Genomic DNA, 55,824 nt, shown 5'->3' with positions numbered 1-55,824 from the left:
GTGCGAGGACGCGGGCCTGGTGCCAGGGCAGCAGTTCGATCTCGGCGCACTGCGCGCGATGATGTCGACCGGTGCGGTGCTGTTCGACGCACAGTTCGAATGGGTGCGCGATCACGTGAAGGCGCTGCCCCTGCAGTCGATCTCTGGCGGCACGGACATTCTCGGCTGCTTTGTGTTGGGGAATCCGAACCTGCCGGTCTATGCGGGGGAAGCCCAATGCAAGAGCCTTGCGCTCGATGTCCAGGCGTGGGAACAGGGTGCCAGCACCAGCGGAATCGGCGAGCTGGTCTGTGCGAACCCGTTTCCGTCACGTCCGCTCGGCTTTTTTGGCGACACGGAGGGAAAGGGGTTTCACGCTGCCTATTTCACCGGCAACCCGGGTGTCTGGACGCACGGCGATCGCATCGAGTTTTCGCCGGAAGGCTCTGCGCGGCTGCATGGGCGCTCCGATGGCGTGCTCAATGTTCGCGGCGTCAACATCGGTCCCGGCGAAATCTATCGTGTGCTGCGCGATATCCCGGACATTCGCGAGGCGCTGGTGGTCGAGCAGCGCTCGCCCACCGCCCCGCCTGAGCGCACGCACGCGCAAAGGTACGACCAGCACATCGTGCTGCTGCTGGTCTTGCAGGATGGCGTCGCGCTGACCGGCGCGCTGGCCGCCCAAGTGCGCCGCGAACTCGCACGTCGCGCGTCGCCGACGCACGTGCCAGACCGGATCATCGCCGTCGATGAATTGCCGGTCACGCATAACGGCAAGCTGTCCGAAGCGGCCGCGCGCAATGCGGTCAACGGCCTGCCGGTCGGCAATGCCGCGGCGTTACGCAATCCCGGCTGTCTCGACGCGATCCGGAACCATCCGGCACTGAACCTGGCGGCGCGCGAATTGCCACCCGCCGGCGAGTCGCGCGAAGAACTCGAACGTCATTTGCAGGGGCTGTGGGAGAAACTGTTCGACTTCGCGCCGATCGGTCGCGACGACAACTTCTTCGAGCTGGGTGGTCATTCGTTGCTCGCGGCGCGGTTGCTCGCTGATGTGCATCGGTCGACCGGGCGCACGATTCCACTCGCGACGCTGCTGTTCGCGCCAACAATCGCGCGCCTCGCCGCAGCGATCGACGAGGCCGCAACGCCGCAGTCGTCGATCCTCGTGCCCGTACGCGCCGGCGCCGGGACACCGCTGTTCATCGTGCATGGCGCGAGCGGCTCGGTGATGGAGTGCTGGGGAATGGTCTACGCGCTGCGCAGTTCGCGCCCGGTCTATGGACTGCAGGCACAAGGCCTTGACGGCGAGCCGACACAGCTGCGCGTCGAAGACATGGCGACCAGCTACATCGAACAGATGCGCACCGTGCAGCCGCGCGGACCATACGCGCTGGCCGGCTACTCGTTCGGCGGCCTGGTCGCCTTCGAAATGGCGCAGCAGCTGACGCGCGCCGGCGAGCACGTCGAGTTCCTGTGCCTGCTCGATACCTATGTGGGCGAGCATTTCCTGCCATGGGGTGCCTGGATGCGGTACTGCTGCACGTATCTGGGATGGCAGTGGCGCAAGCTGCGCGCGGTGCCGGCGTCGCAGTTGTTCGCTTACCAGACCTACATGCTCGGGAAGGCCGCGGGCCGCGTAGGGATAAGATCCGCGCGGATGATGCCCCAGCCGGACGCCTTCACCGAATCGTTGCCGCCTGCACTTCGGCGCGTGCGTGAAACGATGGGACTCGCCATGACAGCCTATCGGCCGCGGCCGTATCACGCGGGCCCGATTGCCTATGTGCGCGCGGCGATTCGACAGGAGCATCGCGGCGACCCGATATCGCTGTGGCGGCGTGTCGCGCGCGGCGGCCTGACGATTGCCGAAGTGCCCAGCAGCCACATCGATATGCTCCTCGAACCGAATCTGCAGGTCGTCGCGGCGGTAGTGGACGACGGGTTGGCAAACGCGTGACGCGGCGGGCGTGTTTCAAGAGGCGCCGCAAGGCTTGAGCGGGGATCGGATGGCATGCAGCAGGATTTTTTCACCGCACGGAATGCGGGACCTACTGCGTCTCTCTTACTGCCTGATCCGAGCCGCCTCTCGTTGCCGCAAAGCGCCATGCATGTGTGGGTACTGAATGACGCTATGGTCGAGCCAGTATGTTCGGCGCTCGCCCACACGCTTTCCCCGGATGAGCGACAGCGTGTCCGCGCCTACACACACGAACGGAATCGCAATGACTTCATTGGCCGGCGGCTCTACGTTCTGCCAGTGCAAGTCCGCAGAATTTAGGACGCTTGGCTGCCCACCGCTCCCACGCTTGGTTTACCGTCGACCTCATCGATTCGCGGCAGCATGCCGACCGCAATGCACTGCCTGACCGTGGCCAGTAGCCCAGCAACGTCCCACCTGTTCCCCTCAAGCGCAACCAAGGCGTCGCCGGTGATGGCAAAGCGCCCGCCGCAGACGGCGCAGCGGTAAATCCGGCCGCCGCGCAGGCGGTCATGCGGGTCGCGCCAGCGCCGCGCGAGTTCGGCGCATAGCACGCAAGGGACGGCTTCAGTTGCGCTCATAATTTGACCCCGTTGCGCTCTTCTTTGGCGATAAATCACAGCACCAGGCTGATGTCCGAGCCTGGTGCCCTAAGCCCACCGTCAGGACTAGCCGCGGCGGGCAGCCCTTGTAGTAGCGGACCTCATGGCAGGATCGTTCCGGACATTTAGAGCCGGCAGGGTGGTGGCTTAGTGGCAGTCCCCAACAGCTTGCCACAAGTCTACGCGGGGCGTGTCGCTATGCATGGTGCCCTTCCGCACGATTGGTTTCAGATGACCAAAGGCTTTGCGGCGTTGCGCACAATTCAAATGTCGCGGCGCGACATGCCTGCGGATTCGTGATTGGCCCAAACTATTTGTAGCCCTCGAGTTCCTCCGCAGAGGGCTTCCCTTTTTTGGACAAGTAAGCGAACGGCTCGTGGAAACCCGCTATGGGATCGACAGGCTCACCCCCATGTCATCCTTATGGCTCATTCCACGCCTTAATGCCATTGTGTAACCATGCCGACACAGCCCGCCGATCCGGGATTGTGAATAACGAGATCAGAGCTCTGACTGAGCTACGAGGAATTGAGGCCTCTTGATGGCGAGTCTCCACATTCACAGCTAAGCAACGGCGGCGGGCTGTCCCCCTTCTTTCAACACGGGCATCTCGCAGTCGATATCTTCTTTATCGTTCGCATCGTTGTCACGGCACCGACCTACGGTTCTCCACGACGGATTCTGTCCGCGGTGATCAAATGGCGATCGAGAAGGCATCTCGACGGCCCCAGCAAGCTCTCCCGCTGGGCGGTCAGGCCCGCTGACCTTGAGGTCCGAGTTCGGCCAATCCCTGCCGTACACTAACTGCTTCTGGCTGGCTGAAGGGGCCTGCGGATTCAACCGGTCGTTGGCAGATTGGTGCGCGAATTACCGCGACGGGTTCGAGCCACACATCTCACTCGGCCAGCAGAGCCGGCGGAATCAGCCGCGTCGGCGCGAACTCGGCGCGCGCGGCTGCCAGCGGACAGACCGGCAGCCGGGTTGGCGTGCAGGTAGCCGGTGTCGTACCAGTAGCGGTACAGGCTCGCCACCACCGCCAGCGCGCGTGCGCGGGTACCGGGCTGTGATTCCCTGGCAAAGTACGCCGCGGCTTCCTAGCAACTTGGTGTTCGGGCCAATTGGGGCGGTCAGAAACTCTCCTTGCTTATATCGAAATAAAGCGGTTTTTCTCTTTCAATATAACCGCAAGGCTTATGATAGCGGATTGGCTGTATCTTGGCAGGACCCGGAGCTTGCGCCGGCGTGCAACCGTACACGCTGCAGTCGTTCATCGACCGGGCGCGAACGCTCCATGGCGATCGGTATGACTACTCTGAAGCCGTACTTGTCAACGTATTGACATCGCTCACAATTCGATGTTCGGTACATGGGACGTTTGAGCAGACCCCGAGCAGGCACCTGTCCGGCAGCGGTTGCCCAAAATGTGCAATCACGCACGGCGCAAATCGCCAGCGCGGAACGGCCGAGACCTTCATTGCCAAAGCGCTGTCGGTGCATGGGGATCGGTACGACTACAGCCGTGTCGCATATGCCACGACACACACCAAAGTTGTAATCGTCTGTCCTGAACACGGGCCGTTTGAGCAAACACCTGCGGCCCATCAACGCGGCGCTGGCTGCCCGGCGTGCGCTGGCGTGGCTCGATTGGACACAAATGCATTTGTCGCGCGCGCCCGTGCGATCCATGGGCAGCGCTTTGGATACGAGCGCACGGTGTACCGCAGTATTGTCAGCAAGCTCCTCGTGACCTGTCCGGAACACGGCGATTTTGAGATCTACCCGAGCGCGCACCTCCGCGCCAATGGAGGTGGCGGCTGTAGGTCGTGTAGGGCCGAGCGTTTGTCCAAGCGTTTCAGCCGAGGCACAGCTGGCTTCGTCGCCGACGCCCGCAAGGTACACGGCGACAAGTACGACTACAGCGCAGTTGATTATGTAAACAAGGAATCCGAGGTCGTCATCGCTTGCCCGGGCCATGGCGAATTCCGCCAGCGGGCCGGAGTGCACGTCATGGGCGGCGAGTGTCCGGCGTGCAGCTACGTCACCCGCGGCGACAAGCAGCGGATGAGCAAGGACGAGTTTCTGAATCGGGCGCGCGCCACGCATGGTGACAGGTACGACTACGGCCTCCTGAGCTACACCGGCGTCCACGAGTACGTGACGATCATCTGCCCAAAACACGGCCCTTTTGAGCAAGTCGCAAACAGCCATATGCGGGGCTGTGGGTGTCCAAGCTGCGCCGACCACGGGTTCGACCCCGATCAACCAGCCACAGTCTATGTGCTAGCCGTCATCGGTGATGAGAGTGCCTTTGCCGGGTATGGCATCACGCGCGATCTGGACACTAGGTTGCGTGCCCATCGGAAGAATCTGTCCGAGGCCGGCTGGACCATCGCCAGGCTGCAATTCGCTGAATTTGCGCACGGCCGAGACGCTCTCGGAGTGGAGATGTTGATCAAACAGACCTTCGAGCTGACTGCTCAGGACATCGATGGCTTTCGGACGGAGGCGACCCATCTGTGGAGCTATGAGACGATCACTCGGCTCGTGGACGAGCGTAAGCGGAAATGCCATGATGACCACTGAAAAAGGTGTCATGAGTGAACGGCTGACGGTCCGGGCGACCTATTCCCTAGCGACGGATGGCAACCAGACGACCGGCCAGGTCGAATTCATAGCTCGCGTGGCCGACTCATCCAAGGGATATGCCCTCGAGCAACGCGCCCGCAAGGCCGTCTCGCGCGGGCCTAGGTGTTCCCGCGTCGAGTGTCCGCATTATTGGCGTGATGAGTTTCTAACGATACGCATTGGAAAAGAAGAGGATCTAGAGATGACGTACGTTGCACTGGAGCTGCTCACGAAGGACGCAAACACATATCCGCTGTCGAACATGATTGGTGCGGGCGGGCCTTCGCCTGCCGCCCCTGGGGTATTTGAGGCGCTGCTTTCCGACTTGCAATGGCCGGACATTCGGGCATATCTCGACAGGCAAGGCCTACCTTACAAGTTCTCCGAACCGAGCACCGCTTCGCGCGTCGCTCGCAATAGCCCCGGCTGGTAACGGAAAAGGAGCGACTCATGACAGCCTACACTGTTCGGGTGCGACGCGAGCCGTTTTCGGGCCGCGCGAATGACGGCACCAGACGTCCCATTCTTCCTGGCACGTACAAGGTAAATCACGAGGGCGCTACGCTGACGTTCGCCGACGCTGATAAGCGGACGGGCGGCAACATCATTGTCGACCTTCGCGACTATCCCGAGATCGGTACGTTCCCGGACGACATTGCGCCGAACTCGCAGATTGAGATCATTTGAGCAGGAAGAGCATGGCATCGAAGACACGGCTTTCCTACGGAGTTGCCTTCATGGTCGCGACGATAGCGATCGGCGCAATTGCCGCTTGGGGCGCGTATCAGCGATTTGCACAGGATATGACGCCGCCACCAGCACCGACTCAGGTTGAGAAGCTTGCCGCGAGGCTTGACCCTCGCGCGGAGTGTGATCGCTTTCGCTCCAAGCTGCTGGCCGAGGCCGGCGCTAGTCCCACATCGGGGGCGACGCAGTACGCGATAGCTGAAGCATGGCAAGGCGCGAGCCGTGCCGGCTGCATTGCAACGTGATCGACAAGGAAATGTGATGAGCTACGACGAGAACGACGCGGCGATGGATGAAATGTACGAGCGCATCGGCGACGAGTTGTATCCGGAGCACCGCGTCCAGGCGATTGGCGAGTTCACGGCAGATCGCCTGAGTTCGTACAATCTAGCCAATCCAATGGTTATGCGACCTGCCGTCGAGGCTCTTCAGGAAGCGAAGCGCCTTAAAGCAAACGGACATCACTAGGCAGCTGTCGTGTTCTGTGCCACGACCATTGAGCTGCTTTTGAAGGCCACACTTTTGCAGCCCATCGTCTACGGCCTTGTCCAAGTCCGCGGGCCAGCGAGTTTTGTTCGATGGCGGTGACTTTCCGAAGTCTAGAGAATCCCGAAGCGGACCTGGAGTGCTGGTGCGCCAGTGCGTGCGGCAGCGCGAGCCGGCGGGTATCCCCGCCCGGACGTGAGGGTGGCTAGTCGCAGCGCGCGGTGGATTTGGCGTCGCCGCCGGCCCCTGATGACAAAAGAGCTTGGCGGTGTTACGCACGTCTGGCTTTGCAGTCGAATATGGACTTGTCTCGGCGAATCACGATAACGTCCTTTCTGTCGATCGGGATCAAAATGCTCTTTTCACCGTTGGTGGAGTGGTCGAAGATGCGAAGATAGGATGTCGAACCAACACCATGCCATACAGCTCGTCCATCTTGAATTGCCCATTGTTTACTTCCATCCAGTTCACAGGTTCGTATCGTGATCCCGTATGCTGACGAAAGTCTTTGGATATTGTGATGTACGGACTCTGAAACGACTAAAGCATCGCCAGGGAAGGAGCGCAGCCCCATCATTCCCATCGAATAATTTAGAATAGCGGGCTTCGCAGCGTTTGCAGCTAGAGAGAGCGTGGCAACGATTAGCAGCCCGCCCATGCGCCACCCAAGACGCTTCCCGTTTGGTGGCACCACTGCAAGGGAACAGAGAAGAAGGAAGCCATACGTCATAAAGAAGAATACCGTTCCCCTAAGCCGCATATCGCTCGGGCCGTCGATCGTGAATGCGACCAGGCCATAAAGGGCGAAGCAAAGGAAAGAACCCACCACGTTAAGGAATCCAGGAGCTAGACCGTCGATAAACGTGGCATTCGCTTTTCCTTGCCGCGTCAGAAGGGCGTTTCCTGCCACGAGGATTGCCCAGACGATCCAATAGGTAGCAATGGCGCCATAGGCGGTACCGATTACGGCTACAAATCCGAAACTTAGAACGCTACAACCAAGAATGAAAGTGTCTCCGAAGGAGAATCCATCAGGGAGGATACCTTCAGTAGCACAGTACACGAAGACAATGAGTGCGCCGAAGGTCAGCATAACCTTCAGGCCAAGTGCAAGTATTGATTGCACACTATCAAGACGATTTTTCTGTAAGAGCGGCATATATCTGGAGAATTAGACTGTAAGAATCAAGGTCTACAAGTGGAATTGTGAGGACGTTTCATCTTTACGGCGGTGAGTCGAGATCTCTGCATCCCACTTTCCGGTGGGATGCAAGGTGGTCCAGGAAGAGACAAATGGGAGAGGGAAGTGAGGGGGAGCGGCCGGATCGGCGGCTGACTGCCCGCAACAAACGATCGACCGCGTTTTCCTTCAACGCCCATCCCGCGGCGCGCGTCAAGTGGTCGCCTCATTCATGCAGCCAACCGCGGCTTTTCCGCACCTGGCCGGCACGGCTATCGCGCGCTCGGGGGTGACCGTGCCGCTTGGCGACCAGTCTCGCGTGCGGCGTGACCAGCAACGTGGATTGCGCTCACCGGCCTAAAAATACAGCGTCCGGGCACGGGTCGGCGCACATGCTGCTGAGAGGTCTTTGACATAACGCCCGATCTCAGGAAAAGCTATTGGGACTTCGTTGTGGGCAGGGGCAGGTGACCCAGGGCCGGTGTAGGCCGGCGCCCCCTCAATCAACTGTCGCCGAGCGGTTGGTGGGGAATGGGAACAAAGTCGAAATGGGCGGCTGCATACAGTGCACTGCACGCCCAAACTTCTTCGCCGTCCTTGTAGAAGGTGACCCACTTGCAGTCCCTGATGCAATGGGCGCCGGGAAGCACCTCATCATGGCCTGCCACCGTCCAGTGGGAAGGGCGCGTGGGGCACGGCCCAGTAGTGGCCGCTCGGTAAGGCTTCGATCGATTTCCGGGACATTCTTCTCAGAACCGCCATGCGGTGTCACGTAACGCACGACCTCGCCGCCCCGGCGAAACGGAGTGTGTCAATCCTGCAAAGGCGTTACACCGTTGCGAGACGGCCTCGTGTAGGCTCACTGCCAATCACCTCATGCTTGTACAGTAGTTTCGCCATGGCGCAGTACCTTTCCATTGCCGTTCGAGCGTTCGGCGTCGGCGCCATCATTGTGATCATCGCCGTTGTCTCGCGGCAAGTCTATGATGGCGTGCCATTCATTTGCGCCCGGGCGCCATATGACTGGGCCGAGCCTGGCTGAAGGCTGGGGGCGCAAAGCCGGCACTGCGGAGGGATTTACGCGTTACTCCGATGCCCTCAAACGATCAGACCTGGCTTGGAACAAGCAGAACTATGCCGATTTTGCAGGCGGCTGTGCATCGCCTCACACCGCATCATCATCGTCGCTCACGTGCGGGCGGCCTATGCCCCGCGGGTAATATCACCATCCCGTCTCGCGAAATCCCGTGGTTGCCGGGCGCAATTTTGGCAGGCGGCGTGGCGGGTCCGGCGTTGTTAAACAAGAGACCGAGCGCGAGATGCCTGCGGTGAAAGAATGGGGACAGCCCGCCGCCGTTGCTTGGCTGTGAATGTGGAGACTCGCTATCACGAGGCCAAAATTCCTCGCAGCTCAGTCAGAGCTCTGATCTCGTTATTCACAATCCCAGTCCCCCATCGACGGGCTGTATCGGGATGATTGCACAATGGGTCTACGGCGTGGAATAAGCCATAAGGATGACTTAGGGGTGAGCCTGTCGATCCCCTATCGGGTTTCCGCGGGCCGTCACGTTGACCTGACTTGTCCAAAAAGAAGCCCTCGGCCGAGGAACTCGAGGGCTACAAATAGTTTTGGGCGGATCGCGAATCCACGGCCATGTAGCGCCGCGAATTTTGAATTGTGCCCAACACCACAAAGCCCTCGGCCATTTAAAGCGAATCGTGCGGAAGGGCACCGTGAATAGTGACACACCCCGCCTAGGCTTGTGGCGAGTCGTTGGGCGCGATGGCACCAAACCACCTTGCCCGCTCTAACGTCTGGGACGACCCTGCCATGAGGTCCGCTACGACAAGGAAGGACTCCTCGCCGCGGCCAGTCCTGACGTTGGGCTCAGGGCACCAGGCCGGATATCAGCCTGCTGTGTTTCATCACCAAAAAAATGCGAAACGGGGTCAAATTATGAGCGCAACTGAAGCCGTCCCTTGCGTGCTATGCGCAGCACTCGCGCGGCGCTGGCGGGACCAGCACGACCGCCCGCACGGCAGCCGCATTTACCGCTGCGCCGTCTGCGGCGGGCGCTTTGCTATCACCGGCGACGCGTTGGTTGCGCTTGAGGAGAACAGGTGGGACGCAGCCGGGCTACTGGCCGCGGTCAGGCAGTGCATTGAGGTCGGCAAGCTGCCGCGAATCGAGGAGGTCGACGGTAGACCGCGCGTGGTAGCGGTGGACCGCCAAGCGTACTAAATTCTACGGACTTGTACTGGCGGATCATAGCGCCGGAGGCGCGCAGACCTCGGAGGTATGGCCCGCATCGCCCGCAACACTTGATCCGGCCCAATTGCTTATGGCCGGTTTCGGTCGCTTGCGCCTTTGCGCCTCAACTGCCCATATTGGATTAAGCGGTCAGCGCCGGCACAGACGTGAAGGACAGCAACTGGCTGCGGATTCAACCGGTCTCAGACGGACGCCCGCCGCGAAACCGCAATTGTCCCTGACCAACCCAAACCAGCCAGTCGCGGTTTCCCAAAGCTCCCATTCAACGTCTGAATTTCGCCGGACAGTGTCGCGACTTCGCTCAAATGAATTGTGTTAGCGCCCCGTCAGTCCGCTTACGGCTGCAAGAACTCTCTCAAACGCTTCGAAATTTTGCAGCCAGCACTCCGCAATATCTAGTCTGCCGGCGCTGTGATATATGTCCAGATAACGACGGGCTGCGGTTGAACGAAGGGCTACTTTCTTGACGTCGAGAAGCGGAACAACTGTGTTTTTTAGTGCAAAACCAGTCTTTGGGGCAGAGATTTCGACAGTAGTCAGCTTTAATGTCCGATGTACAAGGCACGTCACCACGAGCGATGCTACAGCAACGATCAAAGGAAAGGCACCGAGTACGGCGATGCACCACACGACACCGCGGATTGCCAGCGATTCGGAGTGGTCGTGAGTTATTATAAAAATCATCACGAATTCGCGCACACCCATAGCGACTGCGACCGCGAACATGCTCGAGACCTTAGGTTCATATGGGACTTCAAAGCATTCCATTTGCTGATTCCCTGACCGACAAATGTCAATGCCACTTGAGAGGTGGCGCTTCCCAGAGTGCGGGGCCCGTGAACCTGTTCCTATTGTCAGCCATTTTGGCGCCGATGGCGAACAACCGCTCCTAGCCGACAGCCGCCGCCTCGGAAAGGGTTCTATTTTCGGAATCGCCTGGCGGCGAGTTCATTGGCTACACTAACGCTCCCACTTACGGCTTGCCGGCCGGTCGTTATCCAGCCGAGCACATCTGTTACCCCTTCTCGTGTGATACCGTGGGCCGCCAGCACTCAAGGCTGGTTGCCCTCACCGTCGCGGACGTTGTTCGGGCGCGCCACGGGGAAAGTCAGAAAAAGCGTTAGCTGAGGCCCTCGTCAGCGAAATCCATATGGGCCAGCAGGCCAACCGGCCTGCGCAAACGGGCCGGACATAAGCGTGCTGCCTTACCTGACAACCAACATGCAAAACAGGCTTGCGATCCGGGAGGCGTCCACATAAGGCCTTCTTACTGCGGCGATGGCATGCCCGCAGTCATGCTGGCAGTAGCGCCAGGCGCGCATTCCGTATTTCCAAGCCTCGCGCCAGTGGATCGAGCTGAGGCCGACCAGGATGCCACCGTTCTTCCAACGCGGATCATCCACTGCAGCGCGATGTTCAAGCACGTGGTCGCGGCTCAGGTAATGGTAGCCCCCGCCAGACAAGCCAGGCAGCGCTGGACACAGCAGATAGCCCTCGGTCGGATGCAGATTCCCACTCGAAGGGTTGCAGCGCAGTGCCCACCGCTGAGCGCCATAGGATTTCCATGCGGACAGGCCGAGTGAGAGTTCGAAAAGGATTGCCAGGGTACGAAGACTGAATCTCTGCGCGGGCGGAAGCGTGCCGGAGCGCAGTTCGTTGTAGCGTGCGGCCAGGGTGTCCGCTGCGAGCGGCAGAGCAATCCGCGGTGCGCCGTGAAACACCCGGAACGGGTCTGGCTGCGTTGCCCAGTCGAGTCCTCGGGGACCTGGGGCATAGCTGTTGACACGGTGCTTGCTGCGTTCGTGATATTCAAGCAACGCCTGCAATAATCGGCCCATGCTACTTCAGTCCAAGAATGCCCGCCGCACCCCGCTACCACGCGCTATGCTCATCTTGGGGCATTGGGAGATAGCATACATCGCGTTACCGAGTATCGTGGGTTCGAACTCGAGGTCGGCTTAGCAAGCACTTCCGAGGACATGTTCGATACTTGGTGCACGCTTGACACCCACTCGACGCGCCCCTCATCAGTTATGCCAGGTGTCGACTGGGATCGCGCCGTCAATGAGGGGTGGCCCGACCTGCACTCGGCGCAATTCCAGAGAGTCGGGCCCCGTTCCGAGATCCTTGCATGGTTTCGACGAATCGAGGGAAGTAACGGCCAGGCCGGAGTGAGGTAACGCTATGCGTACTTTTCTATATTTCACGTTGAATGATGTGGCCACCGCAAAACTGGCACAGGCGCGGCTCGGCGAGCTGTTCAACAGGTCTGAACTCGTCGGAGGACCGTGGTTCGTCCAGGGCGACAATCGGCCCGTTGAAGGGCTGCCGAGGACGGAACTTAGCCAGACCACGTATCGTGAAGAAACAGCGATCGGCGGCTTTGTTGTGGGTGCTATCGCGGCAGTGCCAGTGATGCTCGCGTACGGGGCTTCCGCCGGCCCGGCTGCAAGCGTTGTCGCCTTCGTGGGTGGCCTCATGTTTGGCGGCATGATTGGCTGGTGGATTGGCGGGCTGGTTGGCGCCAGGATCCGGCGCTTCGGTCTGGCGAGTAAAAGGCTACCACTCACACCTGGAAAAATGCTGATGGTCGTCAGCTGCGATTCGAAGTCCAAGGACCTCATGAAGCGTACCATTCAGGAACTGGGTGGGGTCAACGTCGACGAGCACAATGACTTGCTTCCGAACTTCAGATGGCAATGAGCGTTGGTGAGGTGAGCCTTACGCAGCTCCGAGTCGATGTCCACTGTAGCGAATTCACAGGTGTCGTGTGTTTTTGCTATGCCGAAAGCCGAGGAACATAGTTCTGGGGGGGAACCGAAAAGTGAATGATCTCGACTCGGCCATGGATTGGCTTACTGAATACCGAGGATTCGAAATCCGTGTTGGCCTTGTGAACACGTCCGAAGATATGTTCGACGCCTGGTTTCAGATTGAAGGTCCGATGAAGACGCCTGGGGTCGCTGCGATTGGCAAGCGAGTGAAAGTCCACGGAGGACCGTTTAGCCGACGCTGGGCGCATCTCATCGCGGAACTTGCAGGCAGGGCAGCGGTGGATGTGATTCTGGGTGTGGATGATTGATTTGTCGCACCAACCCGCTTTTGCCGGTGCGGTATCGGAATTGCAATATCGGAATGGTTGTTCTCCATGGAGACGAAGATGCGTCGGGATGTCATCGTTGGAGTCCATCGCGTTTCGATCTGGCAGAGCCCAAACACGTAACCGGCGACCTCTGGAAGGCGAAAAGCAGAGGGAAGCTCAACGTTCTAGGCCATTAGACAACCGCTCAGAGAAAAGATGGGGATTAATGACTCCGCAGCGGCGGCCGGTCGGCAGCCACGCTTTCTACGCCTACTCAACAAATTGTCTGATTGACCTCCAGGCAGGAATCATCGTCGATGTCGAGGACGCTGGCCAATTGAACGAACGAGGTGAACTCGACCAAGACGATGATTGATCGGGTGGAGCAGCGCTTTGCATTCAAGCCTTCTCACCCGGTGTGCGGCACTGCTGCTGCTTTCTGGGCGAATGGCCTGTCCTGGCCCGCGCATGTCGTTGACGCTTCGCCGTGACAGGGCACGACCAGGTACTGGGTGTGGAGCAACTTCATTGACCATGGACACGCCCGTTAGGCTGGTACCGCTATGCAAGTTCGCCGGAGGAATCCAACATGCCTACACCCGCCGTCAAAACGGATTCCGCATTCTGGCAGCTCCCTGTCTCGGCGCTCTTGGAACAGGTGGCCACAAGCCCTGACGGACTGAGCAGCGCTGTGGCGGCTTCGCGCCTGGCACAGTTCGGCCCAAACCTGATCCATGGAGAGCGAAAAAGAGCGCTGATCCTTCAATTTCTGACCAAGTTCCGCAATCCCTTGGTCATCATTCTCCTTACTGCCAGCGTCCTTTCGGCTTTCACTGGCGACACCGTCAGCTTCTTCATTATCGGTACCATCGTCATCATCAGCGTGTCCCTCGATTTCGTCCAGGAATACCGGGCTGGTCAGGCGGCGGATCGACTGCGCCAGTCGGTGGCAGTACGGGGGCAGGTGCTGCGGGACGGCAAGCCTCTTGAGATACCGATTGCGGAGTTGGTGCCCGGCGATGTGGCGCTCCTTACCGCCGGCGACCTGATTCCCTGCGACGGCAGGGTGCTGGAGGCAAAGGACTTCTTCGTCAACCAGGCCCTCCTTACGGGCGAACCATATCCGGTGGAAAAGACCCCCGGTGAACTGCCGCGAGAGACAGAGATCCTCTCGGCCAGCAATACCGTGCTGTTGGGGACATCGGTGATCAGCGGCACGGCCAGGGTGCTGATGTGCCGCACCGGGCAGAATACGGCGCTTGGTGAGATCGCCGACACTCTGCGGGTCACGGCCCCGCCCACCGCCTTCGAGCAGGGGACCCACCGCTTCGGGAACCTCATCATGCGCATGACGATCCTCCTCGTCCTGTTCGTCCTTCTCGTCAACGCCTTCTTTCACCGCCCATGGCTCGAATCGTTCCTGTTTGCCGTGGCCCTGGCCGTCGGCCTGACGCCTGAACTCCTGCCCATGGTGGTGTCCGTGACGCTGTCGCGAGGCGCACTACGCATGGCAGCCAGCAAGGTGATCGTCAAAAGGCTCGCCTCGATCCACAATCTGGGCAGCATGGACGTATTCTGTACCGACAAGACCGGCACGCTGACCGAGGCACGTATCCACCTGGAGCGCCACCTGGACCCCCTGGGCCGGGAAAGTCAGCGGGTCCTGGAACTGGCCTACTTCAACAGCTTTTTTGAAACAGGACTAAGAAGCCCCCTGGATGACGCCATCCTGGAGCACACGGAAATCGACGTGAGCGGCTGGCGCAAGATCGATGAAGTGCCGTTCGACTTCGAGCGCCGCCGGGTGTCGGTCCTCCTTGACAACGGGACGACCCGACTGCTTGTGGTCAAGGGAGCGCCCGAGGATATCCTGCGTCTGTCGGTCAGCTACGGGTTGAACGGAGAGGCCGGCCTGCGGCCCCTGAATGAAGCGGCGCTCAAAAGGATCAACGGGCAATTCGAAGGTCTCAGTAAAGACGGCTTCCGGGTGCTGGGCATCGCTTCACGGCAGGTGGGGATGGACCACCCCCATGCCGTGGTGGGTGATGAAACGGAACTGGTTTTTGCCGGCTTCGCTGCCTTCCTCGATCCCCCCAAGGAGAGCGCCAAGGCGGCCCTGGCGGAGCTCGCCGCCGATGGGGTCGCGGTCAAGATCATCACCGGCGATAATGAATTGGTCACGCAGCATGTCTTCGCCCGACTTGGGCTCCCGGTAGCGGGTGTGCTTACCGGTGCGCAGATCCAGCAAATGGATGACCTGGCACTCGCAGCGCGGGTGGAGCAAGTGAACCTCTTCTGCCGTGTGGCGCCTACCCAGAAAAACCGGGTCATCCTGGCGCTGAAACAGCGCGGTCATGTGGTCGGGTATCTCGGCGACGGGATCAATGATGCACCGTCGCTCCATTCCGCCGATGTGGGCATTTCAGTGGACAGTGCCGTGGACGTGGCGAAAGCGGCGGCAGACATGATCCTGCTGGAACGCGACCTGGTAGTCCTCCATGCCGGCGTCCAGGAAGGACGGCGCACCTTCGGCAATATCATGAAATACATCATGATGGGAACCAGCTCCAATTTCGGCAACATGTTCAGCATGGCCGGCGCCTCGCTGGTTCTGTCCTTCCTCCCGATGCTGCCGGTGCAGATCCTGCTCAACAATCTCCTCTACGACGTTTCCGAACTGCCCATTCCGCTGGACCGGGTAGATGATGATTACTTGAGCCATCCCCGCCACTGGGACATGAATTTCATCCGCAATTTCATGCTGATTATCGGCCCGGTAAGCTCGATCTTCGACTTCCTCACCTTCTACATTATGCTGACGGTCTTTCATGCCGGCGAGAGGCTCTTCCATACCGGCTGGTTCATTGAGTCCATGGCCACGCAGGTGCTGGATATCTTCATCATCCGCACCCGTAGGAATCCTTTCAGGAGCTACCCGAATCCGTGGCTCATCGCCTGTTCACTGGCGGTGGTGGCGGTGGCCGTGCTGCTGCCGTTCACCTCTGCTGGCGTGCATCTCGGTTTCGTCGCGCCGCCGGCATTCTTCTTTCTCATCCTCGCTGCCATGCTGTTCTTCTATCTGTTGGCGGTGGAAGGCATGAAACAATGGTTCTTCCGTCGCTTTGCAGCAGAGTGACGCAGAAGGGTGAATTCTTATCCCAGCTACGCCGTCCCTCATCGCAACAAAGCCATCTGAACGGCACTACCGGCAGCAACCGTTTGAACTCCACCACAGGGATCTCGTCCCAAGGAAGACTGGAGGCAATGTGGCAGGAGAATCTGTGCCTCCAGCTTCATGCGCATCGTCTGGATATGCCTGCTTCCAGGTGAGTATCCAATCGGGCAGGTAGTCCTATTTCGCCCGCCGCGCCAATTGCATGCAGGATCTCATTCTGACTTATCGAAGATGCCGGTTTCGAGATCTTTCCTGAAATGCTGAACCCAATCGGTTTCATAGCCGATGGGGTATTCCCTTGTAACTTGTGTCGATAGTCTGGTTATCGTGACGTAGCCCTGTAAACCGAAGTTCTCGTCGCCTTTTGGGTCAGTCGTATCCGTTTCCTGGAGTTCGAAATCACCTGCTGCCAGACCATGACGCTGCAAGGCCGCAAGAAAGTCCTGCTGTTCATCCAGTTCGATCAGTCGCATCGTCGGCCCCTCAATGTTCAGAGGGGAGAAAGCTGGAACTCTTTTTCAACGATTCCAGTTGCATGTCAGCCCTCCTACGGGTGGGCAGCCATGGGTGATGCCCACGGCCCGCCCGGCTTACATCACGTCACCTTGACCTCAATGCGGCTCGGTTGCGCGTATTCGGCTTTCGGGATGCGCAGCTTGAGCACGCCGTGGTTGAACTCGGCGACAACCTTTTCGGCATCTAGTTCCTTGGATAGCGTGAACACGCGCCGGTAACGGGGCAGGGAAACCTCCGCGTAACTGGCTTCCATGCCTTCCGGCAGATCCAGGACGACTTCGCCCTTGATGGTCAGGATATCGCCTTGTACCTGCACGACCAGCTTGTCCTTAGGCACACCCGGCAGATCGGCGTACAGGGTGATGCCTGCGGCGTCCTCGTACACATTCACCGGCGGCATCTGGGCCGCTTCAGTGCTGCCAGTGTCGGCTTGCTTGGTGACAGCAGTATTGTCGCTCATGGCTTGATCCTCCTCGCTCACTGGACGTTGATTTGGCGCGGCTGCGCGGCTTCGAGGCGCTGGATACTGATGTGCAGCACGCCGTCGCGGTACTTGGCCTCTACCGCATTGGGATTCACGTCGTTTGGCAGGCTCACCACACGGCGGAAGCGGCCGGCGAAGCGTTCATCGATATGCACGGAGGTTTGCTCGTCCTTGTCGGGGAGATCGGACTTGCGCTCGCCGACAATGGTCAGCACGCTCTTCACCAGCTGCACGTCGATGCTGGCCGGATCGACGCCAGGGGCAAACGCGTAGATTTCCACCGAGTGGGGTGTGCCGCCTACATTCATGGCCGGGAAACTGACCCGACCGCGAATGCTGGTAGACAGCTCGAATGGCTGCTGCCACTCGCGCTGCAGGCGTTCCAGTTCTGAGAATACGTCACGGGGAAACAACGATCGATACATCATGTTTGCCTCCATTCGCTTTGGCGCGGGCGCCATAGTGTGACGCCCCCGGTTGCAATGGTATGGCCTCGCTTGGGGATTTCAAGTTCTTGATTTGACTGAGCTTCGGCATCATTCTTCCGAGGACAAGGTCAGCCCTCGAGACCGGAAAAGGGGACCACGCATGGAGTTCCAGGACTGCTACAAGACGCTGGGGGTGGCACGCGATGCCACGGCGGAGGAGCATCATCAACGCATCCGCGCTTGCAGATCATCCATTTCTTCCAGCAGGTCGGCCACCAAAGCGGCCAGTTCTGGTATGGCGTCAAAGTCACGCTCCAACTGACGCATGCGCCGCGCCCGTCGAAAACTGGCGCTGGAAAACCGCCAGACGCCAGCGACACTGACGGCATGGGGGAGCAAGCCTTCATCGACATGCCGCATGAGCCAATCTGGTTCTACCGTGCAGGCTGCCGCCACCTGCTCCAGAGTCAGCCAAGCCCATCCGGACGTTTCCAAGGAGTCGGATGCCGAACCGCGCATGAGGCAGCTCAACGAGGCCTACGCCGTGCTCTCCGACCCGGAAAAGCGCGCCGCGTACGATCAACTGGAGCGAGGCTATCAGCCCGGCCAGGCGTTCCGTCCGCCGCCGGACTGGGACACCGGCTTCGAGTTCTCCAGTCGAGGCTTCTCGCCCCAGGAAGAGGCCGATTTTAGCGACTTCTTCTCTGAGCTGTTCGGCCATGTCAGCGGCAGACACCGCGGCTTCCATGCAGATGGTGGCAGCTTCCAGTCACGCGGTGTGGATCACCACGCCAAGGTGCTGCTGGACCTGGAAGACGCCTTTACCGGCGCCACCCGTCAACTTTCACTGCGGGTGCCAAGCATGGACGCCCAAGGCGTGGTGCAGCTCGGGAGCCGGACCCTCAGCGTGAAAATTCCCAACGGCGTGCGCGAAGGTCAGCTCATCCGTCTGGCCGGGCAGGGGGCGCCGGGGATCGGCGGTGCGCCGGCGGGGGATCTTTTTCTGGAGGTGCATTTCAAACCGCACGACCAACTCAAAGTGAAGGGGCGAAATCTACACCTCACCCTGCCGGTGGCGCCATGGGAGGCGGCGCTGGGGGCGGTGGTGCCCATCGATTTACCTGTGGGCGAACTGAAGGTGCGCATTCCCCCTGGCGCCCAGAGCGGCAGCGAGCTGCGTGTGCGCGGCAAGGGCATTCCCGCTAATCCACCGGGCGATCTGCAGGACATCCAGGTGGTGTTGCCGCCGGCAAACACCCCAAAGGCGCGGGAGCTTTATGAAACCATGGCGCGGGAATTGGCCTTTAATCCGCGCCCGGATAGGGGAGCCTGACCCATGCGTGATGATGACGTTCTGATAGGCTGCTTGATGGAAGATGCACAGATTGGGGAGTATCTATCTGCTTTGTCGAATTCCGCGGCGTTGGCCAACCGTGCGCATGGTTCATTTATCTGGGGTGTCGACGACGTCAGCCATGAAATCGTCGGCACAACCTTTGATCCCAAGGCGACAAAAGTCGGGAATGAAGAGTTGGAGAACTGGCTGCTGCGTGGGGTCGAATAGGCATCAGGATTGTGATTTCTGTCGTCGTGGGTTCAAGTCCCGTCAGTTACCCCAAAATGCTGGCTGGCAGCTTGCAGAGCGGCCTGCAATAATTGAAATTGCGGGGCGAACGCTAGCGGATTCGCGGCGCCAAACCGGCAAGTGGTGGCGAGGATTGTGCGAACCCTCTGACGTTGGAGGGAGCGGTTCCGGGGCACCGCATGTGCAGTTTGGTAAGGGCGCGCGCGCTTCCTTTTGCACCATCGGTGTCGGTAACGCGTGCCTTTCCCTTGTCAAGCCGAAATGAAGAGACTCACCGTTTGGCTGCTCCTGGCGTTGGCGCCGCTGAGCGTCGGCGCGGCCATGCCTTACTTGTACTCGCGCAGCGTCATTGTCTACAACATGGAACAAGGGCGGGTCCTGCTGGAGAAGCAGGCGGACGAAGTCGCGCCTGTTGCCTCGCTGACAAAACTGATGACTGCGATGGTCCTGCTGGACCAACATCCGGCGCTAGACGAGCCACTGACCATCGAGCCCGCTGACGTCGACCTAGTCAAGCATTCTCCCTCCCGCCTTCCGGTCGGTGCCACGCTCGCGCGCGGTGAGATGCTGCGCTTGGCCCTAATGGCGTCGGAGAACCGATCGGCCTCCGCGCTGTCCCGCTCCGTCGCCGGCGGGAAGCCCGCGTTCGTCGCGAGAATGAACGCCAAGGCCGGCGCGCTAGGTATGGATCACACCCACTTTCAGGATCCGACGGGTCTGTCGCCACACAATGTATCCAGTGCGCGCGACCTTCTCATCATGGCAGACGCAGCCTCGCACTATGCGCTGATTCGCGAGTTCACCACGCTTACAGACTACCGCGTCGAAGTTGCCCGGCGGTCGCTGCGCTATCGCAATACCATCCTTATGCTGCGCGAGCCCGGATGGGATGTCCAGCTGTCAAAAACGGGCTTCATCAACGAAGCGGGCCACTGCATCGTGCTTCAGGCGGACCTGGAAAGCGGCCCGGTGATCGTCGTACTGATGGGAGCGGCGTCTAACCGGAAGCGCTCAGCCGATCTGATTGCGATTCGAAATTGGCTGAAAGGCAAGGAAGTGACCGGCACCATGCTGCAGGCTGCCTACCCAGCAAAGCGGATCCATCACCATCGTGCAAAGAAGGCGGTGCATCGCGGACAAGTCAGGCACGCCCATTATTCGAAGAGACTTGCCGTACGGATGGGCGGCGGGACTGCGCCCCATTAGTGGCGGGCGCAATCGTTACTCGGCGCCCAGTAGTCCAACTGGGGGTGATCGTACTTTCCGTGTAGAAAATGGCGGCTACAGGGCGCGCATCCGCCTGCAGCAAGGCTTTTCGGTGCAATAAGTCTCGTCCGATCGGTGTATTTGTAAGTCCTTGATAGATCGAGATTTTCCGGGGCAAACCGCCAGAAAATACACGGAAAGTACGATCACCCAAATTTGCTCATTGCGTGTCGACGCGCGCGGATCTCCCCCGCAGTCGAGAACGAATCGGTAACGTCGCGCAAATCCTATATCCGTCCGGCGGCGGCCGGGTAAACACCGAGAGAAACGCGCGCCTGCAATGTTTAAGTTTCTGCTTAAATGACCACATTGCAATGCTGGCGGCGCGGCGTCGACGATGAGGAGACCTGCCCGGTGTGAGTGACACCCTGCACGAAGAGGATCGTGCGGTGTTTTGGTGAAGGATCAGGAATTCAAAATGGCAACGGGTATTGTTAAGTGGTTCAACGATTCGAAAGGTTTTGGCTTCATCAAGCCGGATGACGGCGGCGAGGACCTGTTCGCGCATTTCTCGGAAGTTCGTGCGGAGGGCTTCAAGTCCTTGCAGGAAAACCAGAAGGTCAGTTTCGACGTGAAGGTAGGCCCCAAGGGCAAACAGGCGGCCAACATCAAGCCACTGTAGCTAATGCATCGGGGCGGACCGCTAAGTCGACTAACGTGAGCAAGGTCACTACGCCGCAGTGGTGTCGACGAATCTCTATTGTCGGCCGGGGAGGGTAGACGGGGTCGTGTAGTGGTTCGGTAGGGCGATGCGCATGACCACGCGAAAGATGGCACAGATATGGGTCTTCTCGTGACGAGTGTTCACACCACGATTTGCGCGACAGGGGCTCACCATTGAAAGCGCTCGAGAGCCGCTGCAGACAAGGGGCATCTTTCAGCTTCATCGTATCGATCCATCCTGGCTGGCACCCACATTTGCAGAATTGGTGGTTGCCGTTAGAGCGGAATTAACGATCTTCAACAGCACCACCGAGCGCCTGGCCTTCCGGCTGACCCGCCTGCGCGGTGGCGAAGACCCGGCCTCGGCCACCGGCTACGTACGCGCCGTCATGCGCGACCTGGACGGCTGGGGCGTTCGTACGGACTTTCTCTATGGGTCGCGGACGTCGGGCTGGCGGAGGCAATGCGGCGTTTCGGCAAAGACCTGGAAGCGCTGGCGCGGCTCACGCATATTGCCTTGCACCGGCACGCGTGCATGGACCACGCCCTGCTCCTGACCAGCGGACGGCAGGCCTTCAGCGACCATGTGGTGCGGCACGTCGAGCAGCAGCTTGCCGGCATGGATGCGGTACGGCCTGCACTGCCGGATGCGCCGGAGCGCGCGTCCGACAGCGATGCCATGTTCCCCGGCGTGTCCTGACGCCTGACCGCGGAAATTCCGGCGCGGATAGTCAAACGCGGATAGTCAAAATCAAAGGCCGGCATCACACCGGCCTTCGTTTCCCGAGCTTCTGTCCTCTGCGCTAGGCCCGCTTGGGATGCGCACCGCCATACTGATTCATGTAGCGGTACTTGCCGAAGTGATAGTGCGCCCGGTACCAGCGGCCTTCCACTATCAGGCCATTGAAGATGACACCCTTGATATCGCTGCCGGCCTGCACAATCGCCCGTCGCGCGGCCTTGAGCTCTGCTGCCGTACTTGCGTCCGCGCGTGCCACCAGGAAGACTGCGCCCGCCTTGGTCGCCAGCACGCAGGCGTCGGACGCAGCCAGTACCGGCGGCGCGTCGAGCAGCACCACATCGTAGCGGTTCCTGAGCGTTTCCAGCAGCGTTTCCATGGCCCGGGTCTGCAGCAGGTCGGCGGCCAGAGGCGGTTCGGAGCCGGTCGCGATGAAATCCAGGCCCGGCACGACGTCGCGCTGCAGCACCTGCTCCAGCGGCGTGCCGGTCAGCAACTCGGTCAGACCTGGCACACGCTGCTTGCCGAAATGGTGGTTGAGGCCGCCGCGCCGCAGGTCGGCATCGATCAGCACCACCCGTCGGTTGCCGGTGGCCAGCACGGCTGCGAAGTTAGCGCAGACGAACGATTTGCCGACCTCCGGTGCCGGGCCGGTAATCATCACCACATTGTTGCTGTCGCTGTTGAGCAGGGCGAACTGCAGCGCCGTGCGGAAGCTGCGCAGGCTTTCCACGGCGGGGTCGTCCGGCAAGCGCCGCGCCAGCAGCTTGTCGGCGTCTGGTCCGCCGCGCAAGCGTGCCTGCTGTGGACTGAACGGGACCGTCGCGTACACCGTCATGCCGGTCTGGCGCTCGATTTCGTCGGGGTCTGCCACGCCGCCGTCCAGCACGCGCCGCAGCACCACGACCGCCAGCCCGGCCAGCAGGCCCAGCAGCACGGAGGCTGCGACAATCAGCGTGCGGTTCGGCTTGACCGGGCGGATCGGCACCTCGGCAGGATCCACTAGGCGCGCAGTACCCACCTTGCTGGCACGCACCAGCTTGAGCCGCTGCACGTCGTTCAGCAGCGACTGGTACAGCTCAGTGCTCACTTTGACGTCCCGCATCAGCCGCAACACGTTCTGCTCGACATCCGGCAGCCTCTGGATTTTGCCGCTGACGCCGCCGAGCTGTGCGTTCAGGCTGGCGATCTGGTTGTCCATGGTTTCGATGGCGGGGTGATTTCCGGTGAAGCGCGTAATCAGTTCCTGGCGCTTCTGGTGCAACTCCTGCAGCTTGGCCTGGATGCTTACGGACTGCGACAGGATCAGCTTGGATTCTTCGCTGAGATCGATCGTGCCGCGCTGGTTGCGCATGGCGTTGTAGCGCGTCTCGGCGGTTTCCACCTGTTGCTTGAGTTGCGGCAGCTGCGCTTCCAGGAAGGTCAGCGACTTCTCAGCTTCCGCCGCCTTGCGCCGCAGGTTCTGCTCGACATACGCGTTGCCGATCTCATTCAGGACGGCAGCCGTCGTATCTGGCGATGTGCCTTCCAGCGCCACCCCGATGACGCCGCTCTGCTTGCCGCGTTCAGAGATGATCAACTGGTCCTGCAAGCCCGAGATGGCCGCGGCGCGCGGCACGCGCGCGACGTTGAACATCGCGCCCGGTCGGCCATCGAGCTGGTCGATCTGGATGGTGACGCTGCCGCTGGTGGTGGCCACCGTCAACGGCACGCGGACTGTTCCCTCTGCCACCGCGTCGTCGCTGGCAAACGCGAGCCGGTACTTGCCATTGCCAAGCGCGGCTACGGTGATCAGGCGGCGCTCCATGGCTGGCGGCACGTCCAGGCGGGACACGGTGATCGATTCGCTGCCCCACGCATAGCCACCCTTGCCGAACAGGCCGGGTTGCGACAGTTCGTGGTTGAAGCTGGCAAGGGCCGCGCCAATCACCGGGAAATAGCGTGGCGACGCGGCGATGTCGAGGCGCAGCCTATCCACGGCCTTGCCCACCACCATGCGCGAGCGCAACAACTCGATCTCGGCCGAGGGGGCCGGCTTGACGTCGTACACCGGCGAAACGTTGGCGCCCTGCTTGTTGTTGCTGGCGCCGCTGGCGCCGTTCTGCTCCTCGATCTGCACCAGGATGTCCGCACGGTAAACCGGCTTGGAGAGGAAGGCGTACAGCAGGCCGGCCGCCATGACCACCGTGGCAATCGTGAGGAAGGTCCAGCGATAGCGGATCAGCACGTCGAGATACGAAGTCAGGTCCACCGGCGGTTCGTCCGCATTCGGTGTGTCCGAATCGTAGTCCCCCAAGTTCTTGATGTTGCTCATGTTGCCTCCCCGTAGCGAGTTGCCTGTGCCTCGGAATGGATCTGTGCCGACCACGCTTGCACGCCCTGCCGGATCGGTCCCAGCACGATCACGAACATGGCCTGCGAGCAGCCATAGGGGTCCGGGATGTCCGTCTGTTCGGCTTCGCACAACCGGTGAGTCTTGCCGCGCGCTTCCGGATACACGCTTTCGAGCCACTCGCGCGGCTCGGTGTCCATCACCAGCACCAGCTCGGCGCCGGCCACCATGCCGGCATCAAGCTCGCGTGCGCGGTGTGGCGCCAGGTCCAGCCCCTCTTTTGCCAGCAGCCGAATCACGCGCGGATCGGCGCTGGCGCCCACCGGCGGCGCCAGCCCTGCGGAAGTTACGCTGCAATCGGGCAAGGCCTGCCGCAGCAGGTCGGCGGCCATCAGGCTGCGGCACCGGTTGCCCAGGCACACCACCAGGATCGAGCGGATCATCGTGGCGTCGGTTGGTTCCAGGATCAGCGGCTACAGCATGGTTCAGGGCTTGGCCAGGCCGCCAATGCCAACCACCGGCTGGACCAGCAGGCTCATGACGCGGCTCCATCGCACCACCTCGCGCGCGTCCACATAGACCACATCCTTCGGTTCGAGCTCGAACCCTTCGGCAATGGCCAGCGCCACCGGCGAGGTGCCATCCAGGTGATAGACCTTTGGCGAATCATTGGCCATCTTTCGGACCACGTAGATCTGTTCGGCGTTGGCGGACGTGGGATTCACGCCGCCGGCATCGCCCAGGGCCTCGTTCAGCGTCATACGCCCGTTGCGCATCAGCAGCGAAGTCGGCTTGACCACTTCGCCGGTCACGAAGACCTTGCTGTCCTCGCGCTGCTCAACCCGCACGATGTCGCCGGAGCGCAGCAGGATGCGCGCCGGGTCGGTGCCCTTGGCCAGCATCGCCGGGATATTGACGTACCAGCTGCGCTTGCCGCGGGTGACGCGTATGCGGCTGTTGTCGCCGGTCGCGTTCAGCACGCCGCCGGCGCGATTCAGGGCTTCGACCAGCGTCATCGGCGCGTCGTCGATGGCCAGCATGCCCGGGGTCTTGACCTCGCCGTCGACATAGACGCGCTGGCTGCGAAAGCCCAGCACGCGCACCGTCATCTGCGGGTTGCGCACCACGCGCGAGAGCACGCGCGCCATTTCGGCGCGCACCGCGTTGGCGGTCTTGCCCGCGACCTTCATCACGCCGGCATAGGGGAACTGGATATCGCCATTGGCGCTGACGACATACCCCGGCATGCTCGATCCGCCGGTCGATGTCGGGATCTCGAATGCCGCGCCGATGCTGTAGGTCTGCGTGGGGAACACCAGCTCGGGGTGGTCCCAGACCACCACTGAGATGATGTCGCCGGGGCCGATCAGGTAGGGCTTTGCCTTGGCGTAGAGTTCCTCGACGCGGTCATTGGTGGGCTTGGATTTCGCCCGCATCTCGCGCACCAGGACCATGGTGATGGGCGTGATGTCCGGCTTCGCATCCGGCCCGACTGCGCTGACATTCGCGTTGGGATTGAAGTACATCCCCGGCGAGGCGGCGCAGGCGCCCAGCAGCAGGGCGGCGCCGAGCATGGCGGCCAAGCCCGGGAGGGGGTGGCGCCGGGCGCCACGCGCGAGATAACCGGTCCGGCGTTGACGCATATCCACGACATCCTCCTGCACGTAGTGGCTGGGGCCGTGCCTGGGCAGGCATGTCCCCGATTCTTGCAGCCTAGGGCTGCGCGGGCGCCGATTCGGTGCGCTCTCGCACACTGCCGGCCCCGGGTGGTTAGGGGGGAATACGTGCGTTATGCAAGGCCGTGCTGACATGGATCCAGTGCAATGTGGCGGACCGAACCGGAGTTCGCGACCACGATGCGCAGAACCTGCGCGGTTTAGGCCTGCGGCCGTCGCTGCGCGATCGGCCGGGCAGGCGTGCTGCCGTACACGGTCCATGCTTCCCGCAGTGGTACGTTGGAGAGGGAAGGGATCTTAGCGGCCTGCCGGATCCGTCCGCACCTCAGCCGGCAGTCGAGCAGGCGCTGGCAACCGGAGCAAAGTCGAAATGGGCGGCGGCATACACGGCATTGCACGCCCATATTTCTTCCCCGTCCTTATAGAAAGTGACCCATTTGCCGTCGCTGACGCAGTGGGCGCCAGGGAAGACCTCGTCATGGCCATTCGGACCGTCTAGTGGAAAGGGCGCGTGGGGCGTGGCCCAGTAGTGGCCGCCCGGGAGGGGCGCGATCGCTTTTGGGGACAATTTCGTCAGCACCGCAATGTGGTGTCACACAACGCGCTCTCCGCGCCGCGGCGAAACGGAGGTCGTGTCAATCCTGCAACAGCGTGGCACCGTCTTGTGACATCCTCGTGTAGTCTCGCTACCAAATCACCTCCTGCTATCCGGTGCGATTTCCATGGCACGATACCTTCAATTTGCGGCCCGTGCCTTCTACGTCGGCGCCATCATTGTGATCGTCGCCATCGTCTCCCGGCAAGTATATCTGCGCAGCGCCGCGGAAGCTGGCATAGCCGGCGCGGATGAGGAACCCGCGGCAATGATGTTGATCCGCTGCGAGACGATGCACAACCGCCTTCAGAATCGGCACCGTTCCGCAGACACTGCGGATGCTGACGAGCAGCCACGTGCTCGTTGTAGGGAGTCTTGAGTTCGGACAATGCCTGATCAGTCCGGCAGTTCACGCGGCTTGCGTGACGCTGGCGGGCTTTCCAATTTTGGAAGCAAGCGCTGATGATTTTGGCTTGCTTCGTCGCCGCTTGGATGACCCAAACTCGCGCAGTCACATAGGCGAGGGTGACCTACCGCTCTGGTGCCGGCGTTGGCAAGAAGCCTCCTTGCAGGAATGCGACCGCGATGCACCCTGCGCTGCCTTCCAGGCAGCGCCTGGCGCTCGAGCAGGACCAGCGGCTTGGACAGCAGGCAAAAGAAAGCCCGCTTCAAGGGCGGGCACGAATCCCTTAGGAGAAAGGGAGGAGACGGACGTAAGTATAAACCCTTATGCAAATTTTTGCAGATTGCCCCGCAGATGGCAGGGGCCTTGGCATGCGGCAACTCGGCAGATGAGTCGGTAATTTCACGATCACAAAATTATGGACAATGGCGACAACTACGGAAGATGCAATGAATTGGGCCGCAATGTCAGTCCGTATCCGAGTTGCAAGCCGTTGGGTCATTTGATGCCAAGACCTAGCTGCTTCGCTGAAGTTGCGCGTTCCGTGGTGGTCGGGACACCGTATTGCGGCCCAAGCTATTGCACCTGAGGCGCGTCACAAACTCGACCGGAGTCTTCGCGGGCGCGGCCAAGCCGTTCCAGGACGTGGCTTGGTAGTTCGTGAGACCAGTGTCGCTCATGGTGGGCCGGGCAGCTGGCGAACCGCTTGCTTCCCGAGACGGCGAGCGGAAGCAGCTTGCCGGACCGGATCTGCGGCAGTACTGCCGGCATGGTCTCGAATCCGGCCTGCAAGCCACCGCGCAGCGCACTGACCACGTCGCCGCTGGATCGGAACGGCACCACCTGGGCCTCGAGCCCGGCCATGGCGACGAAGAGTTGCGCAGCGAGGTTCTGCGTGCTGCCGACACCCACCGTGCCAATATTGAAGTCCGCCGGATCCTTGCGCGCCTGGGCAATAGCCTCGCTCACGGTCTTGAGCTTGCTGGCCTTGTCCACCACCATGACCAGGTCGAAGCTGCCAATCGGCGAAATCATGGCAAAGTCTTCGAGCGGGCGGTAGCAGTTTCCGGACCTGCTTCTGGAATTGGATGCAGCCACCAACTACAGTGAAGCACTGCTGGGGCACCGGGCCGACTCCATCGGCGAGTTGGTGGCCCCGTACGGCGCGCTGCTCGCACATGGATCTGACTTCGACGCCAAAGGTGTGGCGTTGATGTTTCCCGGCCTGACGCCCGGCTAGATTTCGGTCGCCATGAGGGCGCTTGAGGCCAGCGGCCGGCTCCGCCGGGCCAACGAGCGCGTGGCAGAGTATCAGAGCCGCATCCCGATTGCCGCGCTTTGGGGCGACGGCGACAAGGCCTCGGCCGACATGATGTCGCTCGAGGCCTCGAGGCACCTGTGGAACGCTCGACGGCGCAAGCCGCGATGCTCGACGACGAGGCCGTGTTGATCCTTGGCAATCGGGCCTGTCAGGCACCGCCTGCCGCCATGCAGTAGTGCCACCGTTGACTGGCCGACGCCAAGCAGAATGCTCTCGATCGGGCCTCAAACGAAAACGCCCCAAAGGAGAGAAGAATGACGGAACTGGAAGGAATACCTCTGAGCCTCGTGGTTTGTGACTTGGAAGAAAGGCGCACTATTGGCATCACTCTCGATGTTGGCGGGACGATCCACGTGGCTTCGGCAGGTTCAAGCGGCATGGGGGCACACAGTCTACAGGCCACCGAGATGCTGTCGATGGTAGCCGCAGCTGTTGAACGCAAGGTACCGATCCGAGTAAGGGGATGGGTCAACGACGCCGCGGCTCCGGAAACCACTTATCCAAGGGGCTCATTCCGTATTCAAGAAATCGAGGCCTTTGGGTATAAGTGGGGCGTAAACTACTTAGAGCGTTAGCCCTGAGCCGCCTCCGGGCGGCTTCTCTGTCGGTTACGTTCATGCCGATAACTGATACTTATCGGCATGGCGTTTTATCGTAACCGTCCGCTGCTGGCCGTGTAGACGCGTAAGACGAATGTATCCAGAGTAGTCCCCATCAGAATTTGGTGGGGACTACTTTGGAGTCTGTGGCAAAGCGGGGCGGCCGCATGCTGGGCAGCCGAAATGCCATACGTTGGCGTGCTTTGATTTCGGGGTCATGCCAAGCTACAGATCTATCATAAGTGGATGCGATATAAGCCACTGCGGAGCCGAGAATGCCGCCCCTATTTGCCGTTCTCGTTTCACTTCATCGCCGTGCAAGTAGATCGAGGTGGTGGAGATCGATGCATGCCGCCGGTTATCGCGGACTGTCGTCAATACGGCGTCGCGCGTAGCGGCGGCCGGGTGGTCAGCCTGGATCAAGTCGCGAGTCGGCGGGATTCGCAAATGTGAGCTTCACATATTTGAGATTGTACTAAACCGCCGACGCGATAGTGGGAGGGAAACGGGGGTCAGTGCCTGCGTTCGGTCAGGACGGTTGTCTGGTGCCGGGCCATCGGGAAGGAATGAGCATGCGGCTGGGAGCGGCATGGAGGCGCCCGACCGGGCATTCCATCCACTGTTTCCAGGAGGTCCCCAGTAAGGCCGCCTCCGACGTCTCCGAGGGCGACTTGCTCAGATGTTCAACACGTTTCGCTAGCGAGAGGATTTGGTTGGCATTCCCGAAGAACCGCATCCAAGCTTATGCAAGCCCGAATTAATGGTCACAGTGTGATCGTCTATCACGACATGGTCGGAGGATGGTACTTTGCGGAAATCGACGGGAAAGCCGTCTATCGCTTCGGACCATTCGAATCATATAAGCCTGTCAAAGAGCTTGTCGTGTTGTTTCCGGAGACTCCGGTACTTGAAATCGTAGAAGCGTCGGCACTAATGGATGACAGCGCCCTGATGATTCTGGGCAACGCGGAACGAGTGACAAAGGTCACCGAAGAGCAGGAAATTGCTTGGCAGTAGACGGGGCAGTGGGGCCTGCAGCCGACCAGCGCTGGCGGCAAAAGCAGGGCAGCGCTGAATAGTACAGCTTTACGCCCTCGGCTTCGGCCCCGAGGGTCTTTTTAGCCGCGTATCGTATATTTCCGCGGCTGTACATCGGCAGATCCGTTCTGGCAATCATACCCACCTGAAGTTTGGCATCACGTCGCTGTGCTCGTCGATACTGACGCAGCCCAGTTCGTTGATCATCCGCTTCGTGGATTCCTTGGATTTCGAGTCGCAACCGGCAATCATCAGCAACTGGCCCGGTGCCATTTGCGCTTTCTGCCGCCCCAGCTCGAGGCGACCGACTTTGACGCCGACCAATCCGCCGATCCACCAGCCAATCATAGCGCCAAGTGCGATAGCGCCAACATACGCAATGGCAGTGGCGCCCGTACCGGCAGAGACTCCGTATTTGAAAATTACCAGCGCCGCGACGATCGCGCCGACAAAAATTCCGGTGATCGCCGCTTCTTCGCGATACGTGGTCTGACCGGCATCAACCCTTGGAAATCCCTCAATTGGCTGATTGTCGCGCTGGACAAACCACGGTCCCGCGACTAGTGCAGATGTACCGGCCAGCTCGTCTAATCGAGCTTGCGCCAGCCTCGCCGTGATGACGTCCTCCAGCCTGAAATACAGCAGCGTACGCATGGTGTTACCTCACTCAATCTCAATTTCCATTCCCGGCGAACCGGCGGATGTTTGCGGAATCATTCCGGCTCAGGCCCCAGGCTCCAGAGCAGAGTCCCTTGACCGTGGGACAGGACGGCGACCGCAGGTTGGGCCAGTCTTCGTTGACAGCGCGATCCCAGTCAATCAGGCGCCAGCGGCCACAATGCATCCGGCCGAGATCAATATCAATCGTCGCCGTTACATGCTCGAGGTATGAATTCAGCCTGCGTCAAAGCGGATGGGATCGCGGTACCTACGGAGGCAGCGCAAGGCGAGCATCGCAAATCGCTGAGCATCGTTTGCGCGGCGCCCATAGCGTCGCGCCGCTGCCGCTACTTGCCGACCTGATTGCCGATGACGCCGCCTACGGCGGCTCCGCCGACAGTTCCTAACGCGCTTCCGCTGGTCAGCACGGCACCCGCCACGCCTCCAATGCCCGCACCCACTACGGTATCGGTGTCTCGCCGGCTCATGCCGCTACAGGCGACTATGCCAAGTGCGGCGATAAGGATTGCCGTCCGTTTGAGGAATGTCTGTGTGCGTTTCATTTCTTGCTACCTCCTGCGGCCACGCAGGAAGCCGGGTATGGTTGTTCCATAGGTCCCGAACTCCGGCTGCAAAAGGCCTGGTCGCCTGCCTGTGTCGAAGCAATGTTCTCCCTATAGGCGCAAGAAGTCGGTCCGCTGGCGTACGCGGGCGCAACGGTGGCGCAAAGAAGTAGAGCTCAGCCGAACACGCGCGATCTCAGGTCGTCCTCGAAATCGACGGTCCATTGCGCAGTCTGGTTTCCGTCGTACTGGCGGACTTCCCTGCCGAAGCGTACCGAGATGCTGCGCCCGCGTGCCGGCACAGCGCCTGCAGCGTCTTCAACGGCTGTTACGGTAAATCCGTCGGGTGCGACCCCGTTACGCAGACAGGTCTCGCGGAAAGCTTCCTGCTCCAGGGGAGGGAACTGGTTCAGCATCGTCTCCAGCATGGGTGTCTCCTGATGCCGGCATGTAACGAGGAAAGGCCGAAGCGCGCAAAGGCGGCCAGTCGGCTGGCCGCCTTTGCCATCCCGCCGACGGTGCATTGGCTCGCGTGCTCGCTCTGTCCATATTCTGTCATTCCGGCTTTTTGATTTCCGCCTTGACATCGCCGTACGCCGCCTGCGTCTTGCCAATATCCTTCTTCAGGGTTCCCGCAACTTGCGTTTGCTTGTTTCCAGTCATCTTGCCGAAGGCTTCCTTGACTTTCCCGGCGGCCTCTGTGACCCGGCCCTTCACTTGGTCCTTGTTCATGATGTATCCCTCTTCATTGGTGTTGCGAGCCGGGTGCTGAGGCAACCTGCCCGCGATGACAGGTGGCAACCAAGTTGTCACCGGGCGCGTGCCCGGTTGCGCGCGCTCCTCAGATTGGATTTCGGCGATTCAGGAAGCCGGCCATGAGTCTGCCTTGCAATGGCGGCAAGCGTCGGGGACGTTCCCGACGCCAGCATCAGAGTCTGCCCAGCAGTAACAGGACAAGGACTACAACCAAAAGCACCCCGAGTGTGCCTGATGGCGCGTAGCCCCATCCGCTGCTGTACGACCAGGTGGGAATGGCCCCAACGAGGAAGATGGCCAAGACAATCAACAGTAAGAGTCCAATTGACATGATGCGCTCCTGGTTCTGAGAAAACATGCCTTCCGCTGATTCAGCCGGGCGGAGGGCAGCCGTTCTAGCGGATCGCGTTGTCGATGGCCATGCCATGGAATCCTGAACACCGATTCGAGAGATTCGCTGAAGTACTCGTTGCTGCTACTTCGTATCGATAGGAACATCCTCATCCTAGCCAGAGGATAGTTGTGACGGATTCTCAAGTCAGTCCGGTGCCGTACGCATCGGGAAGGCGCGTTCCGGCATTCCGGTCCTCCCCCTGCTCAACGAAACGGCACGGGGAAGAATAGAGTGAGTCCAGGCATTGCTTCAGGTACATAGGTCACTGGTGGCGGGGCGTAAACATAGGGGTCGCGGTAGACGCTGTGATAGTCATTGCCGCCGCTGGGGTAGTAAATATTGTGCTGATCGCGGTGGCTGTTCCGATGGTTGGCGCCGTGCGAATCCTCATGAGGACTTGCCAGGGGCCGTCATTGGCGACAGCAAGGCTTACTTCTGTATCTGTCTGCTTCTTATGCACGCATTCCCGGCGCGCGTCTGTCCGGTGCCGGGCACTGCCAATTCGGACACGGGCGGGCAGGGCCCTAGAGCAGGACTACCAGCGTGTGCTCGGCGCCATCCAGAGGGACGCTAGCCTGGCCGTTGGTACAGGAGTAGCGGATGCCGTCGAGGAGCGCCTGCGAGACACCGCCGGCGCGGTGCAACGGCGTTTCCACGCTGATCTCATAGCGGGTCGACAGCACGTTCACGGTGGCCTTGAAGCCTGGCCACGAGGCAGGAATGCAAGGGGCAACGAGCAGCCGGTCGCCCTCCTTCCGGATGCCCAGGATGCCCTCCACCCCAGCGCGATACATCCATCCCGCGGCACCCGTGTACCAGGTCCAGCCACCGCGGCCGATGTGGGGCGGCACCGAGTAGACGTCGGCCGCAACCACATAGGGCTCGACCTTGTAGCGCTTGACCGCTACAGGTGTGAGCGCATGGTTGATTGGGTTGAGCAGCGAGAACAGTTCGACAGCTTTGTCGGCCGCGCCAAGCCTCGCAAAAGCGAGAACTGCCCACATCGCGGCATGGCTGTATTGCCCGCCGTTCTCGCGCAGGCCGGGCGGGTAGCCCTTGATGTATCCGGGGTCGAGAGAACCTTGGTCGAAGGGAGGGGTGAACAGCAGTGCCAGCCCGTCTTCGTGGCGCACCAGGTACTTTTCCAGCGAGGCCATCGCCGCACGGGCACGGGCGGGATCGGCCGCGCCCGACAGCACGGCCCAGGACTGTGCAATGCCGTCGATACGGCATTCCTCACGGTCTTTCGAGCCAAGCCAGGTGCCGTCATCGAAGGTCGCGCGACGATACCAGTCACCGTCCCACGCCTCCCGCTCCAGCGCCTCGCGCAGCAAGGCCGCATGCGCCTGCCAGCGGCGGGCGCGCCCGGCATCGCGGGTCTGCGCCAGCGGGGCAAACATGGCGAGGGTGCGTACCAGCAGCCAGCCCAGCCAGACGCTTTCGCCCCTGCCGCCGGCCCCGACAAGGTTCATGCCATCGTTCCAGTCACCGCCGCCGATCAGCGGCAGCCCGTGCTCGCCGGACAGAGCCATGCAACTGTCGATGCCGCGTGCGCAATGTTCGAACAGTGAGGCCGAGGTGTCCGAGACCATCGGCTGGAAGAAGGCGTCAGCTTCGGCGGGGCCCAGGAGCTGGCCTTCCAGGAACGGCACAATCTCGTCCAGCACTTCGGTGTCATTCGAGCTGGCGATATAGCTGGAGGTCGCGAATGCCAGCCACACGCGATCGTCGGAGATCCGTGTTCGCACGCCTTGCCCGGAATGCGGCAGCCACCAGTGCTGGACGTCGCCTTCGACGAACTGCCGCCCGGCGGCGCGTAGCAGATGCCGCCGCGTTGCGTCCGGACTGGCAAGGGTGAGCGCCATGTGGTCCTGCAACTGGTCGCGGAATCCGTAGGCTCCGCTAGCCTGGTAGAAGGCCGAGCGCGCCCAGATGCGGCAGGCGAGCGTCTGATAGAGAAGCCAGCCGTTGAGCATGATGTCCATGGCACGATCCGGCGTCCTGACCTGTACCGCGCCAAGCAGGCCCTGCCAGTGCCGGGTTACGGTCGCCAGCACGGTGTCGAGATCCGTCTTGCGATAGCGCGCAAGCAGCGCGCTGGCTTCGGCCGCGGAAGCGCATTGTCCGATAAACGAAACGACTTCGACGGTCTCGCCGGCCGCTAGCTCGACACTGCACTGCAAGGTCGTGCAGGGGTCCAGGCCAGCTCCGGTCGTGCCGGACAAGGGCGCTTTGCCGAGCAGCGCCGCAGGCGCTTCCGGGCCGCCATTCCGGCCAAGGAACTCGGTACGATCGGCGGTCCAGGCGGTCTGCCTGCCGCCAAGATCGGCAAAGGCCACGCGACCCGCAAACGCTGTGCTCCACGGATTGCGGATCAGGATGGCGCCGGTGGCTTCGTCGGGCACTGTCGCGATGAACGGCGCCGAAGCACCCCGGGACGTGCCGAGCACCCATTCCGTATAGGCCGTTACGGAAAGCCGGCGGCGGACGCTGGAGAGATTGCGCAGCGTCAAGCGCGAAATCTTGATCGGATCGTCCAGCGGAACGTACTGCAGCAACGCCAGCGCGATCTCGTTGGCCTCATGCGTGAAGCGGCTGTAGCCGTAACCATAGCGTGCGGTGTAGGTGCCTTGGTCCCGGATCGGCTGCGCGGTGGCGCTCCAGATCTGGAAGCTGTCCTCGTCGCGGATATAGATCGCCTCGCCGCACGGATCTGCAACGGCATCGTTGGACCAGGGCGTCAACTGGTTGTCGCGACTGTTCTCCGCCCAGGTATAGCCGCTGCCGCTGGCCGACGCCTGGAAGCCGAAGCCGGGATTAGCGATCACGTTGATCCATGGGGCAGGGGTCGACTGGTCGGCGTTCAGGACCACCACATATTCCCGGCCGTCCTGGTCGAAGCCGCCCAGGCCGTTGAAGAACTCGAGTCCGGGCTGCGCCGGCACCGGCGGCAGTGACTGTGGCACGGGCTTGCGGCGCCGGACAGGTCCAGGAAGCGGGGCCGCCACTGCGGGCAGGCGGGCGAGCTGGTCCGCGATGGCGCCGCGTCGGGCAATCAGCGCGACACGTGCGACCGACTGGAGCAGGGCGCGGGCTTCGGGCTGCATCATGTCGGCACGCAAGGCGTAGACCGAGCCGTGGACCGAGTCGTGGCCCCCTTCCTCGCCCGCGTGGCTTTGCGAATGGCTGCTGCGAACCGCGGTCTCGATCGCTATCTGCAGATCCTGGATATACGAAGAGGCGCGCTCATTGACGATGACCAGATCGACGGCAAGGCCCTTCATGCGCCAGTACTCGTGGGCGCGCAACAACTGGCGCACCTGGACGATGTCCTCGATCTCGTCGATGCGCAGGAGGACCACAGGCAAGTCGCCGGAAATCGCCAGTGGCCATAGTGCCGATTGCGGACCCGCGCCGCGCAGGATCGCGTCCGGCGGGGCCCTGAAGCGGGCATCGGCATAGAGCAGCGGTGCAGCCAGGCGCTGGAAGTCGGCCGCTTCCGCCGCGTCCACGTCAAGGTGGCGAAGCTCGACCTGGGCCTGCGTCCAGGCCAGGGTCTTGGCCCGATCGAATGCGTTGCGGTCCTGGTGCTTGTCGATCAGGGCCAGCAGATCGGTACGTGACGTCGCAATGACGGTCCAGAAGGCCACCCGCACGCTGCCCCCGGGCGCAATCCGCACGCGCTGCCTGAGCGAGAAGATCGGGTCGAGGACCGTGCCGACCGTGTTCGAGAGCGGCAGCCCGGCTGTGACGACGGCGCACGCAGCGGGCGTGCGGCCGTCTTCCAGGAAGCGTGCGCGGTCGGACTCGTACTGCGGATCGGCGACAACGTCGCCTTCCACCACGCTGAAGTGGGCAGCCCAGACCGGCGCCTCCTCGGGCGAACGCAGGCGGCGTGTCGCGGTCAGCGCACCGGACTCGGCCAGGTGAGCGGTCTGGATGAACATCCTCGAGAAGGCCGGATGCGCGTCATAGGACGCGCGCGTGGCGAGCACCACTTCAGCATAGGAAGTGAGTTCGATCTCGCGGGGGCGGCGCCCGTTGTTGACCAGCGATACGCGGCGGACCTCGCCGTCGTCCTCGCCGGAAACCAGGACTTCCAGGATGGTTGTCAGGCTGCCGTCGTGCCGGACGAACTCGGCGCAATCTTCGGCGAAAACCACTTCGCCGCCGCGCTCGCCATCGGCGGCCATCTGCGCGCTGGCAGACCAGGTGATGCCATTCTGCGTATCGCGCAGGAAGATCAAGGAGCCCGAATCGTCGCGGGTGGCATCTTCCCGCCATCGCGTCACCGCCAGGTCGCGCCAGCGGCTGTAGCCCATTCCCGTGGTGGTCAGCATCACGGTGTAGCGGCCGTTAGACAGCAAATGGGTGACCGGATTGCCAGTTGGCGGTGCCGTGAACCGCCGCACCGCAGAGTCCTGGGGCAGTACCGCCGCGGCCGAGGCCTTCACTTCCTCAGCGCGGGGGTGCGCCACGGCGACGTTGCGCGGCATGCGTTCCTGCAGCAGCAGTTCGCAGGCCTGGATCATCGGCTCGCGATGGAAGCGCTCGCGCATCAGGCCATTGTGCAGGGCGTTGGCAATGGCAACGATGGTCATGCCCTGGTGGTGCGCCATGAAGCTGCGCACGATGGCGACCGTCTCGCTTTCGGCCAGGCGAGCGCGCGTGTAGTCCAGCGCCTCGTAGAAGCCGTAGCGTCCAAGGGCGCCGAGTTCGGCCAGGCGGCGGTAGTTGCCGCGTGCGGCCTGCGGATCGACCATGGCCGCCAGCCCCGTGGCATAGGGGGCGATCACCGCGTTCTCGGACAAGCCCCGCTTGAGCCCCAGACCGGGCACGCCGAAGTTGGAGTACTGGTAGGTGAACTCCCGGTCGCGGGCGTTGTACGCCGATTCGGATATGCCCCAGGGAATCCCCAGCGACTGCCCGTAGGCCTGCTGGCGCGCCACCACCAGGCGCGAGGTCTGTTCAAGCAGGCTGCCGGCGGCCGCGCGCATCACCAGCGACGGCATCAGGTACTCGAACATCGAGCCCGACCACGAGATCAATGCCGAGCCCCTGCCAAGCGGCGTCGCCATGCGCCCCAGCCGGAACCAGTGCGGGGTCGACACGTCCCCCTTGGCAATGGCGAACAGGCTGGCGAGCCGCGCTTCGGAGGCGAGCAGGTCGTAGCAACTGGCATCGGGCCGGTTGTCGGCAAGCGAATAGCCGATCGACAGCAGCTTGCGCGCCGGATCGAGCAGGAAGGCAAAGTCCATCGCCAGCGCCAGTTCGCGCGCAGTGTGGGCGAGCGCTGTCAGCCTGCCGGCCAGCGCCTGCGGCGCTTCAGCCTGCTGCAGCTGGTCGCGCTCACGCTCGGTTACGGCGCGCTGCAGCGCCCCGGCCCAGAAGGCCAGGTCGGAAAAGCTGTCATTGTCAGCATCAGGCTGGATGTCATGCACCAACCTGAAGGCCTTATCCGTCAGGCACCTGAGCGCCGGCGCCCGGATCTCCGTGGCGGGCGCGCCGGTCAGCATGGTGGCGATCTCGGCCAGAAGTCCGCCAAGCTGTCGTCCGCGTTCGCTGTGTGCGAGGGGCAGCGCCGCCAGAGCCTCGTTTGCCAGCTGCGCAGTGTCCGCCAAGCCGTGGCGGGGATCTGGCGCGGCAGCGTTTTTCCATTCCTCGCAAGCGTTGGCGACCACGATCAGGTGCGCGGCCAGGTTGCCACTGTCGACCGACGAGATATAGGCGGGATGCAGCGGCTGCAGGCTCAGCGTCTCGTACCAGTTGTGGAAGTGGCCCTGGTAGCGCGGCAGCTTACGCATCGCGCCGAACGCCGCTTCCATGCGCTCGACCGATTCGGTGGTCCCGGCCCAGCCGAAGTCGCGTGCGGCGATGGCCGACAACAGGTAGAGCCCGATATTAGTCGGCGAGGTCCGATGCGCGACCACGGCCCTGGGCGTCTCCTGGAAGTTGTCCGGCGGCAGCATGTTGTCCACTGGCGTGACGAAAGTCTCGAAGAAGCGCCAGGTGCGGCGCGCCGTGAGGCGCAGCGCCAGCGCGTCTGCCTCCGGCAGGGCGAGCCGGCGCGCAACGGCCGGCGCGCGGCTGGCCCATAGAGCAAGGGCCGGCGCCGTCAGCCATAGCAGGACAAAGGGCAGCACAAGCGGCCATGATGATGGCAATAGTCCCACGCCGGCGGCGGCTATCGACAGCGCGAGCAGAGTGCCGCCGGCCATCAGCCGGTAAAAGCCGGCCAGGTCCAGCCGCGGGCGCGTGGCGGACTGCGCAGCCGTGGTCCACTCGAGCAGGTGGCGGTGCGTGGAATACAGCCGTGTCAGCGTTCTGGCGATGGCGTCACCCGCGCGCCAGGTCTGGTCGGGCACGAACGCGAGCACCAGCAGGGTCTGTGTGGCGGCTAGCCGCAGGTCTGCGAGCAGCGCCTGCATATGGTTGCGCAGGCGCATGCCGCTGCGGTGTCGCAGCCCGGACAGGACGCCAGGCAGCACGGCCGGAATCGCAATGGCAGCCAGCGGCAGGGCAGTCGCCAGCGGCCCCGCCGGCCAGGGCAGGAGCCAGCACAGCACCAGACTCAGCAGCAACAGGGGCGCGAGCAGCGAGCGGCGCAGGTTGTCCAGCATCTTCCAGCGGCCGATGGCCGGCACCGCGTGGATGCCCTTATGCTGCCCGAAGATCCAGCCAAGCAGTTGCCAGTCGCCACGCGTCCACCGATGCTGGCGCCTGGCCGCCACGTCGTAGCGCGCGGGAAACTCCTCGACTACCTCAACATCGGAGGCCAGCCCGGCACGGGCAAATACCCCTTCGAACAGGTCGTGGCTGAGCAGCGTGTTCTCCGGGACCCGGCCGTTGAGCGCCGCTTCAAAGGCATCGACATCATAGATGCCTTTGCCCGTATAGGAACCCTGGCCAAAGAGATCCTGGTAGACGTCGGAGGCGGCCGCCGCGTAGGGGTCGATGCCGCCCGGCCCGGAGAAGACCCGCTGGTAGAGCGAACCCTCACGGCCAATCGGCAGCGATGGCGTGACGCGCGGCTGGAGAATGCCGTAGCCGCCCACGACGCGCTGCCGGGCCGCATCGAACCGTGGCCGGTTCAGCGGATGGGCGATCTTGCCAATCAGCCGCAACGCGGCGTCGCGTGGCAGCCGCGTGTCGGCGTCGAGGGTGATGACGTAGCGCACGCCGGCCGGCACTTGCGGTGCCCGGCCGTCGACGGCCACGTAGCTGGTGTCGCTGGCGCCGCGCAGCAGCTGGTTCAGTTCATGCAGCTTGCCGCGCTTGCGCTCCCAACCCATCCACTGGCCTTGCACGGTGTTGAACACGCGTCGGCGGTGAAGCAACAGAAAGCGATCGCCGGCCGGACCCGGCCCATGGCGCTGGTTTAGCCGGGCGATCGCCGCGCTGGCCACGGCAAGCAGATGGGCGTCGCCAGGCAGCACCTCCTGGTCCGCGTCGACGCCATCGGTCAACAAGGCAAAGCTCAGGTCGCCGCCTGAGCCGGCGAGGTGATGCACCTCCAGCCGCTCAATCTGCTCGCACAGGTCGGCCTCGCTGGTCAGCAGGGTCGGCACCACCACCACCGTTCGCAGCGAGGGCGGAACGCCGGCCTTGAGCTCCAGGCCGGGCAGGATCGTCGCCCCCAGCCGCCCGGCAAGCGCGCGGTTGACCAGCGTGCTGGCGACCTCGCTGGCCGGCACGATCCAGCACAGCACCAGCAGCACAAGCCAGCCGAGCGCCAGGCCGGCAGGCAAGAGCCATAGCGCGAGCGCCAGCAGGCCGGCCGTGACCAGCACGAGCGCGCCGACATAGCCGCCGAGGCCCAGCTGCTTGCAGCAGCGGCTGACCCACAGGCGGGGCGGCGCGCGAAACCCGATGGCACGTTCGAGCGCACTACGGCCTGCGCCGATCAGGTGATAGCCCGGATCGACTCGACGGGCGTCCTCGGTCGCGTCGACCCTATCAGTCACTTCGTCCGCTGAGGACGCCGGTATTGGCATGGCGCTGAGCGCCAGCTCGGCAACCCTGAGCTCCGGGCACGAGGCGCCGCGCGCGAGTTCCTCGATTGCGTTGCGATACAGGTTGCGGGTCGGAAAATCCATCTCGGCAAAGTCGCTGCCCGCGCGCAGCCGCGCGTCGACAAGGCTGACGCTCTCGAACCACTCAGCCCAGTCGATATCAGACATCAGCCGCATGCTCGTGATGATGTTGCGCACCGTCACGTTGGAGGCGCCTTGCCGCTGCTGCGCGTGCAGCACCACCTCGTCGACCGAAGTGCCTTGCAGTCCGAGGCGCTCCTCGAGCCAGCCCAGTGCCGGCATGGTTCTCGGGTCCTGGTCGCGCAGGCGTCTGGCGAGTTGCGCGGCGAACAGTTCGGACAGTGGCGCAGCGGGGCGTGCGGCAATATCCGTTTCGAGTGCCGTGCGGGCGCCCCCTGTAGCTAGCAACCGCCCGGCCAGCGCATCCGCATCGGCGCGCGCAACCCGGCCGGCCGTGATTTGCCCGGTGAGTCTGCGCAGGTTCTCGACCAGAACAATGCGCAGCGTGATCGCCACCGCCCACAGTTCGCCAATCGTCAGCGGCTGGACGCGCTGATAGGCGGCGATGAAGCGGCGCAGGATGTCTGGATCGAGGTAGCTGTCAGTGTGGGCCACAAAGGCCCAGGCCAGCCCGAAGACGCGCGGATAGCCCGTGAATGGCCCCTCGGCGAGTTTGGGCAGCTGGCGATAGTAGCCGGGGGACAGGTCGTCCCGAATCTCGCGGATCTGTTCCTCGACGATGTGATAGTTGTCCAGCAGCCATTCCGCCGCCGGCGCTACCTCGGTGCCGCCCTCCAACTCGGCAGCACTTGCCCGATAGGCGGCCAGCAGGACAGCGGCATTGTCCCTGAGCCGGCTGCGCAGGGGCAAAACGTGGGGCGGCTGCGCGGTGATTGCCTGTGCTGCGGCGAGGCTTTGCGCGTGCTGCTCCAGCCGTTCAATGCCGAACAATTCCTCGCGTACCGGCGCTGTGCTGTCCCAGGGTGACGGCACGCCGGACGCGTCGAATGCGCGCAACGGGAAGGTGAGATTCAGCTTCAGGTTCATGGGCGAGACCATTCAGCGGTCCGGGAAGCAAAAAGACGCCGTGGCACCATTGTTGCCGCGGGAGCTTTGCGTCAGCCCTGGCCTTATTTCAGGATGCTTGAACGAGGCGTGTCGCTATGGAATATGAGCCAGCGAGAGGGGGAATGCCGTCCGCAGGCGTACGGACCGGGACTTTTATTCCATTGCCGTCAAATTTTCCAAGCGGGCAGGGCGAGACCCGAGAGCGCGCATCCACGGAGGTGGGCATGACTTGCCGCGCACTCTGGTCTGGCATTTGCCTTGTCCGGCCGCTGACCTATATTGACAAAGGTAAGTGATCCTCTACCGTCCCGTGGCCTGGGTGGCGGCCCTTCGGCAAGGTCGGAGGCACTGATATCAACCTGTTCTGAGCGGTGAGATGCAGTCATGCGCGTCACGCACGATCCGAAGTCCAATCACCTTCTCGCTGCGCTGCCGGTTGCCGACTGGGAGCGCCTCGCACCACAACTGACCTTGGTGGAACTGCCGCTGGCCCATGTCGTGTATGAGTCAGGAGATCAACAGGGTTACGTCTATTTCCCGACCGATTCGATCATCTCGCTACTGTACGTGATGGAAGATGGGGCCTCCGCCGAGATTGCAATCGTGGGCAATGAGGGGATGGTCGGGATTGCCATTTTCATGGGGGGAGAAACGACCCCGAGTCGTGCCATCGTGCAAAGCGCCGGCCATGGATACCGCTTGAGCGCAACGATCCTGAAGCAGGAGTTCGTGCGGGGCGGACATTTGCAGCGCCTGTTGCTGCGCTATACGCAGGCGCTCATCACCCAGATGGCACAAACCGCAGTATGCAACCGCCATCACTCCATCGACCAGCAACTGTGCCGATGGCTGCTGCTGAGCATCGACCGACTGCCCTCCAACGACCTGACGATGACGCAGGAACTCATTGCCAACATGCTCGGGGTGCGGCGCTCCGGCGTGACCGAGGCCGCCTTGAAGCTCCAGGCCGCTGGCCTGATCCGCTACAGCCATGGGCATATTACGGTACTCGACCGGATGGGCCTGGAAAAACGAGTATGCGAATGCTACGCGGTCGTGAAGCGGGAGTTCGATCGCTTGTTGCCTGACCTGTCGACGCCTTGAGGTGTAACGGTTGGGGGCCTTGCACGCTGCTCTGCCTGCAAGCCGCCGCCATTACGAAATGGTGTAGGTATTGCGCGCGCCCGGCGTGTATGCATTCTTTGCCAGCTCGAATATCCGTTCGCGATACCGGTCGAATGTAGCGAGAAAGGCGGTCTCTTCGGAGGTCACCTCCTGACTCAGGCGCAAAAGGATACTGTCAGAGACTTGAAATGCGACCTCGCGGGCGTTGTCGTAGCCCCAGAAGCATACGCAGTGCCGCGCCGCGTCGTAGCTGCGGCTGGGATTGGGGAAATTCAGTGCCATGGTGGACTCCTATGATCCAGTGATGGCACGCCGGGCGCTCCTTGACTACAGGCATCCGCACAGCGGTGCCAACCCAGTATGCGCCGGTTTCCCGATCCGAAGCGGGGCTTCGACCACTGCGCGTCTGGACAGCGGGGTAGCCGCTGTAACGTCGCAATGTCGTGTTACGTGCCTTTGGCTCGCCGTAATCAAGCGCAGTATCAATGGTTGGAAAGTGTTCCGTACCGTCTATCAGCTCGTAGGACTGCACGCTCAGGAGACCGTCCCTGACCGGCCGCCCGTCAGTACGCGCAATTGAATAGCGCACCGTATACCCGATGGCAAAGGCGGGCGCGACGGGATCGTACTTTTGCTCCACTTCGATCGAAACCTGATGGTTACCGACAGTGACACGTCGTTGCATGACCGTCCCCCTTTCTGATGGGTTCTAGCTATTCGATCCCAGTACACGAAGAGAGCCACTCGCAGGAGCGTGACGGCCGAAGAGAAGTCTCCACCAGGAAGTGGATGTCCCTGCTCCTACATCTCCAGTCGGGCAAGGGCTGACGAACGAGACATCGACAGCCGCTTTTGCTGTGCGCAGGATTGTGACGTCGTCGTAGTCGCCGGGGGTGTCGATGGTTTCACGGGGCAGACCAGCAGGGTAGATGACAGAAAGGATTTCGTGAATTGCATTTTCGCTGTCGAACGGGCCAAGCCGGCAGATGCACGCCGTCGGGTCAACCTCCGCAAAGTACCAATTGCGGGGGCTGTCCTGATAAATGACGATGACGGTAGTGGGATAATCTGTTGGCATTTTCCTCACCTTTTCAAGAAGGTCGGTATGATACCCGGAAACTCCGGAAGAAATCACTTCAAATCGGCATAGAGGTCCAGTAAAAGCGACTGGCCAGTCACGCAATTAGTCCGGTCCTATTAATCCGGAAGGAAAATAACGGAGTGTCGCCGACGAAAATGGGACGCGGATTTCCTGTGCGTTCAATCGGCAGCGAGCACTGCATCGGATTTATATATAGCTCACACTCGAGCCGGGCGCCGTCCGCCAGCGCACAGTCCGTGCTATTTATTTAATTACACCCAGATCCGGTCAGAAGCTCAGTGCAGGCGGCTCTCCTCGTTGCGCACCACGCCTTCCCTTCTTCTCACCATATTGCTGACCTATATTTCAATAGTGATCTTCTGCCGACCTGCAGTGTTGCCCGCGCCGGGATCAATGTGACGAGTATGTGATCCGTTCTGTTCTGGGAGTTGTGACATGAGCGTCGTTAGCGATCCGAGGCCGCACGGCAGTCCAGCGTCTGAGAACAGTATTGGCGCTTCCAGCCGTCATCTGTGGACTCGATTCTGGGCCATTGCGAAGCCTTACTGGTTCTCCCGGGATAAATGGACGGCAGTTGGCTTGCTTATTCTGTTGATACTGTTGCTGTTGGGGCAAACCGAAACCAATGTACTGTTCAACGAGCAATCCGGGGAATTTACATCGGCATTGGCGGCCAAGGATGCGGATCGTTTCTGGATCTCCATCACAAAGTGCATCTACATTCTGATCCTGGCGGTGCCGATCTATGCATTTTACTATTATGTTAGAAATAAACTCGGCATTCGCTGGAGGCGCTGGCTGACCAACCACTATCTGGACGGATATTTCAAGGACAGAATTTTCTACAAACTCAATTCAGATGCCACGATAGACAATCCGGATCAGCGGATGACGGAGGACATCAATACATTTACGCAGCAGTCTCTATATTTCCTGCTGGTCAGCATGGGTGCACTGCTGCAACTCATTGCGTTCAGCAACGTCCTGTGGTCGATCTCCAGGTCGCTTGTCCTCTTTCTTGTTCTCTACGCCGTCGCTGGCACCTCGATATCGATATATTTCTTCGGGCGAGTCCTGATTGGTCTGAACTTTTATCAGTTAAAGCGGGAGGCGGATTTTCGATTCAGCCTGATCCGAGTTCGCGAGAACGCTGAGTCTATTGCGTTCTATCGGGGTGAAGCCCAGGAGTCTTTTCATGTGCGGGGGCGTTTTGAACAGGCCTTCCGCAACTTCAACAAACTCATCAACTGGCAGCTGAATCTGAATTTTTTTCAGTATGGCTATGGCTTCCTGACCATCATGCTGCCCAGCGCCATTGTCGCTTCGCGCGTCCTTTCGGGCGAGCTCGAAGTCGGTCGCGCCATCCAGGCTGCCGGCGCGTTTGCGGCCATACTGAGCGCATTGGCCGTGCTCGTTGACAACTTTGAAAACCTGAGCCGATTTGTGGCGGGCCTGGATCGACTGGACACATTCTCCATCTCCCTGACCAGGAAGGCGGCAGCCTCCCCGAATGCAGGGGGCACGATCAAAGCCATGCAGGACTCCCGCCTGGCGCTAGCACATGTCACCTTGCAGACGCCGAATCATGAGAGGACGCTGGTCAGGGACTTGACCGTGTCGATCAACCCGGGAGAGGGGCTGCTCATTGTCGGTGCCAGCGGAGGTGGGAAGAGTTCTCTGATGCGCGCGATCGCGGGCTTGTGGAGCTGCGGCACGGGATGCATCATGCGCCCCAAGCCGGACGAAATGTTGTTTTTGCCGCAACACCCTTACATGGTGGTCGGCAGCCTGCGCAACCAGCTGCTGTATCCGAACAACCATGATAGGGAGATATCCGACGAGGAACTCCTGCTGCTGTTGGAGATGGTCAACCTGCCGGATATCGTCGGCAGATTTGGCGGGCTGGACGCGGAGCTGGATTGGGGCAAAGTGTTGTCCGTTGGAGAGCAACAGCGCCTCACGATCGGGCGTGTACTGCTCGCAAAGCCGCGCTATGCCATGCTCGATGAGGCTACCAGCGCCTTGGATATTGGCAACGAGGAAGGTCTGTACTTGCAGTTGGCCGGCATGCCGACGACGCTTGTCAGCGTCAGCCATCGACCCACACTCCTTAAATATCACCACCAGGTTCTGGAGCTGCCCGGGGACGGGAGATGGCAACTGCATCCGACCAGAGACTACCGCTTTGACTGGTAGTGCCTCCCAAGAATCCGCTTCATCCGGCCAGGGCAAGCTGCGACGCGCGGACCCTGTAGACCGTGCCACATGCCGCCTTGCCGCGCCGCCAGTCATCCAATGTGGTGTTGACCGCTACCGTACAGACGTTTCCGTGTCGTGTGTGACAAAGTGACACTACCCCTGCGAAAAGCCATGGGCACCTCGCATGGTATGTCCGCGCGGACAGATTCACATCGCGCCTGCAGTTCATGCAGGGGAATAGTTCAAGGAGCGCATTATGAATAACATCATCTGGCTTGTCGGGGCCGTCGTCATCGTTTTGTTCGTGCTTGGATACTTCGGATTGAGATAGAGCTTTCTGGAGCTCGGACAGATCTCTGAGGCTTATCGACGCCGAAACTGTTGCGAAGGAGCCGGCGATGCACTTCGGCTTGCTTAGTCTCCCCTGGTGGGGTTACCCGCTTGTGACGCTGGGCTTGACCCACGTCACCATCGCGTCGGTCACGATTTTCCTGCACCGTCACCAGGCCCACCGCGCCCTCGATCTGCATCCCATCGCCAGCCATTTCCTGCGCTTCTGGCTGTGGCTGACCACCGGTATGGTGACCAGGGAGTGGGTGGCGATCCATCGCAAGCACCACGCCAAGTGCGAAACCCCGGAAGACCCGCACAGCCCGCAGTTCTACGGCATCTGGCGAGTGCTGTTGGAAGGTGCCGAACTCTATCGCAGTGAGGCCAGGAACGCTGCAACGCTACATAGGTATGGGCACGGCACCCCCGATGACTGGATTGAGCGCAATCTCTATGCGAAGCACGTCGGGCTAGGGATCGGCATCATGCTGGTGACCGACCTGGTGCTGTTCGGCCCGATCGGACTGAGCATCTGGGCCGTGCAGATGCTGTGGGTTCCGTTCTTCGCCGCGGGCGTGATCAACGGCATCGGCCACTACTGGGGCTACTGCACGTACGCGCCAAATGACACTTCCACGAATATCGTGCCGTGGGGCATTCTGATCGGCGGCGAGGAACTGCATAACAACCATCATGCCTACGTCAGCTCAGCCAGGCTGTCCAGCAAGTGGTGGGAAATTGACCTTGGTTGGGTGTACATCCGCTTGCTGGTGGCGCTCCGTCTTGCCAGGGTACACAGGGTGGCGCCAAAGATCCGCTTCAATCCGGCCAGGACAGGCTGCGACGCGCAGACCCTGCAGGCCATCTCCACGCACCGCTACCACGTACTGGCCAAGTTCGCCAGCACCCTGCGGAAAACCGCATTGGGGGAAATCCGCACCCTGCGGGCGCGTGCCCTACCGGGTCTGAATGAGGCCAAGGCGAAGGAAGCGCTCAGGCACTGGCTACAAAGAGAGGCGGGCGCCCTACCGGCGCGTGAGCGCGCAGTCCTGCACCAGGCCCTGCATGCCAGTGCGTTGCTGCGCACCGTCTACGCGATGCGCCAAGACCTCACCGCGTTGTGGAGCCGCTCTGCCATCCCGGAGGAGCAACTGGTCAAGCAGCTGGAAGACTGGTTCCGGCGCTGCGACCAAAGCGGAATCCGTGCGTTGCAGGAGTTTTCCGGGAAGCTCCGCTGCTATGCCTGACTATTGGGAGACATGAAATGACATTGGGAACAATACTATTGATCGTGCTCATCTTACTGCTGATCGGCGCGTTTCCAGCCTGGCCGCACAGCCGGGGGTGGGGCTACGGTCCCAGCGGTGGTCTTGGGCTGGTGCTGGTAATCCTGCTCGTACTGTTGCTGATGGGCAAGATATAGCGCGTTGTGCCGAGGTCGCGCTACTGACGCCGTTCATGAGACAGTGAGATCCACGTTTTCTTTTTTTCAAGCAATAGAGCTTGCATTCGGGGGGCTCTCGACTCGGATCGAACTTCGAGAGGGATTTTCGCATTGTCATTCATCTGGAGGACCTAGCAATGACATACCTAAACCGTCTTTCCGCCTTTTTCCTAACCGTCCTGATGGCTTTTTCCCTAGGGTGCGCATCGACGCCCAAGCAAGAAGGGACTGGAGAGTATGTCGACGACACGGTCCTTACCACGAAAGTAAAGGCGGCAGTTTTCAATGAGCCGACCTTGAAGTCCGCCGAAATCAACGTCGAAACCTTCAAAGGTGTTGTCCAACTGAGCGGATTTGTCAGGTCCCAGGCCGACGCCAACAAGGCAGTCGAGGTTGCACGTGGCGTCAAGGGGGTGAAGTCGGTCAAGAATGACATGCGGATCAAATGACAGTCACTGGCCGCGAGCGATTGCCGGCCTGCGCCTCACGTCCACGGGTGGGCGCGGGCACCGTTGCCACGCGTAAGTGATCACGCGATGGATTCGCCTCAAAAAAATCGACTGATCGCAGGCAAAGTTGAACCAGTTCGTCGCAACCGAACGGGGGGCGTCGCGTGGATCGCGCTACACGGTGAGCTTGGTCGGAAGCGGGTGAGTGGGCCCTACCATGACGCAGTTGGCTGGTCGGACTCCGAGATATTTGCAATTGACGGAGGCAGCCTTGTTCCTTGAGTGGATTCACCGGTGCGGTAGGCTGGCCAGGATTGCGGGATGGCTGGCGATCTCGCTTGCCGTCGCGGGCGGATGCAGCGTGTTGCCGACCATTGTCCCGGATATGAGGAGCCGCCCCGACCAGCCCGTCCAACTCGGGGGCGCGCACGGTCCGCTTTCGGCCCAGCAAAGCAAGGAAATTCTCAGCCGCCTCAAGAGCCACAGCGATGAAACCAATATCTTTGATCGGCATCTGGCGCTCGAGGCGGCCATCGTCGGCAGCCCGTTGGTGGTGGGTAACAAGGTGCTTCTGCTGCAGGACGGTCCAGCCACGTTTCAGGCCATGTTTGCCGCCATCCGCAGTGCGAAAGACCATATCAACATGGAAACCTACATTATCGAAGACGATGCGGTAGGGAATCGCTTTGCCGATGCGCTGATTGAGAAGCGGGCCCAGGGTGTGCAGGTGAATCTCATCTACGATAGCGTGGGGGCGATCAACTCACCGAAGGGATATTTCAAGCGCCTTTCCGACAGCGGCATCAAGGTGCTGGAGTTCAATCCGGTCAACCCACTGTCCGCAAAGAAGGGGTGGGAGGTCAATCAACGCGATCACCGCAAACTATTGATTGTCGATGGTCGGATCGCCTTCCTTGGCGGGATCAATATCAGCAGCGTCTATTCCAGCGGATCCTTCCGGCCCCAATCCAAGCGTCGGCTCGATGGAAGTCCTCCTTGGCGCGATACCCACCTGAAAGTGGAAGGGCCGGTGGTCCGGGAATTTCAGAAGCTGTTTCTGGCAACGTGGGGTAAGCAAAAAGGGGAGCCGCTTGCGCCGAAGAATTATTTTCCACAACTCGGCAATACAGGAACGGAGGTCGTGCGCGCCATCGGCAGTTCGCCTGATGAGCCCTACAGCCTCATCTACGCGACACTGCTCTCGGCAATCGGCAGCGCGGTAACCAGCGTATATTTGACCAACGCATATTTCGTTCCCGACCCGCAGTTGCTAGCCGCGCTCAAGGATGCCGCAGTTCGCGGCGTTGATGTCAAACTCATCCTCCCGAGCAAGACCGATTCGTGGCTGGTGTTCTTCGCCGGACGCTCCTTTTACGACGAGCTGTTGCGCTCCGGCGTAAAGCTCTACGAGCGGCGTGACGTGCTGCTGCATTCGAAGACAGCGGTTATCGACGGTGTCTGGTCCACCATCGGTTCGACCAACCTCGACTGGCGCAGCTTCTTGCACAACGACGAGGTAAACGCCGTCGTCCTGGGGCAGGAGTTCGGGGCGCAAATGCAAGCCATGTTCGAGGTGGATCTCGCCGCGTCCAATCCCATCACGCTTGAACAATGGAACGACCGTTCGATCGGTATGCGTATGAAGGAGATGACCGCGCGCGTGTGGGCTTACTGGTTGTAGATTGCATGACTGGTATGCCCGGAAGATAGGGGCGGCAGCCCCTGGCCGGCACCGATGTGACACCGGGTCTCACGTCGTCATGTGTGCAGGCTATGCTCGGTCTGTGGGAGTTGTCCGACGCGAGTTTCGGAATTTGGATTCTGACGCCAGGCATGCAAGCGATGTAGTCTCTTTGCAGGGCCTTCGCAAAATCGCCGCTGGAAATGCCAGTACGCAACGCTGAGAAGTCCTGCTACTAATAGGGAGTGCGACATGATGACTAAATGGCTATTCGCTGCCTTGTTTGGGATGATGGCTGTCGCGCCGGGAGGGGCTGTACTGGCACTAACCGCGCCTGCCGCGGGTTCGAAGGCAGACTACGACGCCACAGTGAAGCAGGCCGACGCTGACTACAAAGCCGCCAGCGCCAAATGCGGCGGCATGATGGCCAACGCCAAGGACGTTTGCAAGGCGGAGGCCAAGCGCGATCGGGATGTCGCGAAGGCGAACGCCGAAGCTATGCGCGACGGCACCGCCCAGGCCCAGGGAAAGGCGCACAAGGTCAAGGCCGATCGAGACTACGACGTGGCTAAGGAAATGTGCGGCGACAGGAAGGGCAACGCCAAGGACGTTTGTGTGAAGGAAGCCAAGGTTGCCCACGAGAAGGCGATTGGAGCGGTCAAGGTCGAGAAGGCCGCCGACACCGGCACCAGCAAAGATGTCGCCGAGGCTCGCCGCGACGCCAAAAAGGACACCATGGACGCCAAGTACCAAGCCGACAAGGAGAAATGCGATGCCTTGTCCGGCGATGCCAAGGACAAGTGCACGGCCGACGTGAAGGCGAAGTACGGCAAGTGATCGGGCAGGGCTTGCGCCAGCATGCGAGCGCTGTCGCTCCGCGAGCAGCTTGGGCCGACATCATGGTTCGGATGTTGGCCCCTTTGGCTAGAGCACGCCAAGGAGTATGCAGGCGCAACAAGGGATGTGTTCACGGATGCCAGCAGCATCAAGGCGCCGCACGATCCCTATACCGATGGTGGCAAGGCGGGTACGTTCGATTCATACACTGATGGCACGCGGATCGGCAAGGCTGACCCATTTACCGACGGTGCCTATGAAGGGTAACAAGATGCTCCGCCTCGACAACGCGGGTTGAACAACGATTGGCGTGGGCGCTGATTCGTGAAGAGTGTTCTATTAGGATAGCGTGACGGGCTCTGGTCCAAACCGGAGGCTCGGCTTTTTTTACGAGCGCGAGCGCGCAATGGGCAAACTTAGACCCATCGACTGGTTCTCCAGCGGCCGCCACTTTGACCAAGAAATCAGTGTGATGTGCGTGCGTTGGTACCTGCGTTACAAGCTCAGCCTTCGAGACCTCGTTGACATGATGGCCGAGCGAGGTCTGTCGCTTGCACACACGGCGACCACACGCTGCCTCAAGTGCTTCACGGCGGAGTTCGTCACGCGCTGGAATCGGTTTGCGAACTCCGCTGTTCGTTCATGGCGTGTCGACGAGACGTATGTGAAGGTCCGTGACAAGTGAGTCTATCTTTACCGTGCGGTTGACCGAGCAGAAGAGACGGTCGATTTCAGGCTCAGCGCCAAGCGCGATGTCGCTGGCGGCGGGCCTTCTTCGCTACGGTCATCAGGCGTCCAGGGGATGTAGCCGCTTCGCATTCCAATTGCGACACAACTTGCCGACGAGCCCGCGATCCCAATCCAAAAAACCCTCCACATTTTCGGCATGTTAGGTGGGCTAAAAAATAACCGCCCGCAGGCGGTTCTGGCGTTCGTGGTCATCGTGGTCGATGCTGGACCGGCACGATCGGCCAGAGCATTGCCATGATTACTCCCTTGAACGCAGCTTTGAAGGTGTCGGCCTTTGGGAAGCCTTGGAAGACTCTCGCGTATCCAAGGCCGAACCACATGCCCGTTGCGACGGAGACGAGCGAGCTAGGCTCAAGGACGTATCCCAGCAGATGGTTCAGCCCACCGTGGACAACGAATACGGCGATGAGGGCACGAATGTATGGCATGCTCTTCTTCCTGGCAGTTTGGAAAATTCTCGGCAAGCCCGAATGAGGCGTTTTCCTTGTTGCGCAGACGACGCGCCTATGTTTGGCCTTATACATCTCGTAATATCTGCCCAAGTCCTCAAAGGCGAACGTAGTGCGCGAAACGCGTCTGACGCTTTGCAATTGGCCACCGATATTGTCTGTCAAGAATGCTCAAGAAGGGCCGAGCATGAAACATGCATGAAGTTTAGGTAGACAAAGCTACAAAATCGATGTGCATACTCTGGCGCATCGAGGCGTGATGGTGGCGGCCTGCGCCGCCGGCGGTGTGGCTTTTGCGACTCCTTGTATGATCGTGCGGTGGGGACACCGGTGGCGTGGTTCGCAGCGAGACGATGCGGCGTGTCTATCCCGGCGTCCTGCAAGTTGCTGCCTTCATGCCCATGAGCCTCGCGCGTCACGCTAACGCGTGACCCACTGCCACTGGGAGCGCGTGCATGGCGATGCGGCGAAAACGGCGACGAAAAACTGGGCCAGTGGCGACGTGGATGAGTAGTCCGCCGGCGATTTGGGTCGGACCAGTTTGCCCTGGACGGTGCGCACCCTATTTGCCCCGGGGGCAACTGAGCATCAACACCAAAATTCGACCTCTCAGCAGGCCTGGTATCGGCTCATCATTGCTCGGTTCAGCGAGGTGCGCTCGTCATGGCGGGGCGTTCCCACTGGCACTAAAGTGAGCTTAGGTTGCCCATTGAGGGAGTGGTGCGGCCACCGCGACCGCAACACGCCAATGATCTGGTAGTGGCGAGGAAAATCATGATTGAATCAACTGCTCCGAAGGCTCTGGCTTCCGTTGCAGGCAATATCCCCATGAACCGTACGCCGAAGACGGTTCGTTACGCAACATGGCTTGCGGTACTGCTGTGCTCAGGTTATCCATATTCCGCCGCCCTTTCGCAATCGATTCATATACAGATTCTAGGCATTCGAAGCAGCACAGGCATGGTGGCCTGCACTCTCTTTGAATCGCCAGTCGGATTCCCTGCAGACTATCTGCATTCAGCGAGGAATATCATGTCAGTAAGGGTTAAGAATAATCAAGCGCAATGCAATTTTGAAGGAATTCCACCGGGAACGTATGCCATAGCCGTCGCACATGATGAGAATATGAACGGTAAGCTGGATACAAATGCGCTTGTAATTCCTACCGAAGGATATGGTTTTTCGAACGATGCGGTAGGATGGCTCGGCGCACCGCCGTTTTCCGCTGCCAGGTTCTCCTACGTTGGGGGTGATTTGAGTTTGACGATTAGATTGCATTACTGAACACGCTTTTTTGTTAATACATAGCTTCCATGCAAGCGCTTTTGTCGATTACTGCCTTCCAGTCGCCATAAAAAGTTTCGGCCATCCTGATTGACGTCAGGTTAGTCAGATCCAAAGATCCAACTGCCAGGACTGATTACGTCAATTGAATCAAATAATTAGAATTGATTCTTACCTGATATTCACCAGAAAGCGGGCGAGGTCCGCATTCGTGATTCCGCTGAGCACTACTTTTTTATCCACTGACCTTCAGGAGTCTTGACAAAGGATCCGGTCGCCGCCTTCTCTATGGCTTTCTGTCCTGCGAGGATCGCCACTTGCTCCAGGGTGGCGCCGTTCTTCTTGGCAATGGCGTCATACGCCGCGCGGCGCTTCGCATTGATATCCGCGGCAAGTTCCACTGCGTCCGGGGTCGCCTTGACAACACCCAGATAACCATCTGGTTGCTCCCCTACGAGCCCCTGTGACTTGGCATTATCCAGGCCCAATGCCATGGCCAGCGTACTGCAAGCCAGCAGTAGCACCACCATCAATTGTGTCGCCATTTTCATGGTTGGCTCCTAGAACAATGTGCGGTCTTCACTGATGAGTTTATCGACATCCTTTTCTACCTTGAGGCGAATCTCATGATCAATCTTCACATTCAGATTGATGGTGATCGGGTCTTTGGGGGCCTCAAGGGCGATCCGAGGCGTGCAGGCAGCCAGAGGCAGTAAAGCGACAAGTAAGACGGGTTTCATGGCGTGTCCTCCACGTCATCGCTGCGCGAGCCTTCTGCAGGCATCCGGTTCAGTACCCGCCGGGAGATATCATCCCCAATGCGCAAGCTGCGCAATAGCTCGAACACGTTCTCCCGGTGCGTGTAGTTTAGTACGATTGGCAAGCTGCTCTTCTGCGGGTTCTGGCCTTTGATGGTGACCGCGGCGTCCAGCCAGCCGTCCGGTTTCATATTCAGACGCGCCTCGAATTCGTCAATCGCCAGATTGCTCAGGGCATCGAGCGCCAGTTCCACCGCGCGATTGGATTGGCCCATCGCGGTGACCCCGGCAGACGGCAAGACCTTGAGTAACAGGGGGCCCTCGTTGCTCACGCGACCCGACTGCAAGGCCAGGGAGTCCTTCGTCAGTTGTAGCGGCAGATTGCCGCCCACGCGGCCAGCGAGTTGAACGGTCGGGTTCGGGTCGCTTTGCAGCGCGGCTATCTCCGCCAGGTTGATGCGCCCAATGGTCACCGCCTGAAACTGGGAGGACGGCCATTGCAAGGTGGCGGCGTGCATATGGCCTCCCAGCACGTCGGCGGAAACATCGACGGCGTGCCAGGTGGTCAAGTCAGATTGGACCGTCATGCGGATATTGCGCACCAGGGTGCCCACATCCAGTTCGGCGAGCATGATCGGGCCGATGCTTGTGAGCGTTACGCCATTTCTGTGCAGTTCAATATGCGCTGCCCCGTTGCCACCCGTGGCCAGAATGCCTCCCCAGTCCAGCGCCAGCCCGGATACGAATATGTCGCCTTGCAGCCGCCAGTCATCCTGCCACTGCCAGTGGCCTTGGCCATTGAGCATGCCTTGCTTCAAGGTGAAGCCGAGGCTGCGGCTCATGGATGCAGACAGCGGTGTCCTGATCTCCATCATGCCTTTCGCTCCGGTGTTCCTTCCGCGGCCAGCCAGCTCTGCGGTCAGGGTCAGCTCGGATTGCCAGGCCAGCGCACGCAGCGTGGCCCTGCCTTGCTGCCCGGCGACGGCGATTTTCCCGGTGACGGCAGGCAGTGCCCAGCGCGTCGCAACAACGCCCTCCGCCTTGACCTCCAGATTGCCGAATACGCCTTGGGGCCCGACGCGCAGAGGCGTTGTGGCAACCATGGCGACCGGCTTGATCACTGTCGTTCCGACCAGCCCGTCGGCTATCGTTGCGCGACTGCCAGTGCCCAGGTACCACTGCCCGTCCTCGCCAAACCAGGATGCGACGAGCTTCAGGCCCCCGCCCCGTGCATAGAAGGGGAGCCGCGAGTCGCCTTCAACCGTACCTTGCCAGCGCCCTCGCGCAAAGCTGGCGCTGAGCGCCCCCGTGAAAGGGGCGTTGCCATAGTGGCCATTGAACTGCGCGCGCGTGGTCCAGCCCGGCGCCTGGAAGCCGGTCACCGGCACGCGCAGTGCCAGCAACAGATCTGGCCCCCTGACCGTGAGGCTGGCTGATTCCCCCGCCAGCCCGGAGGCTTCGATGCGGCCTTGCCAAGACCCGGTCAGGTCGTATCCGGCGGTTTTGCCTGCCAGGTCAACCCGTCCTTGCCAGTTCCACTTGGCTTGCTGCCAGGCCAACCGGCTGTCGACGGTTCTGACTTCCAGATCGCGATACTGAAGCTCGGCCGAGATTGCGCATTCACCGGCCAATGCCAGTGGCAGTGTCAGGGGCCGAGGCCAGCGCAGCAGAAGCCCCTCGGGGAGTTGTATCGACGCCGGCAACAGTTCCAACTCTTGCCGATTCCAGCGAATAGGCACTCGGCCAGCTAGCGAGGGCCCGGCCAGCGTCAGCATGCCCTGGCCGCGTGCTACGCCGGTGCCCTCGGTATCCAGGGTCAGCACTATGGTGCCTTGCGGGCCTGCCGCTCGCAGGTTCAGGCGCAGGGACTCCACCCCCTCCAGATTGCCGCTGGCCCGTAGCACTTGCCGGGCTTCCAGGCTCCAGTCACCGCCGAGCGTCAACGGTGCCCCCAGTTCGGCATTCAATTGCCATTTTTTGGCGGCGAGGCTGGCCTCGAGCCTCATGTCGGACCGTTGAGACTGGCCGCGATGACCCAGTTGTTGCCCCTGTGCCTGCAAATCGCCGTCCAGTCGGCCGGCTTGCCACAACCCATGGCCCGTGAAGGTCAGCGAGCCCAGGAGCCCGGGCGCGATGTCAGCCGCCTGAATCTGGCCCTGCGCGCTCCA

Annotated in this window: 50 protein-coding genes and 6 pseudogenes (2 of these 56 running past the window's edge); 30 read left to right on the top strand and 26 right to left on the bottom strand. The window is 61.1% G+C overall.

All coding sequences use genetic code 11. The annotated features are described in order from the left end of the window. Window positions 1-1,939 carry the 3' portion of an acetoacetate--CoA ligase gene (locus ACZ5MJ_RS32900; protein WP_464226981.1) on the top strand. It extends 1,151 nt beyond the left edge of the window, so only the last 1,939 of its 3,090 coding nucleotides appear in the window; its start codon lies off the left edge, out of view; it ends in the stop codon at window positions 1,937-1,939. A 317-nt stretch (window positions 1,940-2,256) separates the two neighbouring features. Here ACZ5MJ_RS32900 and ACZ5MJ_RS32895 read toward each other — a convergent pair whose 3' ends face one another. Both ACZ5MJ_RS32895 and ACZ5MJ_RS32890 read right to left on the bottom strand, forming a co-directional pair. Further along, the gene (locus tag ACZ5MJ_RS32895; RefSeq protein ID WP_078201668.1) at window positions 2,257-2,541 is read right to left on the bottom strand and encodes a hypothetical protein; all 285 of its coding nucleotides are present in this window, start codon (window positions 2,539-2,541) and stop codon (window positions 2,257-2,259) included. 922 nt (window positions 2,542-3,463) lie between these two features. Continuing rightward, window positions 3,464-3,617, bottom strand: a pseudogene (locus ACZ5MJ_RS32890) (tyrosine-type recombinase/integrase); the annotation flags it as partial. 187 nt (window positions 3,618-3,804) lie between these two features. Between ACZ5MJ_RS32890 and ACZ5MJ_RS32885 the strand changes: the two are divergent. From ACZ5MJ_RS32885 to ACZ5MJ_RS32865, 5 genes are read left to right on the top strand one after another with little or no spacing between them, the layout of a single operon-like run. After that, window positions 3,805-5,145 (top strand): DUF723 domain-containing protein, encoded by a 1,341-nt coding sequence (locus tag ACZ5MJ_RS32885; protein WP_464226980.1) that lies wholly within the window; start codon window positions 3,805-3,807, stop codon window positions 5,143-5,145. Further along, complete coding sequence (locus ACZ5MJ_RS32880; RefSeq protein WP_464226979.1) at window positions 5,132-5,620, top strand: hypothetical protein; 489 nt, start codon at window positions 5,132-5,134, stop codon at window positions 5,618-5,620. Before ACZ5MJ_RS32885 ends, ACZ5MJ_RS32880 begins: the two co-directional genes overlap by 14 nt. Window positions 5,621-5,637: 17 nt before the next feature. Further along, window positions 5,638-5,874 (top strand): hypothetical protein, encoded by a 237-nt coding sequence (locus ACZ5MJ_RS32875; RefSeq protein WP_464226978.1) that lies wholly within the window; start codon window positions 5,638-5,640, stop codon window positions 5,872-5,874. Window positions 5,875-5,885: 11 nt separating this feature from the next. After that, on the top strand, window positions 5,886-6,179 hold the full coding sequence (locus ACZ5MJ_RS32870; RefSeq protein WP_464226977.1) for a hypothetical protein: 294 nt from the start codon (window positions 5,886-5,888) through the stop codon (window positions 6,177-6,179). Window positions 6,180-6,195: 16 nt separating this feature from the next. After that, a complete protein-coding gene (locus ACZ5MJ_RS32865) occupies window positions 6,196-6,402 on the top strand; it encodes a hypothetical protein (protein ID WP_464226976.1) in 207 nt (68 codons plus the stop codon). Window positions 6,403-6,691: 289 nt separating this feature from the next. Here the strand turns inward: ACZ5MJ_RS32865 and ACZ5MJ_RS32860 are convergent, their stop codons facing one another. Further along, window positions 6,692-7,579, bottom strand: a complete 888-nt coding sequence (locus ACZ5MJ_RS32860; protein ID WP_464226975.1) for a hypothetical protein — start codon at window positions 7,577-7,579, stop codon at window positions 6,692-6,694. Between the two features lie 919 nt (window positions 7,580-8,498). On the opposite strand from ACZ5MJ_RS32860, the gene ACZ5MJ_RS32855 reads away from it, so the two are divergent. Next, window positions 8,499-8,642 (top strand): hypothetical protein, encoded by a 144-nt coding sequence (locus ACZ5MJ_RS32855; protein WP_464226974.1) that lies wholly within the window; start codon window positions 8,499-8,501, stop codon window positions 8,640-8,642. Between the two features lie 1,545 nt (window positions 8,643-10,187). Here the strand turns inward: ACZ5MJ_RS32855 and ACZ5MJ_RS32850 are convergent. Both ACZ5MJ_RS32850 and ACZ5MJ_RS32845 read right to left on the bottom strand, forming a co-directional pair. Further along, the gene (locus ACZ5MJ_RS32850; RefSeq protein ID WP_464226972.1) at window positions 10,188-10,640 is read right to left on the bottom strand and encodes a hypothetical protein; all 453 of its coding nucleotides are present in this window, start codon (window positions 10,638-10,640) and stop codon (window positions 10,188-10,190) included. A 500-nt stretch (window positions 10,641-11,140) separates the two neighbouring features. Beyond that, a pseudogene (locus ACZ5MJ_RS32845) lies at window positions 11,141-11,710 on the bottom strand (SagB/ThcOx family dehydrogenase); the annotation flags it as partial. A 346-nt stretch (window positions 11,711-12,056) separates the two neighbouring features. Between ACZ5MJ_RS32845 and ACZ5MJ_RS32840 the strand changes: the two are divergent. From ACZ5MJ_RS32840 to mgtA, 3 genes are all read left to right on the top strand, one after another. Then, window positions 12,057-12,575: a hypothetical protein gene (locus ACZ5MJ_RS32840; protein WP_464226971.1), complete on the top strand. Its 519-nt coding sequence runs from the start codon at window positions 12,057-12,059 to the stop codon at window positions 12,573-12,575. A gap of 142 nt (window positions 12,576-12,717) precedes the next feature. Next, entirely contained in the window at window positions 12,718-12,954 is a 237-nt protein-coding gene (locus ACZ5MJ_RS32835; protein WP_464227052.1) for a hypothetical protein, read from the top strand. Between the two features lie 589 nt (window positions 12,955-13,543). Further along, window positions 13,544-16,090, top strand: a complete 2,547-nt coding sequence (gene mgtA / locus ACZ5MJ_RS32830) for a magnesium-translocating P-type ATPase (protein ID WP_464226970.1) — start codon at window positions 13,544-13,546, stop codon at window positions 16,088-16,090. A gap of 251 nt (window positions 16,091-16,341) precedes the next feature. On the opposite strand, the gene ACZ5MJ_RS32825 is transcribed toward mgtA, so the two are convergent. The 4 genes from ACZ5MJ_RS32825 to ACZ5MJ_RS32810 all read right to left on the bottom strand — a co-directional run bounded on the left by ACZ5MJ_RS32825 (window position 16,342) and on the right by ACZ5MJ_RS32810 (window position 18,076). Beyond that, a complete protein-coding gene (locus tag ACZ5MJ_RS32825; RefSeq protein WP_464226969.1) occupies window positions 16,342-16,602 on the bottom strand; it encodes a transcriptional regulator in 261 nt (86 codons plus the stop codon). Between the two features lie 122 nt (window positions 16,603-16,724). Next, on the bottom strand, window positions 16,725-17,105 hold the full coding sequence (locus ACZ5MJ_RS32820) for an Hsp20/alpha crystallin family protein (protein WP_464226968.1): 381 nt from the start codon (window positions 17,103-17,105) through the stop codon (window positions 16,725-16,727). 17 nt (window positions 17,106-17,122) lie between these two features. After that, window positions 17,123-17,557 (bottom strand): Hsp20/alpha crystallin family protein, encoded by a 435-nt coding sequence (locus tag ACZ5MJ_RS32815; protein WP_464226967.1) that lies wholly within the window; start codon window positions 17,555-17,557, stop codon window positions 17,123-17,125. A 225-nt stretch (window positions 17,558-17,782) separates the two neighbouring features. Beyond that, a complete protein-coding gene (locus ACZ5MJ_RS32810) occupies window positions 17,783-18,076 on the bottom strand; it encodes a chaperone modulator CbpM (protein WP_464226966.1) in 294 nt (97 codons plus the stop codon). Here ACZ5MJ_RS32810 and ACZ5MJ_RS32805 point away from each other — a divergent pair. From ACZ5MJ_RS32805 to ACZ5MJ_RS32785, 5 genes and pseudogenes are all read left to right on the top strand, one after another. Beyond that, the gene (locus tag ACZ5MJ_RS32805; RefSeq protein ID WP_464226965.1) at window positions 17,976-18,890 is read left to right on the top strand and encodes a DnaJ C-terminal domain-containing protein; all 915 of its coding nucleotides are present in this window, start codon (window positions 17,976-17,978) and stop codon (window positions 18,888-18,890) included. The two genes, ACZ5MJ_RS32810 and ACZ5MJ_RS32805, sit on opposite strands and share 101 nt — an antisense overlap. A 45-nt stretch (window positions 18,891-18,935) precedes the next feature. Next, window positions 18,936-19,109: pseudogene (locus ACZ5MJ_RS32800) on the top strand (transcriptional regulator); the annotation flags it as partial. A gap of 294 nt (window positions 19,110-19,403) precedes the next feature. Next, window positions 19,404-20,348 carry a D-alanyl-D-alanine carboxypeptidase family protein gene (locus ACZ5MJ_RS32795; RefSeq protein ID WP_464226964.1) on the top strand — a complete coding sequence of 315 codons (945 nt, stop codon included), beginning with the start codon at window positions 19,404-19,406 and terminating at the stop codon, window positions 20,346-20,348. Window positions 20,349-20,826: 478 nt separating this feature from the next. Beyond that, complete coding sequence (locus ACZ5MJ_RS32790) at window positions 20,827-21,030, top strand: cold-shock protein (RefSeq protein WP_464226963.1); 204 nt, start codon at window positions 20,827-20,829, stop codon at window positions 21,028-21,030. Between the two features lie 504 nt (window positions 21,031-21,534). Next, window positions 21,535-21,771: a hypothetical protein gene (locus ACZ5MJ_RS32785; protein WP_464226962.1), complete on the top strand. Its 237-nt coding sequence runs from the start codon at window positions 21,535-21,537 to the stop codon at window positions 21,769-21,771. Between the two features lie 103 nt (window positions 21,772-21,874). On the opposite strand, the gene ACZ5MJ_RS32780 is transcribed toward ACZ5MJ_RS32785, so the two are convergent. The 3 genes from ACZ5MJ_RS32780 to ACZ5MJ_RS32770 are packed head-to-tail and all read right to left on the bottom strand — an operon-like array spanning window position 21,875 to window position 25,716. Then, window positions 21,875-24,124: a polysaccharide biosynthesis tyrosine autokinase gene (locus tag ACZ5MJ_RS32780; RefSeq protein ID WP_464226961.1), complete on the bottom strand. Its 2,250-nt coding sequence runs from the start codon at window positions 24,122-24,124 to the stop codon at window positions 21,875-21,877. Next, complete coding sequence (locus ACZ5MJ_RS32775; protein ID WP_464226960.1) at window positions 24,121-24,585, bottom strand: low molecular weight protein-tyrosine-phosphatase; 465 nt, start codon at window positions 24,583-24,585, stop codon at window positions 24,121-24,123. Before ACZ5MJ_RS32775 ends, ACZ5MJ_RS32780 begins: the two co-directional genes overlap by 4 nt. A gap of 42 nt (window positions 24,586-24,627) precedes the next feature. Further along, on the bottom strand, window positions 24,628-25,716 hold the full coding sequence (locus ACZ5MJ_RS32770) for a polysaccharide biosynthesis/export family protein (protein WP_464227051.1): 1,089 nt from the start codon (window positions 25,714-25,716) through the stop codon (window positions 24,628-24,630). An 824-nt stretch (window positions 25,717-26,540) separates the two neighbouring features. On the opposite strand from ACZ5MJ_RS32770, the gene ACZ5MJ_RS32765 reads away from it, so the two are divergent. Continuing rightward, the gene (locus ACZ5MJ_RS32765) at window positions 26,541-26,792 is read left to right on the top strand and encodes a hypothetical protein (protein ID WP_115216530.1); all 252 of its coding nucleotides are present in this window, start codon (window positions 26,541-26,543) and stop codon (window positions 26,790-26,792) included. Window positions 26,793-27,392: 600 nt separating this feature from the next. On the opposite strand, the gene ACZ5MJ_RS32760 is transcribed toward ACZ5MJ_RS32765, so the two are convergent. Beyond that, window positions 27,393-27,851 carry a Bug family tripartite tricarboxylate transporter substrate binding protein gene (locus ACZ5MJ_RS32760; RefSeq protein ID WP_464226959.1) on the bottom strand — a complete coding sequence of 153 codons (459 nt, stop codon included), beginning with the start codon at window positions 27,849-27,851 and terminating at the stop codon, window positions 27,393-27,395. Window positions 27,852-27,876: 25 nt separating this feature from the next. Between ACZ5MJ_RS32760 and ACZ5MJ_RS32755 the strand changes: the two are divergent. Both ACZ5MJ_RS32755 and ACZ5MJ_RS32750 read left to right on the top strand, forming a co-directional pair. Beyond that, window positions 27,877-28,227, top strand: a pseudogene (locus tag ACZ5MJ_RS32755) (Tn3 family transposase); the annotation flags it as partial. A gap of 164 nt (window positions 28,228-28,391) precedes the next feature. After that, window positions 28,392-28,712, top strand: a complete 321-nt coding sequence (locus ACZ5MJ_RS32750; protein WP_464226957.1) for a hypothetical protein — start codon at window positions 28,392-28,394, stop codon at window positions 28,710-28,712. A gap of 249 nt (window positions 28,713-28,961) precedes the next feature. Here ACZ5MJ_RS32750 and ACZ5MJ_RS32745 read toward each other — a convergent pair. Further along, a pseudogene (locus ACZ5MJ_RS32745) lies at window positions 28,962-29,162 on the bottom strand (hypothetical protein); the annotation flags it as partial. A 318-nt stretch (window positions 29,163-29,480) separates the two neighbouring features. Here ACZ5MJ_RS32745 and ACZ5MJ_RS32740 point away from each other — a divergent pair. After that, window positions 29,481-29,753, top strand: a complete 273-nt coding sequence (locus ACZ5MJ_RS32740; protein ID WP_464226956.1) for a hypothetical protein — start codon at window positions 29,481-29,483, stop codon at window positions 29,751-29,753. A 156-nt stretch (window positions 29,754-29,909) separates the two neighbouring features. Here ACZ5MJ_RS32740 and ACZ5MJ_RS32735 read toward each other — a convergent pair whose 3' ends face one another. The 6 genes from ACZ5MJ_RS32735 to ACZ5MJ_RS32710 all read right to left on the bottom strand — a co-directional run bounded on the left by ACZ5MJ_RS32735 (window position 29,910) and on the right by ACZ5MJ_RS32710 (window position 41,227). Beyond that, window positions 29,910-30,428: a hypothetical protein gene (locus ACZ5MJ_RS32735; RefSeq protein ID WP_464226955.1), complete on the bottom strand. Its 519-nt coding sequence runs from the start codon at window positions 30,426-30,428 to the stop codon at window positions 29,910-29,912. A 353-nt stretch (window positions 30,429-30,781) separates the two neighbouring features. Continuing rightward, window positions 30,782-30,997 carry a glycine zipper 2TM domain-containing protein gene (locus ACZ5MJ_RS32730; protein WP_464226954.1) on the bottom strand — a complete coding sequence of 72 codons (216 nt, stop codon included), beginning with the start codon at window positions 30,995-30,997 and terminating at the stop codon, window positions 30,782-30,784. A gap of 176 nt (window positions 30,998-31,173) precedes the next feature. Further along, complete coding sequence (locus ACZ5MJ_RS32725) at window positions 31,174-31,425, bottom strand: hypothetical protein (RefSeq protein WP_464226953.1); 252 nt, start codon at window positions 31,423-31,425, stop codon at window positions 31,174-31,176. A gap of 127 nt (window positions 31,426-31,552) precedes the next feature. Further along, a complete protein-coding gene (locus ACZ5MJ_RS32720) occupies window positions 31,553-31,729 on the bottom strand; it encodes a CsbD family protein (protein WP_464226952.1) in 177 nt (58 codons plus the stop codon). A gap of 196 nt (window positions 31,730-31,925) precedes the next feature. Then, complete coding sequence (locus tag ACZ5MJ_RS32715) at window positions 31,926-32,084, bottom strand: DUF3309 family protein (RefSeq protein WP_039008246.1); 159 nt, start codon at window positions 32,082-32,084, stop codon at window positions 31,926-31,928. A gap of 587 nt (window positions 32,085-32,671) precedes the next feature. Next, window positions 32,672-41,227, bottom strand: coding sequence for a glycoside hydrolase family 94 protein (locus ACZ5MJ_RS32710; protein ID WP_464227050.1), 8,556 nt, complete (start codon window positions 41,225-41,227; stop codon window positions 32,672-32,674). Window positions 41,228-41,632: 405 nt separating this feature from the next. On the opposite strand from ACZ5MJ_RS32710, the gene ACZ5MJ_RS32705 reads away from it, so the two are divergent. Next, window positions 41,633-42,352 carry a Crp/Fnr family transcriptional regulator gene (locus ACZ5MJ_RS32705; RefSeq protein WP_464226951.1) on the top strand — a complete coding sequence of 240 codons (720 nt, stop codon included), beginning with the start codon at window positions 41,633-41,635 and terminating at the stop codon, window positions 42,350-42,352. 51 nt (window positions 42,353-42,403) lie between these two features. Here ACZ5MJ_RS32705 and ACZ5MJ_RS32700 read toward each other — a convergent pair whose 3' ends face one another. Both ACZ5MJ_RS32700 and ACZ5MJ_RS32695 read right to left on the bottom strand, forming a co-directional pair. Beyond that, complete coding sequence (locus ACZ5MJ_RS32700) at window positions 42,404-42,655, bottom strand: DUF1488 family protein (protein WP_464226950.1); 252 nt, start codon at window positions 42,653-42,655, stop codon at window positions 42,404-42,406. 427 nt (window positions 42,656-43,082) lie between these two features. Beyond that, window positions 43,083-43,451, bottom strand: a complete 369-nt coding sequence (locus ACZ5MJ_RS32695) for a hypothetical protein (RefSeq protein ID WP_464226949.1) — start codon at window positions 43,449-43,451, stop codon at window positions 43,083-43,085. Window positions 43,452-43,910: 459 nt separating this feature from the next. Here ACZ5MJ_RS32695 and ACZ5MJ_RS32690 point away from each other — a divergent pair, with 459 nt between their 5' ends. The 8 genes and pseudogenes from ACZ5MJ_RS32690 to ACZ5MJ_RS32655 form a co-directional block, all read left to right on the top strand. Next, window positions 43,911-45,671: an ABC transporter ATP-binding protein/permease gene (locus tag ACZ5MJ_RS32690; protein ID WP_464226948.1), complete on the top strand. Its 1,761-nt coding sequence runs from the start codon at window positions 43,911-43,913 to the stop codon at window positions 45,669-45,671. A gap of 401 nt (window positions 45,672-46,072) precedes the next feature. Then, entirely contained in the window at window positions 46,073-47,251 is a 1,179-nt protein-coding gene (locus tag ACZ5MJ_RS32685) for a DesA family fatty acid desaturase (protein ID WP_464226947.1), read from the top strand. A gap of 17 nt (window positions 47,252-47,268) precedes the next feature. After that, window positions 47,269-47,427 (top strand): DUF3309 family protein, encoded by a 159-nt coding sequence (locus ACZ5MJ_RS32680; protein WP_039008227.1) that lies wholly within the window; start codon window positions 47,269-47,271, stop codon window positions 47,425-47,427. Between the two features lie 158 nt (window positions 47,428-47,585). Further along, entirely contained in the window at window positions 47,586-47,897 is a 312-nt protein-coding gene (locus tag ACZ5MJ_RS32675; RefSeq protein ID WP_414224186.1) for a BON domain-containing protein, read from the top strand. 385 nt (window positions 47,898-48,282) lie between these two features. Continuing rightward, window positions 48,283-49,578 carry a cardiolipin synthase gene (cls, locus tag ACZ5MJ_RS32670; protein ID WP_464227049.1) on the top strand — a complete coding sequence of 432 codons (1,296 nt, stop codon included), beginning with the start codon at window positions 48,283-48,285 and terminating at the stop codon, window positions 49,576-49,578. A 252-nt stretch (window positions 49,579-49,830) separates the two neighbouring features. Continuing rightward, on the top strand, window positions 49,831-50,415 hold the full coding sequence (locus ACZ5MJ_RS32665) for a hypothetical protein (RefSeq protein WP_464226945.1): 585 nt from the start codon (window positions 49,831-49,833) through the stop codon (window positions 50,413-50,415). Window positions 50,416-50,436: 21 nt separating this feature from the next. Beyond that, entirely contained in the window at window positions 50,437-50,682 is a 246-nt protein-coding gene (locus tag ACZ5MJ_RS32660; RefSeq protein WP_464226944.1) for a hypothetical protein, read from the top strand. Window positions 50,683-50,887: 205 nt separating this feature from the next. Further along, window positions 50,888-51,169: pseudogene (locus tag ACZ5MJ_RS32655) on the top strand (DDE-type integrase/transposase/recombinase); the annotation flags it as partial. A gap of 184 nt (window positions 51,170-51,353) precedes the next feature. On the opposite strand, the gene ACZ5MJ_RS32650 reads toward ACZ5MJ_RS32655, so the two are convergent. Beyond that, the gene (locus ACZ5MJ_RS32650; RefSeq protein ID WP_115215837.1) at window positions 51,354-51,593 is read right to left on the bottom strand and encodes a hypothetical protein; all 240 of its coding nucleotides are present in this window, start codon (window positions 51,591-51,593) and stop codon (window positions 51,354-51,356) included. Window positions 51,594-51,967: 374 nt separating this feature from the next. On the opposite strand from ACZ5MJ_RS32650, the gene ACZ5MJ_RS32645 reads away from it, so the two are divergent. Next, entirely contained in the window at window positions 51,968-52,045 is a 78-nt protein-coding gene (locus ACZ5MJ_RS32645; RefSeq protein ID WP_464227048.1) for a hypothetical protein, read from the top strand. 343 nt (window positions 52,046-52,388) lie between these two features. After that, window positions 52,389-52,898 (top strand): DUF2141 domain-containing protein, encoded by a 510-nt coding sequence (locus ACZ5MJ_RS32640; protein ID WP_464226943.1) that lies wholly within the window; start codon window positions 52,389-52,391, stop codon window positions 52,896-52,898. 227 nt (window positions 52,899-53,125) lie between these two features. Here ACZ5MJ_RS32640 and ACZ5MJ_RS32635 read toward each other — a convergent pair whose 3' ends face one another. The 3 genes in view from ACZ5MJ_RS32635 to ACZ5MJ_RS32625 are tightly spaced (at most 9 nt apart) and all read right to left on the bottom strand, a layout consistent with a single transcriptional unit that may run on beyond the window. Further along, on the bottom strand, window positions 53,126-53,449 hold the full coding sequence (locus tag ACZ5MJ_RS32635; RefSeq protein WP_464226942.1) for a YdbL family probable chaperone protein: 324 nt from the start codon (window positions 53,447-53,449) through the stop codon (window positions 53,126-53,128). Window positions 53,450-53,458: 9 nt separating this feature from the next. Next, a complete protein-coding gene (locus tag ACZ5MJ_RS32630; RefSeq protein ID WP_039008218.1) occupies window positions 53,459-53,638 on the bottom strand; it encodes a YnbE family lipoprotein in 180 nt (59 codons plus the stop codon). Then, a protein-coding gene (locus ACZ5MJ_RS32625) for an intermembrane phospholipid transport YdbH family protein (RefSeq protein ID WP_464226941.1) crosses the window boundary here: on the bottom strand, window positions 53,635-55,824 show its 3' portion. The gene runs 471 nt beyond the window's last position; the window shows 2,190 of its 2,661 coding nt (coding positions 472-2,661); its start codon lies off the right edge, out of view — the gene reads right to left on this strand; the stop codon is at window positions 53,635-53,637. The genes ACZ5MJ_RS32630 and ACZ5MJ_RS32625 overlap by 4 nt, the downstream gene beginning before the upstream one ends.

The sequence above is a fragment of the Cupriavidus sp. LA-1 genome, assembly GCF_055385985.1.
This window is presented reverse-complemented; position numbering and strand designations above follow the sequence as displayed.

Coding starts and splice junctions, on each gene's coding strand:
- ACZ5MJ_RS32705 (WP_464226951.1), top strand. CDS start 41,633: ATGCGCGTCACGCACGATCCGAAGTCCAATCACCTTCTCGCTGCGCTG.
- ACZ5MJ_RS32660 (WP_464226944.1), top strand. CDS start 50,437: ATGCGAGCGCTGTCGCTCCGCGAGCAGCTTGGGCCGACATCATGGTTC.
- ACZ5MJ_RS32860 (WP_464226975.1), bottom strand. CDS start 7,579: ATGCCGCTCTTACAGAAAAATCGTCTTGATAGTGTGCAATCAATACTT.
- ACZ5MJ_RS32820 (WP_464226968.1), bottom strand. CDS start 17,105: ATGAGCGACAATACTGCTGTCACCAAGCAAGCCGACACTGGCAGCACT.
- ACZ5MJ_RS32835 (WP_464227052.1), top strand. CDS start 12,718: ATGGATTGGCTTACTGAATACCGAGGATTCGAAATCCGTGTTGGCCTT.
- ACZ5MJ_RS32895 (WP_078201668.1), bottom strand. CDS start 2,541: ATGAGCGCAACTGAAGCCGTCCCTTGCGTGCTATGCGCCGAACTCGCG.
- ACZ5MJ_RS32665 (WP_464226945.1), top strand. CDS start 49,831: ATGATGACTAAATGGCTATTCGCTGCCTTGTTTGGGATGATGGCTGTC.
- ACZ5MJ_RS32880 (WP_464226979.1), top strand. CDS start 5,132: ATGATGACCACTGAAAAAGGTGTCATGAGTGAACGGCTGACGGTCCGG.
- ACZ5MJ_RS32790 (WP_464226963.1), top strand. CDS start 20,827: ATGGCAACGGGTATTGTTAAGTGGTTCAACGATTCGAAAGGTTTTGGC.
- ACZ5MJ_RS32765 (WP_115216530.1), top strand. CDS start 26,541: ATGGCACGATACCTTCAATTTGCGGCCCGTGCCTTCTACGTCGGCGCC.
- ACZ5MJ_RS32770 (WP_464227051.1), bottom strand. CDS start 25,716: ATGCTCGGCGCCGCCCTGCTGCTGGGCGCCTGCGCCGCCTCGCCGGGG.
- ACZ5MJ_RS32750 (WP_464226957.1), top strand. CDS start 28,392: ATGACGGAACTGGAAGGAATACCTCTGAGCCTCGTGGTTTGTGACTTG.
- ACZ5MJ_RS32700 (WP_464226950.1), bottom strand. CDS start 42,655: ATGGCACTGAATTTCCCCAATCCCAGCCGCAGCTACGACGCGGCGCGG.
- ACZ5MJ_RS32630 (WP_039008218.1), bottom strand. CDS start 53,638: ATGAAACCCGTCTTACTTGTCGCTTTACTGCCTCTGGCTGCCTGCACG.
- ACZ5MJ_RS32785 (WP_464226962.1), top strand. CDS start 21,535: ATGCGGCGTTTCGGCAAAGACCTGGAAGCGCTGGCGCGGCTCACGCAT.
- ACZ5MJ_RS32680 (WP_039008227.1), top strand. CDS start 47,269: ATGACATTGGGAACAATACTATTGATCGTGCTCATCTTACTGCTGATC.
- ACZ5MJ_RS32710 (WP_464227050.1), bottom strand. CDS start 41,227: ATGAACCTGAAGCTGAATCTCACCTTCCCGTTGCGCGCATTCGACGCG.
- ACZ5MJ_RS32795 (WP_464226964.1), top strand. CDS start 19,404: ATGAAGAGACTCACCGTTTGGCTGCTCCTGGCGTTGGCGCCGCTGAGC.
- ACZ5MJ_RS32725 (WP_464226953.1), bottom strand. CDS start 31,425: ATGCTGGAGACGATGCTGAACCAGTTCCCTCCCCTGGAGCAGGAAGCT.
- ACZ5MJ_RS32775 (WP_464226960.1), bottom strand. CDS start 24,585: ATGATCCGCTCGATCCTGGTGGTGTGCCTGGGCAACCGGTGCCGCAGC.
- ACZ5MJ_RS32735 (WP_464226955.1), bottom strand. CDS start 30,428: ATGCGTACGCTGCTGTATTTCAGGCTGGAGGACGTCATCACGGCGAGG.
- ACZ5MJ_RS32740 (WP_464226956.1), top strand. CDS start 29,481: ATGCAAGCCCGAATTAATGGTCACAGTGTGATCGTCTATCACGACATG.
- ACZ5MJ_RS32780 (WP_464226961.1), bottom strand. CDS start 24,124: ATGAGCAACATCAAGAACTTGGGGGACTACGATTCGGACACACCGAAT.
- ACZ5MJ_RS32810 (WP_464226966.1), bottom strand. CDS start 18,076: ATGCGCGGTTCGGCATCCGACTCCTTGGAAACGTCCGGATGGGCTTGG.
- ACZ5MJ_RS32650 (WP_115215837.1), bottom strand. CDS start 51,593: ATGCCATACATTCGTGCCCTCATCGCCGTATTCGTTGTCCACGGTGGG.
- ACZ5MJ_RS32635 (WP_464226942.1), bottom strand. CDS start 53,449: ATGAAAATGGCGACACAATTGATGGTGGTGCTACTGCTGGCTTGCAGT.
- ACZ5MJ_RS32730 (WP_464226954.1), bottom strand. CDS start 30,997: ATGAAACGCACACAGACATTCCTCAAACGGACGGCAATCCTTATCGCC.
- ACZ5MJ_RS32870 (WP_464226977.1), top strand. CDS start 5,886: ATGGCATCGAAGACACGGCTTTCCTACGGAGTTGCCTTCATGGTCGCG.
- ACZ5MJ_RS32720 (WP_464226952.1), bottom strand. CDS start 31,729: ATGAACAAGGACCAAGTGAAGGGCCGGGTCACAGAGGCCGCCGGGAAA.
- ACZ5MJ_RS32875 (WP_464226978.1), top strand. CDS start 5,638: ATGACAGCCTACACTGTTCGGGTGCGACGCGAGCCGTTTTCGGGCCGC.
- ACZ5MJ_RS32760 (WP_464226959.1), bottom strand. CDS start 27,851: ATGATTTCGCCGATTGGCAGCTTCGACCTGGTCATGGTGGTGGACAAG.
- mgtA (WP_464226970.1), top strand. CDS start 13,544: ATGCCTACACCCGCCGTCAAAACGGATTCCGCATTCTGGCAGCTCCCT.
- ACZ5MJ_RS32840 (WP_464226971.1), top strand. CDS start 12,057: ATGCGTACTTTTCTATATTTCACGTTGAATGATGTGGCCACCGCAAAA.
- ACZ5MJ_RS32645 (WP_464227048.1), top strand. CDS start 51,968: ATGCGGCGTGTCTATCCCGGCGTCCTGCAAGTTGCTGCCTTCATGCCC.
- ACZ5MJ_RS32825 (WP_464226969.1), bottom strand. CDS start 16,602: ATGCGACTGATCGAACTGGATGAACAGCAGGACTTTCTTGCGGCCTTG.
- cls (WP_464227049.1), top strand. CDS start 48,283: ATGAGGAGCCGCCCCGACCAGCCCGTCCAACTCGGGGGCGCGCACGGT.
- ACZ5MJ_RS32855 (WP_464226974.1), top strand. CDS start 8,499: ATGGCGCAGTACCTTTCCATTGCCGTTCGAGCGTTCGGCGTCGGCGCC.
- ACZ5MJ_RS32865 (WP_464226976.1), top strand. CDS start 6,196: ATGAGCTACGACGAGAACGACGCGGCGATGGATGAAATGTACGAGCGC.
- ACZ5MJ_RS32690 (WP_464226948.1), top strand. CDS start 43,911: ATGAGCGTCGTTAGCGATCCGAGGCCGCACGGCAGTCCAGCGTCTGAG.
- ACZ5MJ_RS32675 (WP_414224186.1), top strand. CDS start 47,586: ATGACATACCTAAACCGTCTTTCCGCCTTTTTCCTAACCGTCCTGATG.
- ACZ5MJ_RS32695 (WP_464226949.1), bottom strand. CDS start 43,451: ATGCCAACAGATTATCCCACTACCGTCATCGTCATTTATCAGGACAGC.
- ACZ5MJ_RS32850 (WP_464226972.1), bottom strand. CDS start 10,640: ATGGAATGCTTTGAAGTCCCATATGAACCTAAGGTCTCGAGCATGTTC.
- ACZ5MJ_RS32640 (WP_464226943.1), top strand. CDS start 52,389: ATGATTGAATCAACTGCTCCGAAGGCTCTGGCTTCCGTTGCAGGCAAT.
- ACZ5MJ_RS32685 (WP_464226947.1), top strand. CDS start 46,073: ATGCACTTCGGCTTGCTTAGTCTCCCCTGGTGGGGTTACCCGCTTGTG.
- ACZ5MJ_RS32805 (WP_464226965.1), top strand. CDS start 17,976: ATGAGCCAATCTGGTTCTACCGTGCAGGCTGCCGCCACCTGCTCCAGA.
- ACZ5MJ_RS32815 (WP_464226967.1), bottom strand. CDS start 17,557: ATGATGTATCGATCGTTGTTTCCCCGTGACGTATTCTCAGAACTGGAA.
- ACZ5MJ_RS32715 (WP_039008246.1), bottom strand. CDS start 32,084: ATGTCAATTGGACTCTTACTGTTGATTGTCTTGGCCATCTTCCTCGTT.